Source organism: Gleimia coleocanis DSM 15436 (genome assembly GCF_000159015.1).
Classification (GTDB): Bacteria; Actinomycetota; Actinomycetes; order Actinomycetales; family Actinomycetaceae; genus Gleimia; species Gleimia coleocanis.
Window position 1 is genome coordinate 5405 of record NZ_DS999539.1, and the last position, 57671, is coordinate 63075.

Here is a 57671-nt window from a genome sequence, read left to right on the forward strand (position 1 = left end):
ACAGGGCAAGCTGACGCGGAATGTTTCACGTTAAATTCGGTTACAACTATCGCATAGTTCGTTTTCCATATAGACTGGTTTTAGTCGTATGCAAGGAGACTACTATGAACCTCGATGATATCAAGAATATCGTAACCGAAAAGGTTGCAGAACTGTCCAAGGACGAAGCTACCACCGACACCGTACTAGACAAGGTACAGGAAGTTGCAGAAAAGGCAACCGGCGGTAAGCTCGGTGAACACCTGGACACCGCACGTGATTTCCTCGACAGCAAGCTCGGTGGTGAGTGAGCTTAACGGAAACGTTGAACTTTAACTAAGTGGGTGTGGGAAAGGAATTTCCCACACCCACTTAGTCATATACACGGTATGCGAAAATATAACTAAAAGAATCACCAACCGCCCTCGGGAAAAATGAGTAGCAACGATACAAACGCAACCAACTTAACCACCCCCATCCAAACTGCCGGCTCCATCCTGCTAGCAGCCACCCCCATTGGCGACACAGACGATGCCTCCCCGCGCCTGGTCCGCGCGCTACAAGAAGCCGACCTTATCGGGGCAGAAGACACACGCAAACTACTCGCACTCTGCGGACGACTCGGAATCCGCATTAGTGCCAAAGTCATCGCACTACATGAGCACAATGAAAATGAAAAAGCGCAGCGGCTCATCGAAGCCGCCGAAGCCGGCCTGCGGGTAATGGTAGTATCTGACGCGGGTATGCCCACCGTATCCGACCCTGGTTTCCGCGTCGCCTCTACCGCAGCTGCACAACAAATCAAAGTAAGCGCCCTGCCCGGACCATCAGCAGTACTCACTGCCCTAGCGGTCTCAGGCCTGCCCTCAGACCGCTTCTGCTTTGACGGATTCATCCCACGTAAAGGCAGTGACCGCCGCAAATTCCTGGAAAATCTGCAAGCTGAACCACGCACCATAATCCTTTTTGACTCACCGAAACGCGTCCACGAAACGCTTACAGACATGGCAGAAATCTTCGGTGCTCAACGCCCCGCAGCCCTGTGCCGTGAACTCACAAAAACCTATGAGGAAATCATTCGGGGGAGCGTAAGCGAACTAGCAGAAGCTACAAGCGGAGAAGTCCGCGGAGAAATCACCCTAGTAATTGGGGGAGCTCCGAAAGCATCTGCAGACCCCGCCGACCACGTAGCAGCAGTACTAGCTCTAGCCGATGAAGGAATGAGACTAAAAGACGCTGCCGCCCAAGTTGCGGAAGCAACCGGGGTTAGAAAAAACGATCTATACCGCGCAGCCTTAGCTGCAAAGTAGAGAAACAGCAGATAAAAGGCATAAACTAGAAACTATGAGTCGTATTCTTTCTGCAGTAGCATGGCCGTACGCAAACGGCCCACGTCATATTGGACACGTAGCTGGCTTCGGCGTACCATCGGATGTTTTCTCACGATACATGCGAATGCAAGGACACGACGTGCTAATGGTGTCCGGTACCGACGAACACGGTACCCCAATCCTAGTAGCCGCCGACGGCAAAGGTATTACCCCACGTCAGTTAGCAGACGAAAACAACCGTTTAATCGTTGAAGACCTAGTGCAGCTCGGTCTGTCCTATGACCTCTTCACCCGCACTACCACTGGAAATCACTACCAGGTAGTACAGGCAATGTTTGAAGTAGTCCGCGACAACGGCTACATGCTCGTCCAGACCACTCACGGTGCTATCTCCCCCTCTACTGGACGTACCCTGCCAGACCGATACATTGAAGGTACCTGCCCAATCTGTGGTGATCCAGGTGCTCGTGGTGACCAGTGTGACTCTTGCGGTAACCAGCTGGACCCAACTGACCTGATTAACCCAGTGTCCCGAATCAACGGTGAAACCCCTAAGTTCATTGAAACCGATCACTACTTCCTGGATCTCCCTGGTTTAGCTGGTGCGCTGTCTGCTTGGTTGGATGATCGGGAAAAGTCTGGAACTTGGCGTCCAAACGTCATTAAGTTCTCTCAGAACTTCTTAGAAGACATTCGCCCTCGTGCAATGACTCGTGACATCGACTGGGGTATTCCAGTACCAGGTTGGGAAGACCAGCCATCTAAGCGCCTCTATGTTTGGTTTGACGCAGTGGTTGGTTACCTCTCAGCTTCTATTGAATGGGCACGCCGCAGTGGTGACCCAGAAGCATGGCGTAAGTGGTGGAATGATCCTGAAGCTTTGTCATACTACTTCATGGGTAAGGATAATATCGTATTCCACTCTCAGATTTGGCCTGCTGAAATCCTTGGCTACAACGGTGGTGGCGATAAGGGCGGTGAACCTGGTCCATTCGGTCAGCTGAATCTCCCAACGGAAGTGGTTTCTTCTGAATTCCTTACCATGGAAGGCCGTAAGTTTGCGTCTTCACGTGGCATCGTAATTTACGTTCGCGATATGCTTTCTCGCTACCAGGCGGATGCGTTGCGTTACTTCATTTCTGCTGCTGGGCCAGAAAGTTCTGATGCGGACTTTACTTGGGCCGAGTTCGTGCGTCGCACTAACTCTGAGTTGGTAGCTGGCTGGGGTAACTTGGTTAACCGTGCGGCTTCGATGATTAACAAGCGTTTTGGGGAAATCCCGCAGCCAGGCCAGTTGGAAGAAATCGATCAGGCACTGCTTAACCAGTTGGCTGACGGTTTTGCCGAGGTCGGTCAGCTGATCGGCACCCACCGTCAGAAGGCTGCGATTGCGGCTGTAATGCGTCTGGTTGGTGAAGCTAACAAGTACGTGGCTGATACTGAACCATTTAAGTTGAAGGATCCTTCTCAGGAAGAACGTTTGGCGACTATCCTGTGGACGTTGGCTCAGGCAGTTTCTGACTTGAATACTATGATGAGCCCATTCTTGCCTCACTCAGCAAATGCGATTGATTTGGTAATGGGCGGTACTGGCGAACTGGCTCCAATGCCTTCTATCGTTGAAGTAGAAGACCTGGATGTTACTAATGAAGATGGTAGCCCACATTGCTATCCAATCATCACTGGTGACTACAAGTTCCCTAAGTGGGAGCGTTGTGACGTAGTGGTTGGCACTAAGATTGAGAAGCCTAAGCCAGTTTTCGTGAAGCTGGATGAAGCAATCATTGAAGAAGAGTTAGAACGCTACGCTAATATCTGAGTGTGATAAATAGTTAAGCCCCGGAAATGATCCGGGGCTTAACTATTTGGTTTTTCTAAAACTCATATGGGAGAGTGGGGTCGCATATGAGTTTTTGTGTGTTTTTCTTTTAAATTCACATCGCAAAGAGCCTTCGCATGTGAGTTTAGGGTTAGCTGAACTTCCGTGGAGAGTGTACTCCGGGAGTTTCCCCAACAGGCCAATAATCACCTGTAGTGAAGTCTTTGCCATCCCAATAGATAAGCCCATAGCCGGCTGGATGATCAGCTCGGTATTCACGATAAACCTCGCGGATCGGCTCATCTATTTCTGGATGGTAAATAGGCTCTGCCGGCACAAGATGCCTCCAGAAAAGCCGGTCAGTTTCAGCATGGGTAGTTGGCAAGTGAAGTACTTCATCAGCAGTAACCACAGCTTCTGCTAAATCTACAGATGCTTTAACTGGCTGAGAGAAAGAAGTCTGCGCTGTTTGTTTAACCAGGTCGGCAAAACCAACTAACAGAGCAGTTAATACTGGTTCCATCTCCTCTTGCCGTGGAGTTTGAGGGCGCTCAACTACCTTAACCTCAGTTCCTTCTACTTTCGCTAAAGCTAACAGTGGCTCTTCCTCATGCATATCAGTGTAAAAGAAGAAGACTTCGTAACTTCCCTGCTCATCCAGAGGTGAAAGGATGAAATTGGGGAACCGCGAGCGACCTTCAAGCTTTTGTGCCCCCGGCATCATAGCCGTATCAACAAAATAGGTTATTTTGCTTTCGGGGTGTCCTGCCGGGAAAATCGCAATAGTTCCCGCTACCTGCGGGTAGCCGTCCCAAGGAGTTACGCTGGGCCAAACCGTAGCTTTAGCGAAATATTTCATCAAATCCTTACTTCTGAGACTCTAAAACTTCCAGGCCGAACTGCAGGGAAATCGCGCCACCAGAGAAGTTTTGACACTCAACGCCATGCGCCTGCAGAATACGCTGCGCCAAGTAAGAACGCAGACCTGACTGACAGTGAATGCTAACTCGACGACCCGCAGCAGCTTCACGCACTTCCTCAATCCGATCACGCAACTGAGGAAGCGGAATCAACAGAGACTGTGGGAGCTTGAACTTACCTTCCACTTCTGGAAGATTGCGAACATCCAGAACCAGGTCAGTCTCCACGATTTCAGGCAAATCACGCCAATCCCAAGTAGGGCAGTTGTCGAAAATAATATTACCTGCAGTAAAGCCCAACATATTTACCAGGTCCTTCGCAGAACCAATTGGTGGAGAGTAGCAGAGCTCCAATTCAGCCAGATCATCGGCACCCATACCAGCACGAATCGCAGTAGCTAAAACGTCAATACGCTTATCAGCACCATCCGGGCCAACCGCTTGCGCCCCCAACAGGCGACCATCAGGAGCGAAGAAACCAGTTAGATGAATCTGCTTAGCTCCCGGATAGTAGCCAGCATGCTGAGAGCCGTGGACTCGCACGGTAGTGTATTCCGTAACGCCCTCGAGAACCCGTGAAGAAGCCCCCGTAACAGCTGCCACCACGTTGAAAACGCGGACAACTGCGGTACCTAAAACTGGTTTCTGAGAAACCGTAGCGTGACCGCAAGCCTGGTCTGCCGCGCGACGCCCCTGACGGTTAGCAAGACCCGCTAAGAAAATAGGAGCCTCGCGACCATCATTAAAACGAACCTGAACTGCATCACCCGCAGCCAAAATATCCGGATCAGAAGTTACCTGATTCTCATCAACGATGATTGCTCCGCGCTTACTCAGCTGCAAGCCAGCGGCAGCAGCCAACTCAGAACGAGGACGTACACCCAAAGAAGCCAAGATTAACTGAGGCTCTAATACAGTGCCATCAGACAATCTCAACTTCGCACCGTTAGAAGTTTCAGAGATCTCCTCAGCACGCACGCCTAAACGTAAATCAACCCCGTGGGAACGAAGCTCGCGATGCAGCACTACTGCCAAGTCTGGTTCCAGAATCGGCATTACCTGTGGAGCAGCTTCCACTAAAGTAACCTGGTAACCCTTATGCACCAGAGCTTCCACTGCTTCCAAACCAATAAAGCCAGCGCCTAAGACAGCAACGTGTGCTCCCGCGCCCTTTTCAGCCAAGGCCGCGAGGAAACCGTCCATTTGGTCAATGGTGCGTAGACCATGTACAACTGGTAGGTCTAAACCGGGAACCGGGGGCATAATCGCCTCGGCCCCAGGAGCCAGAATCAACTTATCGTAAGATTCCGAGTACTCGCCTTCCGGGCCGGTTACCGTAACCGTCTTTTCCGTGCGGTTAATGGAAGTTACTGTTGAATTCACGCGGACATCCAGATTAGCGCGGGACTTCAAAGACGCCGGAGTGTGAAGCAGAAGCTCTGAACGGTCGGTGATTTCATCACCGACGTGATAAGGCAAACCACAGTTTGCAAAGGAAACATACGGGCCAGCTTCAAAAACAACGATTTCTGCGTGTTCGTCCAAACGACGAGCACGGGCAGCTGCAGACATACCTGCAGCAACACCACCGATAACTAAAAGTTTCATATTCATCTCCATTGAGAAAGTTGCTTACTTCATATACAAGCATAGCTTGGAGAAGCGGTGCTTTCCTGCTGAATCAGAGACGAATAAACAAAGTTCTTATCGCTGGTTACTTCCGCTGCTTATGTTCAGAAATAGCCATCATCACTGCCGTAACTAAAAGTAGAATACCGATAGTTGCAAAGGCGGTAATGGTAAGTCGAACTGGGTCAAAAGCAGCCCGGAAAGGAATCAGCCAAAGACCAATGCCAATACTAAAGACAATGAAAGCCCACGCTAAAAGACCAAAGTTAGTTCCGCGCTTAGGTTCCTTAAGCTCATCCGTGGCAGTTTCTGCAGGGAGAGGAAGTTGCATGGTAAGTGGTTGTGTAGCGTCCTCACCGGTTACTTCCGGAGAAAACGCGGGAGCTGTGCTGGTAGTGGAAAAATCTTTTTCAGTCATGGTTAGCTCCTAGAAAGGCAAATTGAGATGGAAGTTATTGTTGTTGGCAGCCTCAACTAAGGCACCGATAAAACCAGGTGAGCAGATTGCTAAGAAAATCGTTAAACCGGTAAGCCAAGTTCCCTTGCGGCCAGAGAACGCCAGGTACGCCAACACAACGCCAGCCATTACGAACCCCATGCCAAGCAATGCGATAGGAAATGCGATATCAGGCACCATGTATGCGTCAGCAAGATCAGTAGTTAAATAGAAAGCGACAGTACCAAAAAGCACTAAGAAACCAGTCATACCTAAGAAAGTGGCTAAACCAGGGCCCTTACCCCATTTTTCAGGAGTAGGCGCAGGTTGTGCAGTAGGCGCGTAGTAAAGCGGACGCGGTGGTGCTGGAGTAATTGGCGTTTCTGCAAACCGTGGATTATAAAACGGCAGTGGAGCAGTCGGTTGGAAAGCAGGTTGCTGAGGAGTGAAAGCTACACTGGTAGGAGTAACCGGTGGAACCGCCATAGAAACGGGCATCTCAGCAGTAGGAGACTCTGAGGAACTCGGCTCAGTCGAGGCAGTGAAATTCTGACTCCCCATAGATGGTGGGAAAGAGTTATTCAGAGGCGGATTATGGGGATTGTGCTGCAGATTATCGCGAGAACGCTTTTCAGACATCAACACCAAGGCAATCATAATCGCAATTAGTGTAAGTACGAATCCAAAAGAACCGAAAACAAACAAAGGCCCAGTGAAAAATCCGTCACTATCGAATATTCCCAAGTTAAAGTGCAAGACGTTGGTGCTTAGAGCCAAGAAGAGCGCAATTCCAATGACCGCTTGGGAACCATTGAATCGACCAGCCAGGAATTCCTCTAACTCTATCTTTTCCGTCTGCTGGGCAGGGATCAAAGCCCAAGCCAGAGCGTACACAAAAAGAGCAAATGGTGCGGCGAAAACACCAGCAACGATGATTACACCACGTACTAACGCTACATCCCAACCGTACTGACGGCTCATAGCCTGGGCAATACCACCCAGCCAGCCATCGTTAGCGCGACGCCAAGGTAAGGAACGAAGTTGCGCATAAAAACGGTTTGGTCGTGGCTGAGAATAAGGAGCCTGCTGATAGTAAGCTCCTGCCGGCGGGACATTTCCAGCAGGGGGAACCTGAGTATTATGCGCGTGTGGTTCAGGCTGAGGCGCCTGAGAGTTAGCATCAGCTGCTGGGTTAGGTACTTCGAAATTGCTCATATAACAATAATCTGCGGTAACGAATAAAAACTCTATCAGTGGATACCCTGAATCTACCCTGATTATTGGGATACTGTTCCATAGAAAGCTGAAATAAGCGGGTTTTCCTGGCAGTATTAGGGTGTGACTTTCAACGGCCAACCTACGAATTATCCGCCCTCGGAAATTGCGCGCCCACCCTTATTGCGCACCCGTCCGGGGGACCCTGACCGCCCTGCACCCTATGTAGCCGGCATTGCGTCAGGTCTTTCGGTGCACCTAAACGTAAATATTAAGTACGTACGCTGGTTCTTTGTATTAACCACTTTCGTGGGCGTAGTAGGTTTAGGCCTCATTCTTTATGCCTGGTTGTGGGCAACCGTAAAAGAAACCTCCGACCTGCGCGAATACGGTGAAGGACGCCTAGCAGCTAAACAGCGGGTAGTAAATACTGGGTGGCAGGTCCCTAGCTCGTTAAATGGCTTCATTATTGCCGGAGGCTTCCTGTTGGTAGCCTTCTTTGGCATGGCGTTCTTGCGAGGATGGTGGACAACTTCAGGATGGGTTGCTGGAACCGTGCTAATCGTCATTGGGGTTTTGATTATTTGGACGCAAACCCAGCGTATTCGTAGCTGGTATCGCCCAGAAGTAATCGTCCCCTTACTGATCGGTAGCGGTTTACAGATTTTGGGTATTTTCCTGCTGGGTAACTCCACTTACTTTGAAGACACTTGGTTTTCCGGGGTGATGATGGTTCTGATTGCGCTGGTAAGTGTAGCGCTTTCCCTGGGGCCCTTCGGAGTGAACTTAGCAAATGATTTACAGTCCGCGAAAGTACAGCAAGCGCGTGAAACTGAACGAGCTGATATTGCCGCGCACTTGCACGATTCCGTTTTGCAAACACTTACTTTGATTAAGGCAAATGCTGATGACGCTACTAAAGTACGTGCTTTAGCGATTGGGCAGGAGCGCGAACTGCGGGCTTGGCTTTACACGGGAGTTAAAGATACCGCGGCGTCTTTTAGCGAGCAGCTGCGCCAGACTATTTCGGAGATTGAAGCTGACTACGGGGCGGAAGTTGAAATCGTGTGCGTGGGCGATGTTTTCCCCGGTCCAAATGAGCTGACGATTATTGCAGCAACCGCTGAAGCAGTGAAAAATGCGGTGCGACACGGAGCCCCGCCGGTGCGGGTTTTTTCAGAAATTCGTGGCAACAGTATCGATATTTACGTGCGTGATCATGGGGCAGGTTTTGTTCTCGAGGACGTTGCCCCGGATCGCCGAGGTGTGAGCGAGTCGATTATTGGGCGGATGCAACGCGCCAACGGCGCGGCTAAGATTCGGAAACTAGAAGTTGGGACGGAAGTGCACCTGCAGATTGCGCCCTCGGAAAAAGGAGAAAAATGATGAGCCAGCCAGATCAGCCACTCACTTTGGTGATTATTGACGATCATCCGATGGTGCGAGCAGGTATTCGTTTTGAGCTTGAGAAGCATCCTGAAGCAGTGCAGGTTATCGGAGAAGCTGTGGACGTGACGTCGGCAATTTCCCTGGTGCAGGAACTACAGCCGCAGGTAGCTTTGCTGGATGTGCATATGCCAGGAGGAAATGGTGGTGGGGGAGCAGAAGTAGCTGCCCGCTGTCGGAATATGCAGACAAAGTTTTTAGCCCTCTCGGTTTCGGACTCTGCTGAAGACGTGGTGGCAGTTATTCGCGCTGGTGCTCGCGGTTATGTTACGAAGACGATTTCAACAGAAGAGCTGGTGCAGTCTATTCTGCGCGTGGGTGCGGGAGATGCAGCTTTCTCACCTAGGTTGGCTGGTTTTGTTTTAGATGCTTTCGGTACGGCGCAGGTGAGTGAGACTGATGAGGAATTGGATTTATTGTCTGCGCGTGAGCAGGAAGTGATGAGATTAATAGCACGCGGCTATACGTATAAGGAAACCGCAGCAGAGTTATTTATCTCTATTAAGACAGTAGAAACCCATGTTTCTGCGGTTTTAAGGAAATTGCAGTTGTCTAACCGGAATGAGCTTACCCACTGGGCGACGGTACGTAATTTAGTTTGATTACAGCTATTTATAGCGACTATAATAAGAGAAAATATTAGAAAATAATTAGTAATTACAGGGGTGACACCATGAACATTAGGGACCTGCGCTATTTCACCGTTTTGGTTGATGAACGTAGCTTCACCAAAGCCGCAGCCCGCTGTGGAGTCTCTCAGCCTACCCTCTCTACCCAGATTCGTAAGCTGGAAGAAAAAATCGGCGCCACCCTGGTAGAACGTGCCTCCCAAGGCATCATCATCACTCCAGTAGGTCAAGAAATCCTGGAATACGCTCGTTCCATTATCGACAAGGCAGAAGCTATCCAGAACTACGCCGATCGTGCAAAAGACCCACACTCAGGCACCTTCACTCTAGGTATGTTCCCAACCCTCGGCCCATACCTGCTGCCACATATCATGCATCGTATCCAGAAAGAACTACCAAACATTACCGTGCGTCTGGTAGAAGAAAAGAGCGAAATCCTTTCTGAGATGCTCAGCCGTGGGGAACTGGACGGTATCGTACTTGGTGAAGAACCACACGATGAACGACTAATTGTGAAACACCTCTTTGACGAAGAATTTGTATTCGCCTCAACTGCAGACCATCCGCTGGCAAACTTGGATCGCCCACTTACCGTGGAAGACCTTAATGGCACTGAACTGCTGCTTCTAACCGAAGGTCACTGTCTACGCCAGCAGTCGCTGGAAATCTGCCATACCGCACAGGCAAAGCAGGTGGATTTCCGCGCATCCTCCTTCCCCGCATTACGCTACATGGTAGCTTCTGGGATCGGCGCATCTCTCTTCCCACGTTTCTCAGTAATTCCGCCAATCATGAATCCAGAGACGCTGAAGATTACCGAGTTTGCACAGCCACGTCCTTCCCGCCACATCTACTTCGCTATGCGCGCATCCTCACCACTGATTACTATTGGCGAAGATTTGCAGCGAATCATCATGGACGTTGCACCAATGGCTAAAAAAGAAGACTGAGTTAATAGTTACTTCCTGAGTTTGGGGTATGTTTTGAGAAAAACATACCCCAAAACTTTTAGTTATGCAGATGTTTGCAGTTAGGGGGTAAGTTTTCCAATGAAACCTACCCCAAGCAAAGATTAGAAACCCCGTTAGCTAAAATAATTAATCTGTCAGACAGATTAGGTAGGCTTAAAAGGTGAATAGTAATCAGCAGTTTAACCCCGCTTTCGCTCTGCCTGGTTTACCACCAGTAGAGGCGCTTTTGACTACCCCTAACCCAGAGGAAACTGACCAGTGGACCCTGGAATACTCAGCCGGGGACGCGTTATTTAACGATGGCTCTGAACTGCTTGAAGGCCTCAACCCGCAACAGCAAGAAGCCGTTACTCACGCAGGCGCACCACTATTAGTAATCGCAGGTGCAGGTTCTGGAAAAACCCGCGTGCTTACACACAGAATCGCATACCTTTTACAAACTGGGCGGGCACGAGCCGGAGAAATCCTGGCAATTACCTTCACCAACAAAGCCGCTGCAGAAATGCGGGAACGCGTAGCTAACCTAGTCGGTCCACAAGCCCGCCGAATGTGGGTCTTTACCTTCCACTCTGCCTGCGTACGCATACTACGCGAACAGTACCAGGCTGCGGGACTGCGCTCCTCATTCACTATCTATGACGCCGCGGACTCGCAGCGGCTCATCACCTTAGTCTCTAAAAACCTCAATTTAGACACTAAACGCTTTACCGCGAAACTCTTGGCAGCGCGTATTTCTGACCTGAAAAATGAACTAATTACCTGGCAGAAGTATCAAGAAACCGCTGCTAACGATCCAGTTTCTAAAGCGGTAGCGCAAGTTTATAAACACTACCAGCGCCAGCTAAATGAAGCTAACGTTCTGGATTTTGACGACTTGATTATGACCGTAGTGCAGCTACTTCAAAAAAATCCTGCGGTAGCAGAACACTATCGTCGACGCTTCCGGCATATTTTGGTAGACGAATATCAGGACACTAACCACGCACAGTACGTCCTCGTGCGCGAACTAATCGGAACCGGTGCCGACGTGCCAGCCGGGGAACTCACAGTAGTGGGTGACTCAGACCAGTCTATCTACGCATTCCGTGGCGCAACTATCCGTAATATTGAGGAATTTGAAAAGGATTTCACTAACGCACACACGGTAGTTCTGGAACAAAACTACCGTTCCACTCAAAATATTCTGAGTGCCGCGAATGCGGTAATTGCGAAGAATACGGGACGTCGTGCGAAAGCTCTGTGGACCTCTAGTGGGGCTGGAGAACTCATTAGCTATGACGCGGCTGATTCAGAATATGATGAGGCTCGGGCAGTAATTCAAGAAATTGATCGCCTTACCCCGTTCGACTTCAAATATGGCGATATTGCGATTTTTTACCGCACTAACTCTCAGTCACGCGCGTTAGAAGAACACCTGATTCGCGCAGGGATTCCATACCGCGTGGTAGGTGGTACGAAGTTCTATGAGCGCAAAGAAATCAAGGACGCGTTAGCCTACCTGCAGGTGATTGCGAATCCAGATGACACAGTAGCTCTGCGGCGGGTTATCAATACGCCGCGGCGCGGAGTGGGGGATAAAGCTGAGGCGGCAATTGCAACGCACGCAGAAATGCAAGGAATTGGTTTTGGCGCGGCAGTACAGCAAGTGTGGATTCAGCAGGGTTGTCCGCGTGGCGAATCAGAGGGCCTGGATATTTCCGAGGGCGACTGGCAAAACGCAGTTTCCGAGGCTCTCACGCAAACTCCGGCAAGCGTCTCTGGAATCACGACGCGCGCGTTGAACGCGGTAGCAAACTTCTGGGGGCTGATTGAAGCTATGCAGATTTTTGCCCGCACTAATACTATTGCGGAAGTTTTAGACCAGGTACTGGATTTAACTGGCTACTTGGACGAGTTGCGTCGTTCAACTGACCCACAGGATATGAACCGGGTTGAAAACCTGGCGGAACTTCATTCTGTGGCAGCTGACTTTGCAACCACGAATCCGCAGGGACAGCTACATGATTTCTTAGAACGCGTGGCCCTGGTGGCAGACGCTGATCAGGTTGCCTCAGAGAGTGAAAACTCTGGGGAAGTAACCCTGATGACTGTGCACACTGCAAAGGGGCTGGAATTCCCTGTAGTATTCGTCACCGGTTTAGAAGATGGGACATTCCCACACCAACGTTCTTTAATGGATCCATCTGAACTGGCTGAAGAACGACGGTTAGCTTACGTGGCTATCACGCGTGCGCGTAAGAAACTCTATCTTTCTCGCGCAGCAGTTCGGTCAGCTTGGGGAACACCTACAGATTTACCGCCTTCTCGGTTCTTAGAAGATATCCCTGCAGAACTTATGGAAGTTCGTCGGGCGCATACGCAGATGGATCGTTATCGCAGCGGCGGGTATAGCTCTGGAAGTGGTTATTCGTCCACTACTGGGCGTAGCTACAGCAGCTATGATGATGATTTTGCGCCAGCATTTGGCAGCGGTACCGGTTACCGTGGCCCGAATGCTGAACACTCTAGTGTTTCATCGAAACCTTCTGGGCCAAGTCTTTCAATCGCGCAGAAACTCAGTAAACGCAGTGCAGAAGCAGGTGCGGACGCTACCGATAGTGCCGGGATTTCCTTAAATATTGGGGATAAAGTCAAACATGGATCCTATGGTGTGGGTACTGTGATTGGTTTAGAAGGCAGTGGTAAGTCAGCCGTTGCTAATGTTGATTTTGGTGACGGTAAGGGCAGGCGCTTGATGCTACGTTATGCGCCACTTGAAAAGCTGTAAGATGATAGTTATTAATAATGGGATTAGTTAAATAAGCCAGCTATACTCGTGAAAATTCTTAAAAGGGGAAGGACATCAGCGTGGATCTCTTTGAATATCAGGCCCGAGACCTCTTCGAAGCCTACGCCGTACCCGTACTGAAAGGCGTGGTAGCCACCACCCCTGCAGAAGCTGAAGCTGCAGTAGTCGAACTGGGTACTCCTGTAGTAGTCGTCAAGGCGCAGGTTAAAGTTGGTGGACGCGGTAAAGCTGGTGGCGTGAAACTCGCTAAAAGCCCAGCAGAAGCTGCTGAAAAAGCCTCAGAAATCCTGGGAATGGACATTAAGGGCCACACCGTTAATAAAGTCATGGTGGCGCAGGGCGCTTCCATCGCCGAAGAATACTATTTCTCTATCCTGCTTGACCGCGCAAACCGCTCTCACTTGGCAATGTGCTCTAAAGAAGGCGGTATGGATATTGAAACCCTAGCTAAAGAACGTCCAGAAGCCCTGGCAAAAGTTCATTTAGATGCCACCGTTGGCATTAATGAAGAAGTTGCTACGCAAATCCTTACCGCTGCCGGTTTCACCGCTGACGAACAACCAGCATTGGTTCCAGTGCTAGTGAAACTCTGGGAAGTTTACGCTAAGGAAGATGCCACCCTGGTAGAGGTCAATCCATTGGTCAAGGTAGCGAGTGGTGAAATTATTGCCTTGGACGGTAAAGTCTCCCTTGATGATAATGCTGCTTTCCGTCACCCACAGCATGCTGAACTAAAGGATATTTCTGCTGAGGATCCGTTGGAATCTAAAGCAAAAGCTGCTGGCTTAAACTACGTTCGCTTAGAAGGTGAAGTTGGCATCATTGGTAACGGCGCTGGCCTGGTTATGTCTACCCTAGACGTTGTTGCTTATGCGGGTGAAAAGTATGGTGTCCACCCAGCAAACTTCCTGGATATTGGCGGTGGCGCTTCCGCAGAAGTTATGGCTAAGGGACTGGAAATTATCCTTGGTGATGAGCAGGTACGTTCTTGCTTGGTGAATGTTTTCGGTGGTATCACTGCGTGTGATCAGGTAGCTGCAGGCGTGATTGGAGCGCTGGAACTGCTGGGAGATAACGCAACTAAGCCAATCGTAGTGCGCTTGGACGGTAACAAAGTGGAGGAAGGCCGCCAGATTCTGATGGAAGCAAACCATCCACTGGTAACGATGGTAGAAACTATGGATGGGGCAGCTGCGAAAGCTGCAGAACTTGCACAGGCCTGAGAGGAAACGACCATGACTATTTTCTTAAACCGTGATTCTAAAGTCATCGTGCAGGGTATGACCGGTGGTGAAGGCACTAAGCACACGACCCGCATGATTGCTGCTGGCACGCAGATTGTGGGTGGCGTGAATCCTCGCAAAGCCGGTCAAGTACAGTCTTTTGATATTACGCCTTACGGACCACAGGCTGATGAAGTTCGTCCAGGTATTCACGAAGTACCTGTATTCGGCACTGTTGCAGAAGCCAAGGAAGCCACGGGAGCTAACGTTTCAGTTATTTTCGTTCCCCCGCGATTCACTAAAGACGCAGTATTAGAGGCAGTGGCAGCGAAACTGGACTTGGTAGTTGTCATTACCGAGGGCGTCCCAGTACAAGATTCCGTAGAATTCCGCCAGGCAGCTGCTGAAGCAGGGGTACGCCTGATTGGACCAAACTGTCCGGGAATTATTTCCCCAGGGCAGTCTAATGTGGGTATTACGCCAGCAGATATTACTGGGCCAGGTCGCATTGGTTTGGTATCCAAGTCAGGTACTTTAACCTATCAGCTGATGTACGAATTGTCTGATTTGGGCTTCACCACTTGCATTGGTATTGGTGGTGACCCTGTTATTGGCACTACTCATATTGATGCTTTAGAAGCCTTTGAAGCTGATCCTGATACTGACGTAATCGTGATGATTGGTGAAATCGGTGGCGACGCAGAAGAACGCGCTGCAGAGTTCATTGCTAAGCATGTGACGAAGCCAGTAGTTGGTTATGTAGCTGGATTTACTGCTCCTGAAGGTAAAACTATGGGGCACGCAGGTGCGATTGTTTCTGGTTCTTCTGGCACTGCTGCAGCTAAGCAGGCGGCACTGGAAGCTGTTGGTGTGAAGGTAGGTAAAACCCCTACTGAAACCGCTAACCTGGTTCGCGAAGTGATTGCCACCCTCAACTGAAACTCTTATAAGAATGCTAAACAGCGATAATACTCCCACGGAAATCATTGCTACCCCTCCGGTTTATGCTTCGCAGGCAGCTCGCGATGTAATCGCGGGGAAAACCACTGCAGAAAGCCAAACCGAACGTCGGGTAGTGACTATTAAACCTTCTAAACATCACGGAAGATTAATTTTCGCGGGAGTATTAGCGCTTGCAATTACTCTTATGCCAGCATTTGCGTTAGTAAGTAGCAGTTTCATTTTTACTGCTTCTAACCGCTGGGTTTTAGATACTAATTGGGATACAGTTAACCAGATTAGCTTGGAAATCTGGGCGTCTACGTTTTTTGGAGCACACACGGTAAGCGGAGTCACTTTCCGAGCCACCCCACTTCTCTTAAGCCTTTTTAACCTAGCGGTACTAACTGCTTTTGTTAAGCTCAGTCGCGTTAAGTCAGTTTGGGAACTGGCTTTAACCCCGTTAGTGTTTGCCCTGTCAGGAACTCTTTTAGCATTAACTGGATTGGACTATGCGAATAAAACCCAGGTTCTTATGGGTATTTGGGGGATTGCCTTACTAGCCTGGCTATTGAACTGGCGTAGCTGGTTAGTGGATTTAACCTCCTATCCGTATCTGCAGTATTTGAGCCGGAGCCTACAAACCCTACGTGTTTGGGGGATTGGCGTTGCTACTGCGGGACTACTCGGGTTAGCGTATGCAAACTATGCAGCTTGGGATCGAGTAAGTGGTATTCATGAACTTTTGAACCCTAGCCAAGCGGATACTGTGTTGATCGTGTTAGCGCAGGTTTTCTTCCTTCCTAACCTAGTGGCTGCGGTGGGTTCTTGGTATAGCGGAGCAGGTACTTTCAGCGCTGCAGATGCTTTAGTTGTGCCAGGTGCGACCGTGGTGAAGCCAGTTCCAGCGATTCCTGAATTTGGGATTATTCCGCAAACATCACTTGGCTTCTGGGTAGTGGTTTTCCCTATTTTAGTGGGGATTTTGGTGGGACTCGTTTGGGTTTGGAAACAGAAAGAAACCACTCTGAAAGAGTTTCTGTATAGCTGGTTAGGAGCAACCGTTCTTTTTGCTGGGGTAGTAGCACTGTGGATGCGGCTATCCGCAGCTATTTACGGGACGGCACGGTTAAGTTACATTGGTCCGAACTGGAAGTTGGCGACTTTATACCTCACGCTTGAGCTTGCTTTCGGAGCTTTATTAGCCGGCCTTGCAGCTCATCCGGCGGTTTGGGCGTTGGCTAATAGCAGAGTCACGCAGACTGAAACCCCGGAAGTAGAATCTGAAGAAATACTGGAAAACGAGGATTCCGATACGGCAGAGAATATTTCTTCCGAGGGCGAATTCCTCACTGTTATAGAAGAGGAAGCAGACTTAGAAGAACTTCCAGATTTAGACTCAGTAGTTGAAGCCGAGCAAGAATCTGCTAATCTAATCGAACTTCCAGTTCCAGCTGAAACTGGTGCAGAAACCGAAAACGAAACTACAGAAGAGACTGAAGACGATGACCCTCAGCCCGCGTAAACGACTGGTCGTACTGGTATCCGGCAGTGGCACAAACCTACAGGCCCTCATGGATGCTTGCGAAAACCCAACCTATGGTTGTGAAGTAGTTGCAGTGGGAGCTGACCGGGCAGGAACCTATGGATGCGAACGCGCAGAAAACGCAGGAATTCCAACTTTTGTGTGTTCTGTAAAAGACTATGCTGAACGTGCTGACTGGGACCGGGCACTCACCGCCCTCGTGAAAGAATATCAGCCAGACCTGATTGTCTCAGCCGGATTCCTGAAGCTCTTGGGGCAGGAATTCTTAAGCGAATTCGACGGGCGCGTGGTAAATACCCACAACTCGTTACTGCCCGCTTTTGCCGGTATCAACGGACCGAAAGACGCTTTAGAATACGGCGTAAAATACGCGGGCGCCACCCTATTTTTTGTTGACCCAGGCATCGACACGGGGCGTATTATTGCTCAAACCATTGTGCCCGTCTACGGTGATGACACAGAAGGCGCCTTGCTGGAGCGTATCCAAGTGGCAGAACGCGCGCAACTAGTGGAATACGTGGGCAAACTCATGGTCAATGGGTGGACAACCATTGGTCGCTGGGTAGAAATTAACTAAACTAGAAGCGTCACGACTGGCGAAGGTGGAACTAACCACCGGGAAGTGACGCAAATACTCCGGCCAGCGTCGCCCGCCTGGGCGCTGCGGAAAGATTAAAACCACCGAAGATTGCATCCTGCAACTTCACTGGGAAATCAGGAAAGCTACAAGCTGGAGTATTCATGAGCACCACTGAAAATCTACGCCCAATCCGTCGCGCACTGGTATCCGTCTACGATAAAACCGGTCTGACTGAACTGGCAGCAGCCCTACATGCAGCGGGCGTAGAAATCCTCTCAACCGGTTCCACTGCTGGAAAGATTGCTGAAGCAGGTATTCCCGTAACCCCAGTAGAAGACGTAACTGGTTTCCCAGAATGTCTAGACGGTCGCGTAAAAACCCTGCACCCACGTATCCACGCCGGGATTCTGGCAGACCGTACTAAAGAAACTCACGTAGCTGAACTCGCTGAGCTTGGCGTAGACGCTATTGACCTAGTAGTAGTAAACCTCTACCCATTCACCGCTACCGTGGCTTCCGGAGCCGACTTCGCCGGCTGTATCGAACAAATCGACATTGGCGGCCCAACCATGGTACGCGCAGCTGCTAAGAACCACGCATCCGTAGCAATCGTAACCAACCCAGCAGCCTACCCAGATGTAGCAGCAGCAGTAGCAGCCGGTGGTTTCACCGACACCCAGCGTAAAGAACTAGCCGCAAAGGCTTTCGCACACACCGCCGCTTACGACGCTGCGGTAGCCGGCTGGTTTGCCACCCAGGTAGCTGAAACCCCAGAAGTTGTAGGCGCACAGTGGGAACTGCTGGAAGTTCTGCGCTATGGCGAAAACCCACACCAGGCAGGTGCAGTTTACAAGACTAACGCTTTAGGCTTCGGTAAGGAACTTTCCGAAACTGGTGGCATTGCAAATGCCGTACAGCTTTCCGGTAAAGCCATGAGCTACAACAACTACACTGACGGTGACGCAGCTTTGCGTGCCGCCTACGACCACGCTCAACCATGCGTAGCAATCATTAAGCACGCTAACCCATGTGGTGTGGCAATCGGCGCAGATGTAGCTGAAGCACACCGCAAAGCACACGCCTGTGACCCGGTTTCCGCTTTCGGTGGTGTGATTGCAGTTAACCGTCCAGTTTCAGTCGAACTAGCAAACCAGATTGCTCCAATCTTCACTGAAGTTGTGCTGGCTCCAGGCTATGAAGAAGGCGCAGCAGAAATCCTGGCTACCAAGAAGAACCTACGTGTTCTAAAGGTAGTTCCACCAGTACGTGAAACTGTTGAATTCAAGCAGATTTCCGGTGGTTTAGTGGTGCAGGACCGTGACGCACTCAACGATCGTGGCGACGACCCACAGAACTGGACTTTAGTATCAGGTGAAGCAGCGGACACTGAAACTTTGCGTGACTTGGAATTCGCATGGAAGGCTGTGCGCGCAGTTCGTTCTAACGCGATTTTGTTGGTCAACGACGGTGCTTCTGTAGGCGTTGGCATGGGCCAGGTAAACCGTGTTGATTCTTGTACCCTGGCAGTAACTCGCGCAAACACTTTGGGGTCTCGCTCTACCGGTGATGCGGCGAAAGTTGAAGCTGGTGTGGGTGGTGCTTCCGTAGCTGACTTGGTGGATGCTTTACCTCCACAGCGTGCGCAGGGCGCAGTTGCTGCCTCTGATGCGTTCTTCCCATTCGCTGATGGCCTGCAGATTCTGATTGATGCCGGCGTACGCGCGGTTGTACAGCCAGGTGGATCTATCCGCGATGAAGAAGTAATTGCGGCTGCTCAGGCAGCGGGTATCACCATGTACTTCACTGGTAACCGCCACTTCAGCCACTGATGAGGTAACTTCAGAGCTCTTATGAAGCGGGCACGCGAGTTTTCGCGTGCCCGCTTTGCGTGCGAGTCTCGGTTCCCGCGTTTTTGTTGCGTGCGAATCGATTTTCCGACGCAGGAGTTGCGTGGGAACTCGCGTTCGCGCGTTAACGGAAGCGGAAACAGGTAAGTAACCCAGTCAGGCGAACTAGTTCAGATAGGAAAAAGTCTCCTGAACCACTAAAATAAAAACCGTGAAAAGTAACCGTCGAGCCATCGCCATTTCCATCATCACCCTCAGTGCCGTGGTGATTGGAATTACTGTCGTTGCCTTACTCGGACACATTAAACTCGCCCTCTGGGGGCTGGTAATTTTAGCTGGACTGGTACTCTTCACCCGTTTACTAGCACCAGAAGAAGTCTGGTTCAAAGCTAAAACGAAAAAACTTGACGCAGCATTCCTAATGGGAATCATCATCTTACTGCTCCTGACCATCCCGTACGCGAAACTACCCTCACCAATCTAGGAAACGTAGTGTTCAAATACATTGGTTCAAAAAGAGTTTTTATCCCCACCCTGGGTACCCTGGCACAGCAGTCCGAAGCTAAAAGCGCCGTCGATCTTTTCACCGGCACTACCCGCGTCGCCCAAGAATTCAAGCGACAAGGCCTGGTAACAACCGCCTGCGATATCGCTACCTACTCACACGTGCTGGCGCAAACCTACGTGGCAACAGATAGTGCAGAAATAAACGAGGACGAACTGCGCACCGCCCTCCAGAAATTAAACGAGCTGCCCGGCGACCCCGGCTACTTTACAGAAACATTCTGCCAACGATCCCGCTTCTTCCAACCCAAAAACGGGGCGCGTATCGACGCTATCCGCAACCAGATTGAAACCGAATATAAAGAAAGCCAACTGTACCCGCTGCTGCTAACCAGTTTAATGGAAGCCGCAGACCGCGTGGATTCCACTATCGGCGTGCAAATGGCCTACCTTAAACAATGGGCACCACGCTCATACAATGACTTGGAAATGCGCATGCCAGTGCTTACCCCCGGAAAAGGGCAAGCAGTGCTGGGAGACGCCATGCAAGTAATCGACGAACTACCACCCACAGAACTGCTCTACCTGGACCCACCTTACAACCAGCATCGCTACTACACGAACTACCACATTTGGGAAACCCTGGTGCGTTGGGATGAACCCGAAGTCTACGGGGTAGCGTGTAAACGAGTGGACGCTAAGGAAGCAGAAACAAAGTCAGTATTCAACTACAAACGCACCATGAAAGACGCGTTTTTTGACCTATTGACTCGCGCAAAAGCTGGGCTGGTAGTGATTTCGTACAACAATGAGTCATGGATTTCAGCGGCGCAGATGCGTGACCACCTGCTGGAAATTGGCTGTGAAAGTGTAGTTAGCCTGGGGTTTGAACATACGCGTTATGTGGGGGCAAAAACCGGGATTCACTCTCCAACAGGGCAAAAAGTTGGCAGCGTGAGCCACACCAAGAATATGGAATGGGTGTTCGTTGCCGGATCGCGGGCGCAAGTGAGTGCTACGGTAAGAGGTTTTGAAGAAAACGTCCTGAGAGAATTCTCAGGCTAAGCGTACATCTGTTAAAACGCGGGTTTTCACGGAAAACGAAACGGATAATAGAAGTATAGAAAAAGAGGTCTTTCGACAATGGAGATGACTATGACCACTACGCAGAAACGACTGGGTATCCTCACTTCCGGCGGTGACGCACAGGGCATGAACGCTGCTGTCCGTTCCGTAATCCGCACGGCACTGAAACTAGGAGCCACCCCCTTCGCGGTGATGGAAGGCTGGCAGGGTGCCGTTGACGGTGGCGACCGCATTAAGCAGATGGGCTGGTCAGACGTTTCTTCCATCCTCAACGAGGGGGGCACAGTCATCGGCACCGCGCGTTGCCCCGACTTCCGTGAAAAAGATGGGCGCCGCCGCGCGTGTAAAAACCTCTTAGACCACGGTATTGACCGCCTCATTGTAATCGGCGGTGACGGATCGCTTACCGGTACGAACGAGTTTAAAAATGAATGGCCAGAACTCGTTGCAGAGCTTTTAGAAGCCGGAGAAATCACTAAAGAAGTAGCACAAGCCCACCCATCGCTGGTAATCGTTGGCTTAGTTGGTTCAATCGATAATGACCTAGTGGGTACCGACATGACTATCGGCGCAGACTCTGCTCTGCACCGTATTGTTGACGCAATCGACAATGTTTCCTCTACCGCGGCATCACACCAGCGCACTTTCGTGATTGAAGTGATGGGCCGACACTGTGGTTACCTACCGTTGATGGCAGCGGTTGCTGGCGGCGCTGACTACGTGTTTACCCCAGAAAACCCACCTCGTTTAGGGTGGGAAAATGACATGGCTGAAAAACTCACCCTGGGTCGTGAGGCTGGGCGTCGAGAATCTATCGTGATCGTCGCAGAAGGCGCCCTCGACGCTGAAGGCAACCACATTACCAGCCAAGATGTTGCTAACGTGATTGAAGAAAAACTGGGGGTCACCCCACGTATCACTATCCTTGGACACGTGCAGCGTGGTGGTACTCCATCTGCTTACGACCGTTGGATGCCAACCCTGCTGGGCTATGCGGCTGCGCATGAAATCCTCAACGCTGACCCAGCGAAACCAGCTAACATCCTGGGAGTGCGCCACAACCGCGTCACTCGTATTCCGCTGATTGAAGCAGTGGCTGCAACCCGTAACGTGGGTAAGCTGATTGAGGCGAAAGATTTTGACGCGGCTACGGCAGCGCGTGGCAACAGTTTCGAAAAGATGATGCGGATTAATTCCATTCTTTCGGAACCTCCCCAGACCGATATTATTCCCGAGGGCGCTAAACGAATCGCTATTGTGCACGCCGGTGGCCTGGCTCCCGGTATGAACACGGCTGCTCGCGCAGCAGTACGTATTGGTTTGGACGCGGGTGTGGAAATGTTGGGCGTACAGGGATCTTTCCGTGGCTTAGCCGAAGGAGCTGTAGAACCACTCACTTGGTCTGATGTGGAAGGCTGGGCTTTCAAAGGCGGCGCCGAACTGGGAACTCGCCGTGCCGTGCCACGTGTTGAAGAGTTCTACGCTATGGGGCGGGCCCTGGAAAATAACCGCATTGACGCGCTGCTAGTAATTGGCGGTCTTAACGCCTACGAAGCAGTCTACTCAATGGTGAAAGAACGTGACCGTTACCCAGCTTTTAATATTCCAATCATGCTGGTTCCAGCTACCATTGACAACAACCTGCCGGGTTCAGAACTTTCTATCGGCGCTGACACGGCTTTGAATAACGCGGTATGGGCACTGGACCGCATTAAAGAAAGTGCTGCTGCTTCACACCGTTGTTTCGTTGCTGACGCAATGGGACGTCGCTGTGGTTACCTGGCTCTTATGGCAGGTATTGCAGGCGGTGCGGAAAAGATTTACCTAAATGAACTTCCAGTGGGCCTGGCTGAAATCAGTAAGGACGCTGCGAATTTGAAGGAAGCTTTCAAAGCGGGACGTAAACTCTTCCTAGTTGTCCGTAACGAAGAAGCTCACGACACTTACAACCGTGAGTTCCTGGCACGGGTATTCGAATCAGAAGGCCACGGCCTCTATGATGTTCGTCATTCCGCCCTCGGTCACTTGCAGCAGGGTGGTGCACCATCGCCATTTGACCGCCTGCTCGCCACCCGCCTGGTATATGAAGCGCTGCTGGAACTCACCGCGATTTTGGAACGCGGCGGTAAAGATGCCCGCTACATCGGTATGAGTAACGCGTCAGTTCACTCAAACCCGGTAGAACACATGATGGAAGAACTTGATATTGCAAACCGCCGCCCATTCGAACAGTGGTGGCTAGCATTAGCGCCAATCATCTCTGCCGTGTCCATGGAACACGAAGATACTGTGCCAGCGGTAATTCCGATTTCCGACCCAGAATCCGTAACTAAGTTCTAAAACCCGGTTACGCAAGCGTAAGATAGTCCTGGTAAAAATCCCGAAACATCTGCGTCCATATGCACGCAGAGAAGAGGAATGAAAATGGTAAACCCAGTAAACCCAACGACCACCGCAGCGTGGAAGAGCCTAACTGAAACCGCAGCAACTTTTACTCCAAACATGCGCCAGTGGTTCGCTGACAACCCAAACCGTGCGAAAGAATACACTCGCACTATGGCAGATTTGCACGTGGACCTGTCTAAGAACCTGCTCACTGACGAAATCCTAGCTGACTTGTGTACTTTGGCAGATGAAGTGAACCTGCGTGAACGTATTAATGCAATGTTCTCAGGCGTACACATCAACAACACTGAAGACCGCGCGGTACTGCACACCGCACTTCGCAAGCCAGCTGGCACCGAACTGGTAGTAGACGGTGTGGAAGTTGTTGCCGACGTACACGCAGAACTTGAAAAAGTTTACGCTTTCGCTGAAAAAGTACGCTCTGGCGAATGGAAGGGTGTTACTGGCAAGCGCATTGAAACCGTTGTAAACATTGGTATTGGTGGATCTGACCTGGGTCCTGTTATGGTTTACGAAGCTCTTAAGCCATACGCGCAAGCAGGTTTAAGTGCCCGCTACATTTCTAACATTGACCCTACCGACGCGGGTGAAAAAACCAAGGACCTGGATCCAGAAACCACTCTGGTGATTGTCGCTTCCAAGACTTTCACCACTTTGGAAACCCTCACCAACGCTCGCGTGGTTCGTGAATGGCTGCTTTCTTCCCTGCGCGCTCGCGGAGTTTTCGAGGGCGACATTGATGAAGCTGCTGCAGTGCGCTCTCACTTCGTAGCTGTATCCACTGCCCTCGATAAGGTAGCTGCCTTTGGTATCGACCCAGTGAACGCTTTCGGCTTCTGGAATTGGGTAGGCGGACGCTACTCTGTGGACTCGGCTGTGGGTACTTCCCTGGCAGTAGTTTTGGGTCCTGACGTATTTAAGGAATTCTTGGCGGGCTTCCACGCAGTAGATGAGCATTTCCGCACCACCGAGTGGAGCCAGAACGTTCCAGCTCTCATGGGCTTGCTCAACGTTTGGTACGTAAACTTCCTGGATGCGCACACTCACGCAGTGTTGCCATACGCGCAGTTCCTGTCTCGTTTCCCAGCCTACTTGCAGCAGCTAACCATGGAATCTAATGGTAAGTCCGTAACTTGGGCTGGTGAGGCAGTAAACTACCAGACTGGTGAAATTTTCTGGGGTGAACCAGGCACTAACGGTCAGCACGCTTTCTACCAGCTGATCCACCAGGGAACCCGGATTGTTCCAGCTGACTTCATTGCTTTCGCAAACCCAACCTGGGCATTTGTAGACGGCGAAAATGATATGCACGAACTGTTCCTGGGTAACTTCTTTGCGCAGACTAAGGCTTTGGCATTTGGTAAGACTGCTGAGGAGGTTCGCGCTGAAGGAACCCCTGAAGAAATCGTGCCAGCACGTGTCTTCGCAGGTAATAAGCCATCTACTTCCATTATGGCTGCTTCTTTGACTCCAGCTGTTTTGGGTCAGTTGATTGCACTGTACGAACACATTACTTTCGTACAGGGCATTGTCTGGGGTGTTAACTCCTTTGACCAGTGGGGTGTAGAACTGGGTAAGCAGCTGGCAAACCAGCTGACCCCAGCTGTGGCTGGTGACCGTGAGGTTCTGGCACAGCAGGATCCTTCAACTCAGGGTCTGATTGAGTTCTACTTGGCTAACCGCGTTAAGTAGTAGTTGTATTAAGAAGTGCCCGCGTTGAGTCTTCAGCGCGGGCACTGTTTGTTTAAGCTAGTTTGCGGGTAGTGTGTGCAGGAGTGGTGCCTGTGGGTGGGCTTAGTTCACTATTCCTGTATTACCTGTTCTTAATGGGTGGAGTTACGTAAGTAAGAGTTACTTGAAAAATGGATTTTTGTTTGGATGGATAGTTTTGCTTTACGTTTTGGGGTGGGGGAAACCTTTTGCTGGTTAAGGAAATTAGTCCCCACGAAACCAAAATAAAACCGGTAATCTTAGAAGAGTGAGTTACTTGCCCAAAGCGGGGAAGTAACGCAGAAAACTTAAGGAAAATCCTTAAAAATCCGCCTAAAAGGAGAAAACCATGGCAGAACCTCGTATCGTTACCGTCACCGGCGCAGCTGGCAACATCGGCTACGCTCTGCTCTTCCGCATTGCATCCGGCCAGGTATTCGGCCCAGACGTACCAGTTAAGCTGAACCTGCTGGAAATCACCCCAGCTCTGAAGGCTGCTGAAGGCACCGCAATGGAACTGGACGACTGTGCATTCCCACTGCTAAAGGGCATTGACATTTACGACGATGCAAACGCAGCATTCGCAGGCACCAACGCAGCATTCCTGGTTGGCGCTCGCCCACGTACCGCAGGCATGGAACGTGCAGACCTGCTGTCCGCAAACGGCGGTATCTTCGGCCCACAGGGTAAGGCAATCAACGACAACGCTGCAGACGACATTCGCGTACTGGTTGTTGGTAACCCAGCAAACACCAATGCTCTGATTGCAGCTGCTGCAGCACCAGACGTACCAGCATCCCGCTTCACCGCAATGATGCGTCTGGACCACAACCGTGCAATCTCTCAGCTGGGCCACAAGGTTGGCGCATCTGCAGCTGACATTGAAAACATTGTTGTTTGGGGTAACCACTCTGCAGACCAGTATCCAGACGTATCCTACGCAACTGTTGCTGGCAAGCCAGCTAAGGATCTGGTAGACGCTGAATGGCTGTCCTCTTACTTTGTTCCAACCGTTGCTAAGCGTGGCGCTGCAATCATTGAAGCTCGTGGTGCTTCTTCTGCAGCTTCCGCAGCTGGTGCAGCTATTGACCACATGCGTGACTGGGTACAGGGTACTCCAGAAGGTCAGTGGGTTACCGCTGGTGTGGCTTCCGATGGTTCTTACGGTGTTCCAGAAGGCCTGGTTTACGGCTTCCCATGTACTTCTAATGGTGGTGAATGGGAGATTGTTAAGGGTCTGGAAATCTCTGAAGCAACCCGCGCAGGCATTGATCACAACATTGCTGCTTTGGAAGAAGAACGCGCTGCTGTGCGTGAACTGGGTTTCGTAAAGTGATTTAGTTTCACTCTTTTAAGACCGGCTGGTTCCTTTTGGGAGCTGGCCGGTTTTATTTTTCCGGTTTCGTTGCCGTTTTATTTTCCGAGGGTGGCGTCTGGCAGTATAGGCAGGTTATTTGAAGGTTATATCGGCAACCGGTTTCCGCAGAATGTCTAAGAAATCAGACGTCTGAGGACTTTATGAAACTGTAATGTTGTGAAGTGGTCTAAACCACTTAAACCCTCGACATGCTTCTTATAAAAGTTGCAGAATAGAGTTTGTGAGACCGATGATGGTCTTAACAGTCAGGAACAATGTTGTTTCAGAAGGAGGACGCTCATGCGTCGTATCAAGTTATTTGCAGGCATTGCAGCTGCAGCACTTGCACTTGCTGCTTGTGGCGGAAACGCTGGAACCGACTCCGGTGATGCTTCCAATGAAGGTAAGGCTTGGGAAGGTGATGATTCTGAAGTTGTAATTACCACTTGGTGGGAAGCAGGCTCTGAAAAGGTTGGCTTCGAAGCTCTCGGTGATGTTTTCAAGCAGAAATACCCAGATATTACATTCACCAAAGCAGCGATCGCTGGTGGCGGTGGCTCCCAGGCAAAGCAGAAACTGGCAGCAGATCTTGCAGCGGGTTCACCACCAGACACCTTCCAGGCACACGCTGGCGCAGAACTCACCGACTACATTGATGCAGATCAGATTCTCGACGTATCCGGATTATACGACGAACTGAAGCTCAAGGAAGCATTCCCGGCAACCCTGATCGACCGCCTCACCTCTGACGGCAAGATTTACTCCGTTCCATCCAACATTCACCGTGCAAACGTTGTTTGGGCAAACCCAGCAGTTCTGAAGGAAGCTGGCATTGACCCAATGAAGCAGCCACAGAACCTCGATGAGTGGATTGCTGACATGGAAAAGATCCAGGCAAAGGGCAAGACCCCTCTGACCGTAGGTATTGCTTGGACCCGCCTGCACCTGTTCGAAACCGTGCTGCTGGCTGACCTCGGTGCAGACGGCTACAACGGCCTCTTCGACGGCACCACCAAGTGGGATTCCGAAGGCGTAACCAAGGCAATCAAGCACTTCGAAAAGCTCCTGTCCTTCACTGACAAGGCTCTCTACACCGAAGACTGGGAACCAGCAATGCAGCCAGTTGTAGACGGCAAGGCAGCTTACAACGTAATGGGTGACTGGGCAGTTGGCGCATTCAACGCTCAGAACAAGAAGGACGGCGAAGACTACATTTACTTCCCAGTCCCAGGTACCCAGGGCACCTTCGACTTCCTGGCTGACTCCTTCACCTTGCCAAAGGGTGCAGCACACCCAGGTGGTACCCGCGCGTGGCTGGACGTAATCTCCTCCAAGGAAGGTCAGATTGCATTCAACCTGGCAAAGGGCTCTATCCCAGCACGTTCTGACCTGACCGACGAAGAACGCGGTCAGTTCCCTCAGTACCAGCAGAGCGCAATGGAATCCTTCGGTAAGGACACCATTGTTTCCTCTATCGCACACGGTGCAGCACTTCCAGTGAAGTCCTCTAACGCTATCTCTGACGCGGTAGCTAAGTTCGTTGAAGGCGGTTCTAACGCAGAACAGTTCCAGATGGAACTGGTAGACGCCACCAAGTGAACTAAAAAATAAATCAAATTGAGTGGCTGAGGCACCCCCTGTGCCTCAGCCACTCACCCCCGCAAGGAGACTTCAATGGCCAAACAACAAACGGTAGCAGTCCGTAAAATGACTGCTTCCCAGTGGATTCACAGATACGGACCCCCAATCGCGTTAATCGCACCCTCAGTATTCTTAGTAGCCGTCTTCGTCTACGGTTTGATTGGGCACAACTTCTATATGTCACTGCTTGATGCCCACACCGTAGCCCAGTCAACTGGCGTGAAACCAACCAGCTTTGTTGGTTTCGAAAACTATCGAGCACTATTTTCAGACCCAGATTTCATTCACTCCCTCAAGAACCTGCTACTCCTCACCGTTACCTTCCTGGTAGGTACTCTGGTAATCGGCTTCCTGTGGGCATGGATTCTTGAAAAACCAATCAAGGGTGAAGGTGTATTCCGCTCTGTATTCCTCTTCCCAATGGCAGTTTCCTTTGTAGCATCCGGGGTTGTTTGGAAATGGCTCCTCAACTCTGCAGTAGATGAAAACGCTTCCGGGTTAAACCGACTATTCCAAATGGTTGGTCTAGGCTTTCTCCAAAACAGTTGGGCAAGCAACATCAACACCGGTATTCTGGCAATCGCTATCCCAGCTATCTGGCAGCTCGCCGGTTACGTCATGGCCCTATTCCTAGCAGGTTTCCGCGGAGTTCCATCCGAACTTCGTGAAGCAGCCCGCGTAGATGGTGCAAACGAATGGCAGATTTACCGACACGTTATCTTCCCGCAGCTAGCGCCAGTAGCACTCTCTGCAGTCATCATCATTGGACATATGTCGCTAAAGTCCTTCGACTTGATTCTATCGATCACTGACCAACGCACTTATTCAACTAAGGTGCCAGCAATCGACATGTTTAACTTCATGACTGATGGTGATTACTCAATGTCCGCAGCAGTTGGTGCAGTTCTGTTGATTATCGTTGCAATCCTGGTTATCCCATACCTGATTCACGACGCAAAGGCGGCTAACCGATGAGCACTGCAACTATGAAAAACGATCCAGCCCTGCGTGGTTCCATCACCGGTACCGCCCTGCGCTATGCCATTCTTATCTTCTCTCTGGCAGTAGTGCTTACTCCGGTTTACGTCCTCATCATCACCTCTTTCAAAGGCTCTGGCGACGCAGACCCATCCCGCACCTGGTTCCTACCAGAAGTCTGGCAAACCGCTAACTGGGTAAAGGCCTGGACTGAACTGTCCCCAGCTTTGGTGCGTACCCTGCTATTGGTAATCCCCTCCTCGATTATTTCCGCAATGCTGGGTTCTGCTAATGGCTTCGTGCTTTCACGCTGGCGTTTCCCCGGAGCAAACGTCGTATTTACCCTCATCCTCTTTGGTATGTTCATTCCATACCAGGCAGTTATGATTCCACTGCTAAAGCTGTTCCTCACCATTCAGATACCACAGGGCATTCCAGCGTTGATTCTGGCTCACGTTGTTTACGGTATTCCAATTACTACGCTGATTTTCCGTAACTACTATGAATCAGTACCAGCGGAACTCATTGAAGCAGCTCGTGTGGACGGCGCTGGTATGCTCCGCACTTACTTTCAAGTGGTGCTGCCAATCTCCATCCCATCCTTCGTGGTGGTCCTCATTTGGCAGTTCACTTCCGCTTGGAACGACTTCCTCTTTGCACTATTCTTTGGTGGTGGTACGCAGCGCGGTCCAGTTACCTTGGCTTTGAACAACCTGGCTCATGGTTCCATCCTCACTGACTATGGTGCGTCCATGTCCGGCGCGTTGATTGCTTCTCTGCCAACTCTGATTGTTTACATTGCTTTGGGCAAGTACTTTGTGGGTGGCCTGATGAGCGGTTCCGTGAAGGGCTGAGTTCCTAGTCGTATAAACATTTACCCCCATGAGAAAGGTTTTTCTCATGGGGGTAAATGTCTTTTAAAGACGTTTATCGATATGAAAAATCGGGGTTTTCGTATTCTTTAACGTCAGCTGAATACCACCGTGCGGTGACCATTCAACAGCACACGATGCTGGGTATGCCACTTTACTGCTTGGGCTAGTACGCGACGCTCCACATCCTGACCCTGTGCTACTAAATCCTTAGTAGATTCGCGGTGAGTTACGCGGGTAACGTCTTGCTCAATAATCGGGCCCTCATCCAAATCAGCAGTCACATAGTGTGCGGTAGCACCAATCAGCTTTACCCCACGAGTATGCGCCTGTGCGTAAGGACGTGCGCCCTTGAAAGATGGCAGGAAAGAGTGGTGGATATTGATAACATTACCCACCAGAGTCTCACACAGTTTATCGGACAAAATCTGCATGTAACGCGCTAAAATCACCAGCTCAACTTTTTCAGATTCAACCAGTGCCAGTAGCTGCGCTTCCGCCTCTGCCTTAGTTTCAGGAGTAACTGGAATACAAAGGAACGGCTTGCCGTAGAATTGCGCAACCGGCGCTAAATCGGGGTGGTTACCAACCACAGCTACAACTTCGATTCCCAGTTCCTGGTAGCGCTGGCGGTATAGTAAGTCGGTCAGGCAGTGACCTTCTTTAGAGACCATAATGATGGTCCGCAGTGGGCGTCCCATTTCATCAAGCTGGAAGGTTGCGTCAAAATCAGCGGCAAAAGCGGCGATACCGTCTTCAATTTGCTTACGTGCAGGAGTTTCCAGTTCCACACGCATGAAGAATAGTCCGGTTTCAGGGTCGCCGAACTGTTGGGATTGAATAATGTTGCCAGAGTTTTCACTGATTACCCGGGTGACTGCGTATACGATGCCCGGTTGGTCTGGGCAAGACAGAGTCAGAATCAGTTTTTCAAGATTTCCTAAGTTCGTCATGCCTTCACTATAGACGTATGCGGGTATTTTTCTAAGGGGGAAACGTGTGACTTCCGCCCTCGGAAAGAAAATTTTCCCGAGGGCGTTCCCCACAACTAAACGCAAACGCGGATGCCTATAATCTGAAACGTAAGGACAGGTTGGGGAAGCGTGGGGTAAGGTGGAAGTGTCGTAACTGGCGCAGGTGGAATACCACCGGGGAGCGATAACCTGGCCTCGCTGGCCGCCCGCCTGGGTCTGCGAGCAAAGCTGTTAGGAAACTGCAGAACCTAACAGCGAAAAACCGGCTTCTGAGAGGTATAACGTGACCAAATCTGTTAACTCTATGTCCCTTGCTGAACTCGATCCAGAAATCGCAGCCGTACTCGACGCTGAACTGCAGCGCCAGCGCGACTTCTTGGAAATGATTGCTTCCGAAAACTTCGTACCACCAGCAGTGCTGGAAGTACAAGGATCCGTACTGACCAACAAGTACGCGGAAGGCTACCCAGGTAAGCGCTACTACGGTGGTTGTGAAGCCGTGGACGTAGCAGAAAGCCTGGCGATTGAACGCGCTAAGGAAGTTTTCGGCGCCGCCTACGTAAACGTACAGCCACACGCTGGTTCTCAAGCAAACGCTGCTGTGTTGGACGCCTTGGCAACTCCGGGTGACACTATTTTGGGTTTATCCCTGGCACACGGTGGGCACTTGACTCACGGTATGCACCTGAACTTCTCTGGTCGTCTCTACAACGCGGCATTCTATGAAGTAAACCCAGAAACCATGCTGATTGACATGGATGAGGTTCGCCGCATTGCTTTGGAAGTTAAACCAAAGGTAATCATTGCTGGTTGGTCTGCTTACCCTCGCGTGCTTGATTTTGCTAAGTTCCGAGAAATCGCGGACGAAGTCGGTGCTTACCTGTGGGTAGACATGGCACACTTTGCTGGTTTAGTGGCTGCCGGTATCCACCCTAACCCAGTACCATTCGCTGACGTTGTTTCCACCACCGTGCATAAGACCATTGGTGGTCCACGTTCCGGTATGATTTTGTCCCGCGATGAAGAACTTGGCAAGAAGCTGAATTCTCGCGTATTCCCTGGCAACCAGGGTGGCCCGCTGATGCACGTAATCGCTGCAAAGGCAGTTGCCATGAAGGTCGCTATGACTGATGAGTTCAAGGACCGTCAGGCGCGTACCGTGGAAGGCGCAAAGATTATTGCTGAGCGTCTGAACCAAGCTGACGTTAAGGAAGCTGGCATTTCTTTGGTAACCGGCGGCACTGACGTACACCTGGTATTGGTTGATTTGCGTGATTCTGCGTTGGATGGTCAGCAGGGTGAAGACTTGCTGCACTCTATTAACATCACCATTAACCGTAATGCGGTTCCATTTGACCCTCGTCCACCTCGCGTTACTTCCGGTCTGCGTATCGGCACCCCAGCTTTGGCTACCCGCGGTTTCGGTGCTGCAGAGTTCACTGAAGTGGCTGACATTATCGCTACTGTTTTGGTGCAGGGCGCTAAGGGGGAAGTTGATACTGAGGGTCTGCGTTCCCGTGTTAAGGCACTGACTGAACGCTTCCCACTCTACCCAGAAATCGACCTCATCGGAGCTGACGCCTGATGCGCGCCCCTTGGAATGGCCCAGCTAAGGTTCTGGACGGTAAGGCTTGTGCCGCGCAGATTAAATCTGAGTTGGCTGAACGCGTAGCTGCCTTGCGTGCACGCGGTATCGTTCCTGGCTTGGGTACGATTTTAGTTGGCGACGACCCTGGTTCGGCAACTTACGTGGCAGGCAAGCATAAGGACTGTGCCGAGGTCGGCATTGAATCTATTCGCGTAGACCTGCCAGGTACTGCTACGGAAGCGGAAATCTTAGCGGCTATAAAGCAACTTAATGAGGATTCTGCTTGTACTGGTTATATTGTGCAGCTTCCGCTGCCAAAGGGCGTGGATACGAATAGGATTTTAGAAGCAATTGATCCAGCTAAGGATGCTGACGGCTTACACCCTACTAACTTAGGTCGTTTAGTTTTGCGTGTTAGCGAAGCAATTGATTCTCCATTGCCTTGTACTCCGCGTGCGGTGATTGAGCTAATTGAACGGAATGGCATTTCCTTAGATGGTAAGGATGTGTGCGTGGTTGGTCGTGGCACCACCGTAGGTCGTTCGATTGGTTTGCTACTAACTCGTCGTCAGGTGAATGCGACAGTGACGCTCACTCACACGGGTACCGTAGATTTAGCTTCTAAGGTACGTGCTGCTGACGTGGTTGTGGCTGCTGCCGGGGTAGCGGGCATTATTTCTGCGGATATGCTGAAGCCTGGAGCAATTGTTTTGGATGTGGGTGTTTCCCGCATTGAACAGGACGGTCGTTTCATTCTGGCTGGCGACGTGGCAGATGGTTGTGACGAAGTTGCTTCCTGGGTTTCCCCAAACCCTGGTGGGGTTGGTCCAATGACTCGTGCGCTGCTCCTTGCTAACGTAGTGGAATCTGCAGAACGCATGTAGTTCTAATATCCTTTAGTTTCTGAGAAGCTAGTTTAGATAAACGTTTGCCCCTATGGGAAAGTCTTTTCTCATAGGGGCAAACGTCTTGTGTAAGATTTACGCGTAGTGAACTCGCAAAGGCGCATGATCAGAGAAACGCTTCTCATACGCATCCGCACGATCAACCACACAAGAAGTCGCAGTTGCAGCTAGCTCAGCAGTAGCCAACTGGTAGTCAATCCGCCAGCCAGCATCATTATCAAAAGACTTACCACGCCAAGACCACCAAGTGTAAGGACCCTGCTGCTCAGCCCCATGCAGTTGGCGGGAAATATCCGTCCAACCAGAACTCATCCAGCCGTCCACATAAGCGATTTCTTCATCCATCACGCCCGCAGACTTATTATGGTTACCCTTCCAGTTCTTAATGTCCTTTTCAGAACGAACAATATTCAAGTCACCCACCACAACCGCATGCTTACCAGAAGCAACAATCTCAGCCATGCGCTCAGTCACCAACTTTAAGTGCGCGTACTTCTGATCCATCTTCTCAGTACCCAGCTCGCCAGAATGCAGGTAAGCAGAAATAACTGTCACCGTGCGATCACCATCAACCACGTCAACTTCCAGCCAACGGCCCGTATCCACAGGCACTTTATCGCCGCCCTCGGGAGCGCCAAAACGTGCCGAATCTGCCAACAACTCAACGTGGGAAGAACGACGCACTAAAACCGCCACACCCGCACGCCCCTTAATCTCACAAGAGTAATTCACCATCTCCCAGTCCTCGCCCATCAAATCAGCGAGGATCTTATCGTTCGCGCGGACTTCCTGCAAAGCCAACACGTCAGGAGCGGTTTCAGCTAAAACCGAAGCCATATCGCGCTTATACGCAGCGCGGATACCATTCACATTCACAGTCATCAGTGAAAAAGCCATGAGATTTCCTTACTTTTGAGGTTTCTGTACGCCCAACGACCATAACTCGCGACGTAACTTATCAAGTTTTTCTTCTAAACGTTCAATCTGTACGCGCAAACGTACAACCCGGCGAGAATTCCACAAAGAAGAATCCAAAACAGTTTCCACCGCATCCGGATCATGGCGAGGATCGCGATCCATATCGCCAGTCAAAGTATGGCGTGGCCAATCCAAAGTCTCAGGCGCACTCATAGAAACATAGTTAGGGAAAGAAACCCCATGAACATGCGCCTTATTCTTCGCTGCCCCCGCAAAAGGTGGGTTAGCCATCCAAGCAGCAATCATCAAAACCAGACGAGCAATCAGGTTAATCCACAACATCAGAGTAATCACCGCGGCACCAGCTGCCAAAACAGGGTCATTAACCGACCCCACAGCACTAGTACCCAGGTAACGGACCGCGCCGGAAGCCACCCCAAGCATAAGCGAACCCCAGATTAAATCCCATTTCGGGACGCGCACACCCGCAATGAAACGCACCAGAATCGCAAAAACCACCGCATCAACAAGGAAAGCAATCAGCAGAGAAGAAGCCTGCAACAAGAAAGTTGAAAACGCGCCGGAAATCCCCAAGGCCTCAATCACTAGCGTGGAAAGAGTAGAGGTTAAAACACCCAGTGCAGCAGTAACCAGCACACCCAGGGTTAGTAGGAAGAACCCCGCGTAGTCGCGTACCTGCGCAACCACAGGTTTATCTGGTAGGTGAACGATACCAAACATTGACCAGAGGGAAGTTTTTAACGCTGCCATCACGCGAGAAGCAGACAAGAACAAGGAAACTGTGGCAATGAACCCAGCGATAGTGAAAGGTGATTTCAAAATTAGGGAATCGGGATTTAGTAAGCCATTGTTTGGATCATCAGGAGTGATAAGCAGCCCAGGCATTGCCTTATCGATGGCAGTGAGAGTGGAGACGCGGAGCGGCTCATTATGCCCCAGTACCGCCATGAAGATAGTCCAGCCAATGGCAACGGCTGCAGTGATTGAGAACATTGCCACATAGGAAATGCCGCCGGCGAGCAGGTGGCCGCGTTTCAGACCGTAGCGTGCCAGGGCGCGACCAACTCGGCTGTGACTGTACCACTCGTATAGTTTGGTACCCTTGGTGGCAAGTCCGTCAGCATAGAGAGCTTCTTTTAAAGTTGGGCCAAGTAGTGGGGGAGCGTCAGCGGGGCGTGGCTCCCACGGCATCCACGGTGGGTTTGCGTCAATTACCGAGGCGGAGCAGGCATAAACTGGCGCTTCGACAACTGGTTGAATATCACTCATACCCTGACAATAGCCTAGTTTATGGGTGGGTGGGCAGTTGAAAAGACAGACCGAAAGAAATTTCACCTTCTTCGCGCGAAAAGATTCACTTAAGAGAGTGCGTTGGCAGGTGAATTATTCTTTCCCGAGGGCGTTCCACCACATGTTAAGCCACGTTACGATGTAAAGATTATGAAGCAGTGAAGTTAAAAATCGCGCGCGACTGGTAAACCCCGTCAGACCCCACGTGGTCTAAACGGAAGCCAGGAATCACCCATTCAGCTTCAAAGTGAGCGCCTAACGCCTCAGCTTTATCCAGTAGTTCTTCGGATACGCCCTGCACTAAAGTCACGTGCGGATGGTAGTCGAACCGGCGGGGCTCGTTAGTGATGCCGGCACGGACTTTTTCTTCCAACGAGATCAGTTGAGCAGCGCCCTCGTGAATATTAAAGAAAACTACGGGAGAAACCGGGCGGAAACTACCCGTGCCAGCGACGCGCACTTTGAACGGAGAAACGCTTTTCGCAACCGACTGCAAATGTTCAAACACTTTTTCCCGGTCAGCTTTTTTCACGGTAGTTGGGGGAAGCAAGGTAATGTGTGCGGGAGTATTAATCCCATGGTCATCACTCAAATGCACGCGGGCTTCAGTAAGGAGAGTCATCCAGGGTTCTGGCACGGCAATTACTAGTCCGATTACTTCTTCGTCGGGACCACAAGGAGGCATAAACATGCTTTTAAGACACCTCCCCGGCGCTGGGTAGCGCATGTTGAAAATACGAAACAGAACTACTTTTATTGTTCACACGTTAGACGTGAATAGCAAACCAGCGTTAAAAACCCGCAGAAACCCATTAAAAAATCGCTTCAAATTTGAGAAACTAGGGGAGTGAAAGGCCACTTACATTGTGAGTGACAAAATAGTTAAAGAAAAGGAACGCTGACCAATGAAGGTACGCAAAACCGCTATTAAACTAGCCGACGGCCGTGACTTATTCTACTTCGATGACTCCGCTGAGTACGTTTCCGGTGAAAAGACCCGTCGTGCTGACGATCCTCGCCCACTGGTAGACCGCTTCACCCCAGTCGAAGTAGACGGCGAACTAAAACCAGTGACCGCACCAACGATGCGTCGCGACCCACTCACCGGCGAATGGATTCCAATGGCAACCCACCGCATGAACCGCACGTTCCTGCCACCAGCAGACGCAAACCCATTTGCTCCAGCAAAGCCAGGAGCAGCATTTTCTGACGGTGAAATCCCAGACACCGACTACGATGTAGTAGTTTTTGAAAACCGTTTCCCCTCTCTCATGGCAGTACCAGGTCAAGCAGATGAAGAAATTACTGTTGACGGGGAAGAACTGTTCATCTCCCGCCCAGCTGCAGGTCGCTGTGAAGTAATCTGCTTCGGACCGAAGTTGGAAGAAAACCTGGTGGACATGGGGCATAAGCGTATGCGCACTGTGATTGAAGCCTGGGCAGACCGCACTTTTGAACTAGAAAAAGTAGCGGGCATCAAGCAGGTATTCTGCTTCGAAAACCACGGGAAAGAAATCGGCGTTACCCTGCACCACCCACACGGGCAGATTTACGCATACCCTTACGTAACCCCCCGCACCCAGATGATGCTGAACAACGCTACCGCTTACCGCGCGGAAACCGGACGTAACCTGGTAAAGGACATTCTGGAGGCTGAACTACGTTCCGGTCGTCGTATTATTGACGAAACCGCACACTGGGTACTGTTTGTGCCAGTAGCTGCTAAGTGGCCAGTGCAGATGCAACTGATGCCAAAGCGTGATGTGGGAGCCCTGTATGAACTAACTGAAGAAGAACGTGAAGACCTGGCAGATATTTACCTGAAGATGCTTTCTGCCGGCGATAAGTTCTTCGTTGAAGCTGATGGCGCTAACATTCCACTGCCTTACATTGCTGCTTGGCATCAGGCTCCAGTAGGTGAACAGCGTGATGATCTGCGTCTGCACTTGGACTTCTTCTCTATCCTGCGTTCCCCAGGTAAGCTGAAGTACTTGGCTGGTTCGGAATCTGGCATGGCTGCTTGGATTTCTGATACCACTCCGGAAAAGATTACCGATCGTCTGCGTGAAGTTTACGGGAAGTGAAATATGATCACGAAAGATGCTTTCACTCTTGATGAGGGCGCTGCGAAAGTACATTCTCTTTTCGTAGAGACCTTCCAAGCATTACCTGATGCCGTACATTCTGCGCCGGGGCGTGTGAATGTAATCGGTGAGCACACTGACTATAACGGCGGATATGCTCTGCCACTCGCATTGCCTCACCGCACTTACGTGGCAGTTTCTAAGCGCGATGACCGTCTGGTGCGTTTGATTTCTGCACAGGAATCTGGGGTTCGCGAAGTCAATCTGGATGAAGTCGATACTTTCGATTCACAGAACCCAGTGGCTGGTTGGCCGGCTTATGTTGTTGGCGTGGCTTGGGCATTAGAAAAAGCCGGTTACGGTCCTTTCCCAGGTATTGATATTGCAGTTGATTCATCCGTTCCTTTCGGAGCCGGCTTGTCTTCTTCAGCTGCTTTGGAATGTGCTGTAGCTGCTGCTTGGGATACCCTCACTGAAACTGGTTTATTGGCAACCGATGAGGGGCGTGCAGAGTTGGTTAAAGCCTGTGTTAAGGCTGAAAACCAGATTGCCGGTGCGCCTACTGGCGGTATGGATCAGGCTGCTTCCCTGCGTTGCCAAGAAGGTCATGTAATCTTATTGGATTGCCGTGACCAGTCTGTGAAGCACTTGCCTTTCGACTTAGCTAAAGCTGGTTTGGAACTACTGGTTGTTGATACTCGCGCTCCACATGCTCTGGTTGATGGGCAGTATGCGGCACGTCGCCAGGCTTGTGAAGAAGCTGCTCAGGCGTTGGGGGTTTCCTTACTGGTTGAGCTTTCGGCTGATACTTATCAGGAATTGCCTGGTTGGGCATCACTAAGTGAGGTTCATCAGGCACGAGTTCGTCACGTGGTTTCTGAAATTGCGCGTACCGCCGAGTTTGCTGAGCTCTTGCATAAGGGTGAAGAATCAGGCGAGTTCGCTTGGGAACGACTGGGACAGTTAATGAATGAGTCTCACGATTCTTTGCGTTTCGACTATGAGGTGACTTGCCCTGAGTTGGATTTGATGGTGGAGACTGCGCGTGCAAATGGTGCGTTGGGTGCGCGTATGACGGGTGGCGGTTTCGGCGGTTCCGCGATTGCGTTGGTTTCTTCCGAGGACGGTGTGAAAATCTCTGCAGCGATTGCTGAGGCTTTCGCAGCTGCTGGTTTTAATGAGCCGCATTTCCTGCAGGTTTCTCCATCAGCACCAGCTTTCTAAGTTTTAGAGTTCGTTAGCTCTGTAGTTATTTAAGCTATTACCCGGGTAGCGTTTAGGCGTTACCCGGGTATTTGTTGCGTGGGAATCGCAGTTCCCGTGTTTTTATTGCGTGCGAGTTTAGTTTCCGGCGTTTAGGGCAAAAACTCACATGCGAAAGCCTGTTCCCATATGAGTTTTTGGATTTGTAGTGTACGGGGTGTGGGCGAACCACACACACCCCGTCGCGAGACATTACCGACGCAGGAGTTGCGCGGGAACTTTCACTCGCATGTTAGTCAGGGGAGGTTGGTATCCTGGTATGTAGAACGTAAAGTAAAGGAAAACTATTATGGATGACGCTACTTGGTTAATTGTTGGTTTAGGTAACCCTGGTAAAAAATACGCTCGTAATCGTCACAATATTGGACATATGGTGGTTCAAGCTGTTGTAGCGGAAGCTAATGGTAGTTTCAGTAAGCATCGGGCTGGTGCTCAGGTAGCTACTGTGCGTTTGGGGTTGCTTCCAGGTGGTCGTCCTGGTCCTGCAGTTCATTTAGCTTATTTGGATTGTTACATGAATGTTTCTGGCGGGCCGGTTGCGAATCTGATGAAGTTTTTTAAGGTGGATGCTGATCATCTGCTGGTAGTTCATGATGAGATGGATATTGATGCTCATTTGCTGCGTTTAAAGCAAGGTGGTGGCGAAGGTGGGCATAATGGTTTGAAGTCTATTTCTCAGTCGATTGGAACTAAGAACTATTGTCGTTTGCGTTTTGGTGTGGGTCGCCCTCCGGGTCGTATGGATCCAGCTGATTATGTGCTGGGTGATTTCTCTGCGAAGGATGGCGTGGAGCTGGACATCACTATCCGTGAAGCTGTTGATGTGATTGAAGATATTGTGACGACGAGTTTCGCAGACGCGCAGCAGAAATTACATTCGCGTTAAAGAATACGTTACGGGGTTTACCTATGAAACTGGATGGGTTGTTAGCTGACCTGGGCACAGACTTGGGCATTCGGCATGCGAAGCAGCTTTTAAATCAGGCGGGCATTGCCGCTACTGTTGTAGTTCCTGCTGGTTTGCAGGCACCGCTTTTGGCTACTGCCCGCCAGCAACGTAATGCTAAGCCGTTGTTGGTGGTGACGCCAACTGGGCGTGATGCTGAACGATTAGTGAATGCGTTGCGTTGTTATACTCCGGGCGTGGAAATGCTTCCGGCGTGGGAGACTTTGCCGCATGAGCGTCTTTCCCCGCAGAAAGACACAATGGCTCGTCGTGTGGCTGTGATGCGTCGTTTGAAGTATGGGGATGGCACGTTGAACGCTCGCGGTGGCGAGATTCGTGTTCTGGTGGCTCCTTTGCGCGCTTTTTTACAGCCGATTATTGGCGGTTTGGCTGATATTGAGCCGATTTCATTGCGTTTGGGGTCGGTTGTTGATTTACCGAGTTTAACTGCGCAGTTGGTTGATTATGGTTATGCGCGGGTGGATGTGGTGTCTGCGCGTGGTGAGATTGCGGTGCGCGGCGGCATTATTGACGTTTTCCCACCGACTGAGTCGCATCCGGTGCGCGTGGAGCTGTTTGGCAATGAGGTTGATGATATTCGTTATTTCTCGGTGGCGGATCAGCGTACGATTGGGGTTGCCGAGGGCGGATTGTGGGCGCCTCCTGCTCGAGAATTGTTGCTTTCTGAAGCGGTGAGATCTAAGGCGGCTAGCTTGCAGGCAAGTTTGCCGGGTGCTCAAGAGATGCTTGAGTTAATCAGCCAGGGGCATTACGTGGAGGGGATGGAAACTCTCAGCCCTGCTTTGGTTGAGAAGATGGAGACTATTTTTGACTTGGTTCCTGCTGGCACTTCAGTAGTTTTAGTTGATCCTGAGCGGATTGAAGCCCGTGCAGCGGATTTAGTGGCAACTACGGAAGAATTTTTAGCTGCCGCTTGGGAGGCTGCTGCTGCGGGCGGTGAGATTCCGTTGAGTGCCCAGGACGCGTCTTTTAAGACTTTAGATGAGTTGCGAGATTTAGCAGCTAATAGTCAGCTGGCGTGGATCCGAATGACTGAGATAGCGCCCTCGGAAATTGCTGATGCGCTGATTTCTGCTGGTGTTTCTCAGCATAGTGGGGTGGTTGCCAATCCTAATCTGGTGCAAGTAGGGGGACGTGCGGTAGTTCCGTACCGGGGGAAAATCGACCAGGCTGTTGCGGACTTGCGTGATTTGGCAGCTAATGAATGGCGTTTGGTGGTTACGACTGAGGGACCGGGCCCAGCTAAACGTCTGAGGGAGGTTTTTTCTGAAGCGGATTTACCTGCCCGTGTTGTAGGTGAGTTAGCTACGGAGTTTGCTACGGGGGTAGTGGACATTCTGGTGGCATCCGCTGGCGCGGGTTTTGTGCATGAAGAACTTAAAGTAGCGGTAATTACGGAGTCGGATTTAACGGGGCGTACGGGGCCTTCGACTGCTGATATGCGAAAGGTTCCGGCACGTTCTAAACGTCGGGGAGTTGATCCGCTGACTTTGAAGCCCGGAGATTTCATTGTTCATGAAACCCACGGTATCGGTAAGTTTAAGGAAATGGTGACTCGGACGGTGGGGACGGGTGCTCAAGCTGTTACTCGTGATTATCTGCTGGTTGAGTATGCAGCCACACGTAAGGGACAGCCAGCTGACTTACTGTACGTGCCTATTGATCAGTTGGATCAGGTTTCTCGCTATTCGGGTTCAGATGCGCCTTCGCTTTCAAAGATTGGTGGAGCTGAGTGGGCTAAAACTAAAGCTAAAGCTCGTAAAGCAGTGCGTGAGATTGCTTCTGAACTGGTACGTCTTTACGCGGCACGTCACGCGACGAAAGGGCATGCGTTTGCTCCGGATACGCCGTGGCAACGGGAACTGGAAGAGGCTTTCCCCTACGTGGAGACTCCAGATCAGCTAGCAACTATTGATGAAGTTAAAGCTGACATGGAAAAGCCCACTCCTATGGACCGTTTGCTTTGCGGAGACGTGGGATACGGTAAGACAGAAATTGCGGTGCGCGCAGCGTTTAAAGCTGTGCAGGACGGTAAGCAGGTTGCTGTTTTAGTACCCACTACATTGTTGGTACAGCAGCATTTAGAGACTTTCACACAACGTTACGCAGGTTTCCCTGTAGATATAGCTTCCCTGTCTCGTTTTTCTTCTAAGAAAGAAGCTGATGAGATTAAAGAGAAGCTTTTGAAAGGCTCTATTGACGTTGTGATTGGTACTCATTCCCTGGTGTCGGGTGCAGTCCGTTTTAAGAACTTGGGTTTGGTGATTATTGATGAGGAACAGCGTTTCGGTGTAGAGCATAAGGAAACTTTGAAGCAGTTGCGCACTGACGTGGACGTATTGTCCATGTCAGCAACACCAATTCCTCGTACCCTGGAAATGGCGGTTACGGGTATCAGAGAAATGTCGGTTTTACAGACTCCCCCTGAGGATCGTCACCCGATTCTTACTTTCGTAGGCGCTCATACTGATCAGCAGGTGGTAGCGGCCATTAAGCGTGAGCTACTACGTGATGGGCAGGTGTTCTACGTACATAACCGTGTGGAAGATATTGATAAGGTTGCGGGGAAGATTTCTGAACTGGTTCCTGAAGCTCGCGTGCGGGTAGCACACGGAAAACTAAATGAGCATCAGTTGGAACGCGTGATTGTAGATTTCTGGAATCGAGAGTTCGACGTGTTGATTTGTACCACAATTGTTGAGACCGGCCTGGATATTTCTAACGCGAATACGCTGATTGTGGACAGGGCAGATGCGATGGGCTTATCGCAACTTCATCAGCTGCGAGGGCGTGTGGGACGTGGCCGAGAACGCGGCTACGCTTACTTCCTTTACCCCGGTGAAAAGGTTTTGACAGAAACAGCTCATGAACGTTTGCGTACTATTGCAACTAACACTGATTTGGGTGCGGGGATTGCTGTAGCACAGAAGGATTTGGAAATCCGTGGTGCCGGAAACCTGCTGGGAGGCGAACAGTCCGGGCATATCGCGGGAGTTGGTTTTGACCTGTATGTGCGGATGGTTGCGGATGCGGTCGCCGCTTTCAAAGGGGATTACCGTGGTACTCGTGAAGAAATTCGTATTGAAATTCCGGTAGATGGGCATATCCCTGCTGCTTATATTAAGGGTGAGCAACTGCGTTTGGAGACGTACGCAAAGATCGCGGCTTTAGCTACACCTGAGGATGCGAAGGATATTCGCGATGAACTTACAGACCGCTACGGTCCTATTCCTGAGAATGTGCTTTTGTTATTCGCCCTCGCTGGTTTAAAAGAGCACGCGCGAAGTTTGGGTGTGCATGAACTTGTGGCGCAGGGAAAGTATTTGCGTGTAGGACCGGTTGAGCTAGGTGACGCCCAGTCTGCACGACTGCAACGCCTCTACCCGGGAACTATTATGAAAACCGCGATTCGTAAGATTTTAGTGCCGTTGCCTCTGACTAGTCGCCTGGGTGGTGAGCCATTGGTAGATCAAGATTTAATCGACTGGATTGATAACTTCCTGGAGGTTATCGTAGGCTATCGCACGGAAGCGAAATCATAGTAAAATAGATGTTGAATGACGCATGAAAGGAAGCCGTTAGGCGCATTTATGAACGTTAAGCGATTTATTACCGCAACTGTCGCGGGAGCTCTGATACTTGGATTGGGAGCGTGTAGCGCACACCCGGGGACCGCTTTTATTGTGGATGGTGTTGAATACCGTACTTCCGCTGTAGAGAAAGCAAGGTTAGAAGCCGGAGCGATCACCGGACAGCAGATTCCAGCCTCCACTATCGTTGATTTTGCTTCGCGTCAGCTAGCAGCTGAAGAACTCGCTAACGAAAATGGTGTAGACCTTACTGAAGAAATGGTGCGTAAGGAACTGGAAGCAGGCGTTAAAGGCATTGAGCTTCCGCTTAGCGACCTAACTGTTAAGACTTTTTACACTAATGCGCTGCTAAACCATTTGCATCAGAAGCTTGGCAACCAGCGTTTTGCACAGGAATTCTTAGAAAAGCAGGCGAAACATAAGGTGGAGATTAACCCACGTTTCGGTTCTGTTTCCGAATCTGGCACATTGCTACCACCAGCACTGGTTGGGGTAGTTGATGGAGCAGCTGAAGGCCCCGAAGGGGGCGTGCAGTAATAAAACTCACGGATTCTGGTATGGGGGCTGGGAAGAAAGTCCTCAGCAGAAAAATCCGAGATTCACGAGGCGAACTGAACCCCAGTTTTCCTTGGAAAATCCAGCGACATGGAGTCGCAAACAAGAAAATAAGGAGAAAAAAGTGGCACGTATTGACGCCATTGGCGCACGCGAGATTCTGGATTCCCGCGGCAACCCTACCGTAGAAGTTGAAGTTCTGCTGGAAGACGGCACCGTATCCCGTGCTGCTGTTCCATCAGGTGCATCCACTGGTGCATTCGAAGCTGTTGAACTTCGTGATGGTGACAAGGGCCGTTACCTGGGCAAGGGCGTTGAAAAGGCAGTTGACGCTGTAGTAAACGTAATCCAGCCAGAACTGATCGACGAAGAAGCTACTGATCAGCGCCGCATCGACGAACTGATGATTGCGCTGGACGGCACCGACAACAAGGGTAAGCTCGGCGCAAACGCTATCCTAGGTGTTTCCCTAGCAGTAGCAAAGGCAGCAGCTGATTCTGCAGGTTTGCCACTGTACCGTTACCTAGGTGGTCCAAACGCACACATCCTGCCAGTTCCAATGATGAACATCCTCAACGGTGGTTCCCATGCAGACACCAACGTTGACATTCAGGAATTCATGATTGCTCCACTGGGCGCACCAACCTTCCGTGACGCTCTGCGTTGGGGTGCAGAGGTCTACCACACCCTCAAGGCAGTTATTAAGGAACGCGGTCTGTCCACCGGCCTGGGTGACGAAGGTGGCTTCGCACCAAACCTGGATTCCAATGCAGCAGCACTAGACCTGATCATGGAAGCAATCGAAAAGGCTGGCTTCAAGCCAGGCTCCGACGTAGCACTCGCACTGGACGTAGCATCCACCGAATTCTTCAAGGATGGTGCATACCAGTTCGAAGGTCAGGCACGCCCAACCGAATACATGGTTGAATACTACGAAAAGCTGATCACCGACTACCCACTGGTATCTATCGAAGATCCATTGTCTGAAGATGAATGGGACGCTTGGAAGGCTCTGACCGGACAGATCGGTAACCGCGTACAGCTAGTTGGTGACGACCTGTTCGTAACCAACCCAGCACGTCTGCGTCGCGGTATCGAAGAAGGCGCTGCAAACGCACTGCTGGTAAAGGTAAACCAGATTGGTTCCCTGACCGAAACCCTGGACGCAGTAGAAGACGCACACCGTGCAGGTTTCCGTTCCATGACTTCTCACCGTTCCGGCGAAACCGAAGACACCACCATTGCTGACTTGGCAGTTGCAACTAACTCCGGCCAGATCAAGACCGGTGCTCCAGCTCGTTCCGAACGTGTTGCGAAGTACAACCAGCTTCTGCGTATTGAAGAAGAACTGGAAACCGCAGCAGTTTACGCTGGAGCTTCCGCATTCCCACGTTTCAAGGCCTGATCCTTAAAAACAGGGATTTTCAACTTGTAGTTGAAGAAACTTAAATAAAGTGAGACGGCACCTGCGGGTGTCGTCTCACTTTATTTACCTTAAGCAACTAAAGTAAACTTGAGTAAAACTCTCAGCAACCAGCAGTAAGGTAACTATATGAGTGAGCAGACGAATCCGCGTGGGCGTCGCCCGCGGGTTCCGCGCACCCCGAATAAACCGACTGCACCGGGTGCGAAACCAACTGTTTCACAAAACAAACCGGCAACGGGACGAATCGCAGTGGGAGGTTCAGAGCGAGTACCGCAAACCCGTCGGAGTGAGGTATTCGCCCGCCCTCGGAAAAATCCACGCTCACGAGTTGCGCAACCAAATTTCTTGCCCACACCGCAAGCTGAGAAAGAAAACGCGGCGGAAACCAAAGAAACGCAGAAACCACCTAAGAATCTTAAACTCCCCACCTACTTGGTAATAATGCTCATCGTCGGTATGGTCGTGCTCATTGGGCTAGGACAACCCGTTGCTGACTGGTGGAAACAAAATCGCGAATATCAAGCGGTAGTATCCCAACTTGAAGAAGCTAAGGCAAACCACCAGCGTTTAGAAAACGAACTTACAAAGTGGAATACCGACAGTTATTTAGCTAGTCAAGCACGTTCTCGGCTGGGATACACTTTCGCTGGGGAAAGACCCTATATCGTGATAGATGCACCAGGAAATTCAGAAAAAAATCGCGATTTCAAAGCCGCAGGACCAGCTCGCCCATGGTACTTGGTGATCACGGACTCTATCGAATTAGCTCAACAAGTTCAACCCGCCCCAGAAAAAGACGTTCAACCTGTCGCAGAAGAAAAGTAGCCACAAAACTAAAGGAGAATCGTGACTATTACTGAAGCAACCGCAACCGACACTGCTATTTTGGAACTGCAGTTAGGACGCGTTCCACGAGGCGTGATCGGCATTGCAAATCGTTGTGTTTGTGGCGCTCCACGTGTAGTGGCGACCAAGCCGCGCCTGGAAGATGGAACTCCTTTTCCAACAATGTTTTACCTCACCCACCCAGCAGCAGTTAAAGGCTGTTCCACCCTGGAAGCTGGTAAGTGGATGGAAACTCTGAACCAAATGCTGGCAGATGACGCTGAGCTGCGCGCCGGGTATGAAGCTGCGCATAAACATTATATTCAGACTCGCGATGAGGTTGAAGAAGTCCCAGAAATTAAAGACTTTTCTGCCGGTGGCATGCCAACACGAGTAAAGTGCTTGCACGCAATTTTAGGTCATGCGTTAGCTGCCGGGGCAGGCGTTAATCCCATTGGTGATCTGCTGATTGAACGCTTGGTTACAGATAAGCTATGGGATCCAGTAACTTGTTCATGCAACCACGGTGAAACCCCTACAGACTTAACTAAGTAATTCTCATGCGCGATTTTTAAGCGCGTGTGGCTATAATGCTGGAATGCAAACTTTTCCTTGGAATCAAACATATTCGCAAGTAGATACTGTAGCTGCAGTTGATTGTGGTACGAACTCGATTCGTCTGCTGGTGCTACGGCGGGACAATGGCGTGGTGCAGGAGCTTTGTCGTGAAATGCGGATTGTTCGTTTAGGGCAGGGCGTAGAACAGTCAAAGTTACTTGCACCAGAAGCAATCGCGCGGACGGTGGAAGCTGCGATAGAGTATGCGCAGGTTTGTGTAGGTTTTGGTGTGCAGCGACTGCGTTTTGTAGCGACTTCAGCTACGCGAGATGCGTTGAATCGAGCGGAATTTATTTCTGCAATTGAGTCCGTAATAGGTGTAGTGCCTGAGGTTTTATCTGGCGAAGTTGAAGCTAAGTATTCTTTTACGGGGGCGGTAACGGCGTTGTCTGACTTAGCTTGGCCAGCGCTGGTAGTTGATATTGGCGGTGGCTCGACTGAGTTCGTGTTGGGTGATTCTACTGCCAGTGGACAAGTGCAGGTTGTTTCCGCTTTTTCAGCGGATATGGGGAGTGTGCGTTTAACTGAAAAGTTTTCTGGTTTGGCAGATGAGTTGCAGGTGCGTTTAGAAGCGCAGCGGGCAGCGCGTTGGGTTGATAAGTATTTGGATAGTGTTTCAAGCCGCGTTGATTTCAGGCAGGTAAGGTCTTTAGTGGGTGTCGCTGGTACGGTAACGACTGTAACTGCAAAGGCATTGGGTTTGAAAAAGTATCAGCCTGAACGAATTCATGGTGCGCGTTTGTCGTATGCGACGCAGGTAGCGGCTTGTGAGTTTATGATTAACGCTGGATTGGCTGAGAAGGCAGCGTTACCTTATATGCCGGTTGGCAGAGCGGATGTGATTGCGGCTGGCGCGATTATTTGGGAGCGCGTGATGGCGCGCGTACATTTGGAGGCTCCGGCTGTAAGCGTGGTGTCGGTTTCTGAAAAAGATATTCTGGATGGGGTTGCGCTGGGTTTGTTGTGATTGCTCGGCTTTAGTTTGGGATGTCGCGGAGCAGAGTATTAATATACCGCCCTCGGTTTTTGAAATTCCGAGGGCGGTTTTTATTTATGTATTATTTGCGTCGATTCGGAGCAGTACCGCGCTTATGTTGTTTTACGCGGAGGTGAACTGCGACGCCACCTAGGATTGCCGCTATTAAGGTGCCCATCATAACACCTAGTTTTGCGTGAGGGATATGCACTGAATCTGCTGGGAACGCTAATCCGGCTATAAGAAGTGATACGGTGAAGCCAATACCAGCTAACAGTGCAATAGCGGCAATATCAGGCAGGTCTACGCCCTTTCCTAGGCGGAGGCTGGTGAAGCGGGTGAAGAAAGCTACCGCCCCAAGGATACCCAGTAGTTTTCCTAGTGGTAGGCCCAGGATTACCCCTGCTGACACGGGGTCTGTGAGGGTTTCAAAAAGGCCTCCGGATTCGGAAATGTTTACGCCTGCTGCGAAGAATGCGAAAACTGGCACGACGATACCTGCTGAATAGGGGTGGATTAGATGCGCTAAGTGGGAGGACCATTGCGGTTCGTGCTGACGCCGAGTTGCTGGAACTAAAAGCCCCATTGCCACGCCAGCGATAGTGGCGTGTACACCGGATGCGTGCATGAATCCCCAAGCAATTACCCCGAGCGGAATCAAAATCCACCACTTCATCATGCGTTTTTGTACCAGCAGACCAAACAAAGCGATTACTAGTAAAGAGATGACTAGGGCTCCCCAGTTTAGTCCGTTTGAGTAGAAAGCTGCGATCACGATGATTGCTAGTAGGTCATCTACAACTGCCAGAGTGAGTAGGAACGTGCGGGCAGCGGGAGGCATGCTTTTTCCAAATAATCCGAGTAAGGCAACTGCGAATGCGATATCTGTTGCGGCTGGGATTGCCCACCCGTGTAGGGTATCAGATCCAGTTAGTAGCTGTACGCTCACGTAAACCAGTGCTGGGCCGAGCATGCCGAACGCGGCAGCGATCATGGGGAGGGTAGCTTCTTTTAGGTCTCGCAGGGCGCCGGTGACGAATTCTGTTTTGAGTTCTAATCCAACGATGAAGAAGAAAATGGTGAGTAAGCCGTCAGCAGCCCAGTGGCTGATTGAAAGTTTTAGGTGTAGTGATTCAATTCCAATTTCGGTGTGGGAGATGTGTTCATAGATTGCGGACCAGGGAGAGTTTGCCCACAGTAGAGCAATGACTGCTGCGGCTACTAGAAGCATTCCTGAGCGGGTTTCATCTTCAACAAAGTTTTTAGCTGCGATGGGCAGACGTTGTAGTTTTTGAGATAGGGTTTCAGGTTCGGCATGAAAAGCTGGACGCTGTTTACGTTTTGATACTGCGCTCTTTAGAGTCCTTAGTTTTCTGCGTTGATTTTGTTTTAGATTGCGGGATTCGTCTGAACGCATTTTTGAGGGCACTTTCGGGTAGTTTTCGTAGTAGCACGATAGGTCAAAGAGTTTCTTCTAAACTCAATGATAACAATTTCGGATTCTTAGGGTAGAATATCTTTTAGTTGGTTTACGCCTCCATAGCCCAATGGTAGAGGCAGTCGACTTAAAATCGATTCAGTGCCGGTTCGAGTCCGGCTGGAGGTACCAATCTCATTTAAAGCGCAACTTCGGTTGCGCTTTAATTTTGTTGAACTGAGGTTTTCAGGGAATTTGTGATGTATACAGGTATTGTTGTCCCTTAACTCTATGGTGTATGTTTATTGAGTATAGTTCCCTATATTGAACAGGATAATCATGACTCGTGGGTCTTTTGCAGCTAAAGCGCTAACTCTTTTGGCTGCTACTGCTGTGTCTACCATGGTTGTTGTACCAGCCATGGCAGGTGAAAATATTGATGCACCAACCACTATTATTACTGTTGGTGATGCAAACATTCAGTGTTCCGCAGAAGCAACCTACAACCTGAACTTTAGTGGTCACATGGATATGACCAAGGTTGTAGCGAAGTGGAAGGAAATGAAGGCTATTCCTGACGGTTACGGTCAGGGCGCACGCTTTAACAACCTTAATGTTTGGGCTGAAGCACATCCTGAATCTCCTGCAGGTACTAAGTTCTCAATGTCTTTCAAGATTGATCACCCAGAACTAGTAACCGTTAATAACGCTATTCTTACTAACCATGATGCTTGGACTGCAGCATACAAGGCAGCAAATAACAATCATAGCTTCACTGACTCTATGATTGTTGACCGTACTGCTGTACCAACCTATGATCAGGCAACTGGTGTAGTTGTAGTTCCAATGACTTTGGTAGATGGTCTGAAAGCTGAAAAGCTGAACACTGACTTTATCACCAACAACCTGCAGGCTCTGGATGTTCGCACTCCAGAAGGCTTGATCACTATGTCTCGTGCTCAGATGATCCAGGCACTGAAGACTAACGTGACTACCATTCACGGTACTGATGCTAAGGTGATTGGTGCGATCAACGTACAGAAGCCAGTATTCAATAACTTCCTCGCAAATGCACTCATCGGTAGCATGTGGCCAGAGTACTTCCCAATGACTTTCGGTCAAGCAACTCCAGCTCCAGCAGCCTTTACTCTTTCTGCTGACTACTTCGGCATTCCAAATGTTGACGTTAAGGGCCTGGGTGGCAAGCCTGTAGCTCCTGAAGTTGAAGAAAAAGCTGTTGAAGTCCTTACTGCAGCAACTGCTAATGCTGATGCTCCAAAGCTGGAACTGAACATTGCAGATATGACCATCACTAACCTCGCAGATCTTCCAGCAATTTCTGCTGAGCCAGTTGCTGTTCCAGGTGGCAACCTGGTATTCACCGGATGGCGTCCAGTTGCGGGCGAGCTTGTATGGGAAACTGAAGATTCAGCACCATACTGTGTAACCGCACCAATCTTCGCGCAGTTTGATTTCATCCCAGAAGCAGTAGTAGAAAATCCAGAATTCACCCTGCCAACCCAGTGTGATGGCGATGTAACTGTTAAGTTACCAGCAGAAGGTAAGGGTCTGACCTACGAAAAGACTGTTAATGCAGATAAGTCTGTAACCGTGGTAGGTAAGTTGGTTGCTGGCTGGACACTGCCAAAGGGTACCACCGAAGCTGATTTGGTTTGGAAGTCTGATACTCCAAAGAAGTGTGATACTCCAGTTCCACCTAAGAAGCCAGAAACTCCAAAGAACCCAGAAACTCCTAAGAAGCCTCTAGCTCCTAAGAAGCCTGAAGCTCCTAAGAAGCTCGCTAACACCGGTGCAACCGTACTGGTAGCTGGTGGCGCTGCAGCACTATCCCTGCTTGCAGGTTCTGCTCTGGTAGTAATGCGTCGCCGCAACGGCTGATAGCATACTGCTTTAACTAAATATCTTTTGGGGTTCTTTCCAGCGTAAGTAACGCTGGAAAGAACCCCAAAAAGCTTTTTCAGATATGTCTGAAGAAGTTTCACAGCCTTGAAAAGGTGCTAAAGCAGTAAAACTATGGCAGGCTAAAAGTAATTGCAAAATCTTAAAGGAGAATAAATGTCTAACCCAGTGATGAACTCAGTGGCGCAGAATTTTCAGCAAGTTACGCCTGCTGGATACCCGCATATGCCCGGCTATCAGGTCAATAGCCAACAGCCACTAGGTGGGCAAATGGCGCGCATGGAACCTGGACAGCAGACGCTGCGAGAAACAGATTTTTCGCAAATAGAAGCTGCCTACTGGGGGACTTCTGCTGATGCTGTTGACCAAGGGCGTTTAACCTATGATGACATCATCATGAAAACCAGTATCCTTTTCGGTATTTTGGTTCTAATTACTGCTGGTGCGTGGAATGTTGTTACTCAAAACCCATCTTTAGGGATAGTCTTTTCCCTTGTTGGGGGTCTCGGTAGCTTTGTTCTGGCACTAGTCAACTCTTTCAAAACTAAAGTCAGCCCAGTAGCAGTAATGGCATATGCGGTTTGTGAAGGTTTATTCTTAGGCGCGTTCTCACAGGTTATGGACGCACACTATCCGGGTGTAGTAGCCCAAGCAGTTGTAGCTACGATTGCAGTATTCGCTGTAATGCTAGTTCTTTTTAAATCAGGCAAAGTACGCTATACCTCTAAGATGGCGCAGATTCTGTTAATCGGAACTGGTGGTATCATGCTTTACTACCTTCTGAATCTAGGTTTGCAACTCACCGGCGTATTATCGAACCCTTGGGGGCTGTCTGGGCTTACTGTGATGGGAATCCCCCTCGGTGTAGTAGTTGGTCTGTTAGCAATTGGTTTGGGGGCATTCAGTTTAGTGGGCGACTTTCACATTGCTCAGTACGGGGTTGAAAATGGTGCTCCAGCGGTATTCGCATGGAAGGTTGCCTTTGGTTTCATGGTTACGGTAGTTTGGCTGTATGTGGAAATCTTGCGTCTACTAGCAATTTTGCGTAGCGACGACTAAAACTATTTAGAAAGGAATCACAGTGAGCGAATTTTTGAAGGTTTCAGACAACTTTTTACGTAAACCCACTATTGAGTTTCTTACGGAGGAACCTCCAGCTGAATTACATATTGAAATCATTCGTGAGGGCGCCGGTGCAGAAGTAAAACCAGGTGATCAACTTTCCTGCCATTACTTAGGGCAAGTATGGAATGGTAATCATTTCGATAACTCGTATGATCGAGGCGCTCCATTAGATTTCACTGTTGGGGTGGGAATGGTTATTCAAGGTTGGGACCAAGGCCTGCTGGGATTGCGTGAGGGCACTCGTGTAGTGCTTTCTATCCCGAGTTCAATGGGCTATGGTGACCGTGGTGTGCCACAGGCTGGAATTATGGGTGGTGACACCCTAGTATTCGTGACGGACATCGTGAAAGTTAACTGAAACTTAGCTTCATAAAGAATTTTTGAGGGCGCTTAACCTATGTTGAAGCGCCCTCAAAAATTTAGTTAGCTAGGTTAATCGGATTGCAGAAACCTCGCTGAATCCTTTAGTGACAGGCTCAGTAGTTTCTGTAACAGGAAGTAACCCTGTAGGACAAGCATACCCATTTGGCCCGTGCATACAATAACCGTCAGGAATATGGAATAAGTAAGCCTGGTGGTAGCCTTCAGCCAGGAAGAATTCACCAGAGTCATCAGCGCGATCGATTTCAGTGGTAATCGGACCGAATCCTGCTTTAGATAGTACTTCACCGAAAGCGTCTTTAGAAGCCTTAGCTAAAGCTAATTGGCGTTCTGTTGTAGTGAATAGAACTGAACGATACTGGGTGCCACGGTCGTTGCCTTGACGGTCACCTTGGGTTGGGTCATGGTTTTCCCAGAAAGTTTTTATGATTTCTTCAGCGTCGATCTTTGTCGGGTCAAAAACCACGCGCACAACTTCAGCATGACCTGTCGTTCCAGAACAAACTGCCTTATATGAGGGATTTCGTGTGGAACCGCCCATATATCCTGTTGCTGTAGCGATTACACCTGGTAGATTCCACATAATGCGTTCCACTCCCCAGAAACATCCCATCCCTACGTAGATTACTTCGTAGGGATCTTCCCAGGGGCCGTCAATTGGATTTCCCAGAACTGGGTGTTCTCCGGGCATTGTGTAAACAGGGGTGTCTGAATCCGGAAAAGAGCCTTTGAGAATAGCCATAGTGCCTCCAAAATCATTCAATGAAAATCATTATAGACTGGCATTTCCGAAAAGGCGCGTGCAGGACAAACTCAGGTTGTTAAGTATTCGTAAAGTGAGATTTCCCTAGATATAGTTTGTAAAGTTCCAGTAAACTCTAACTAAGAGTTATAAGGAGGCTCAGGTGAAAAGACCAAATAATCCGCTGCGTAATAGTCGTGTTTCGGAACTTCTTGGCAGGGTATCTGAACCACTTCGTTCACGTGCTGTCACACCAGAGCCAACTCCGATTCGTATTTATACTCCAGAACGTAGTGGTTCTAAGGTGGAAGAGCATGTTGCGTGGTCTTTGCGCGTTACAGCTGCTTGGTCTTGGCGCTCTCTGGTAGTAGCAGCCATGATTTTCCTGATTGGCTACTTAGTTTCTTATGTGTACATTTTTGTAGTCCCAATTTTATTAGCGTTATTATTTGCGGTTTTGTTAGATCCGTTTAATCGGATGTTGAAACGCAAATTAAAGTTTCCACCGGCCCTAGCAGCTGGGGTTTCACTAATTTTTGGTTTAGGTATTGTAGTAGGTTTAATTTCTGCTGCATCTACACAAATTGCATTCCAGTTTAAAGACTTAGCCGGACGTGCCCAACAGGGGGCGGATAAGCTGATTGCCTGGATCCGTACCGAGCCTTTTGGAATCGACTCTAGCTACATTGATACTCATTTAGAAGATTTAGTGGACGCGATCACCGGGCTGGTAAAGGGCAATAGTTCCACTTTAGCTACTGGTGTATTACAGGTTTCTACTTCCATCGGCACGATTTTAACCGGTGCGATTCTTTCCCTCTTCGTCCTATTCTTCTTCCTTAAAGAAGGACGCACGATCTGGCTTTGGTTCGTGCGAATTCTTCCTGAGGGAGCGCGTGAACCGCTTCACGAATCTGCGATTCGTGGGTGGCTTACTCTGGGAGGGTATGTGCGCGCTCAAATTACCGTTGCAGCAATTGATGCATTGGGCATTGGCTTGGGCGCGTACTTCCTGGGAGTTCCACTGGCTATTCCACTGGGCGTACTGGTTTTTGTTGGCTCTTTCATCCCGATCATCGGTGCGATGATTACTGGATCCATCGCAGTCCTTGTAGCATTAGTGGACCAGGGGCCTCAGACCGCAGTCATTATGATCGTGGTAATTTTAGCGGTGCAACAGATTGAAGGTAACTTGCTGCAGCCATGGTTAATGTCCTCAGCGGTTTCCCTCCACCCACTAGCAGTATTACTTTCCGTCGCCTGTGGCTCTTTCCTCTTCGGTATTTCCGGTGCACTTTTTGCCGTGCCAATCGCAGCTTTCATCAATACTTCGATGCTTTACTTGCATGGCTATGACCGGTTCCCTCATTTGATGAATGATCCTGATCGTCCAGGTGGTCCTCCGGGAATGCTGAAGCAGCAGATTCTGGAAACCTACGATGAGTCTTTCGCCATGCATCGGTCTGTGGCACGTAAACCACAGGAGCAAGAAAGTACAGAAACTTTACTAGACGCTATTAAAGCTGAAACTGATGTAATTCCAGCACCAGGGAAGGCAGATACCTTACGAACTGATACGAAGACTCTGGATAAGAAACCAGAGTCTGAGTAAATCGTAAAACGTATATGCGAGGCTTAACTCGCATATACGTTTTGCTCTTAGTAATTAGAAAAGTCATATGCGAAGCATCGCTCGCATATGATTTTTTCTTAAACACAAAAAAGGCGCCCTCGGGAATAAGAACCCAGGACGCCTTTAAAACTTTATAAAGCGAAACTGCGCGGAAAATCAGCCTTTATAGGGAACTGCATCCAAGATTTTTACTTCAATCTCGCGACCATTCGGAGCGAAGTATGAAACGGTTTCTCCGACCTTGTGGCCGTTTAATGCCTGCCCAATAGGAGCGTCGATGGAGTAAACTTCTAAGTCGTCTTCTGAGCCTGCCATGCGGGATCCCAGAAGGAACGTACTTTGTGATCCCATGATTTCTGCAGTTACAACCATACCTGCTTCTACGATACCGTCATCAGCTGGGGTTGCTCCGACAACGGCGTCGCGTAGAATGTTCGTTAATTGGTTGATGCGGGTTTCATTCATGGCTTGTTCATCACGCGCTGCATGGTATCCGCCGTTTTCTTTCAAATCGCCTTCTTGACGTGCATTATCAATTTTGGTGGCGATTTCTTGACGTTTAATGGTTGAACGGTGTTCGAGTTCTTCTTTTAAACGATCATAGGCTTCTTGAGTTAGCCAAAGGCTTTCAGACATGAGGTCTCCTTGTGAAATAAAAATCCGATCATCTAACCATAGCAACTATTTTGCGCTTTAGCGGTGTTAAAGTGGTTTTTCTTCTATAATCTGAAAATATGAGGAATCATAAGCTGCTCTACGGGATTTACGAACGTCAGTTGTCACATGGCTTAAATCCTGAGCGTATACCTGCTCATGTTGGCGTTATTTTGGATGGGAATCGCCGTTGGGCTAAGGCAGTGGGCAACGCGACTTCCTACGGTCATCGTAAGGGTGCTGATAAGATTACGGAGTTCTTAGGGTGGGCGCGTGAATTTGGTGTTCAGGTAGTGACCTTGTGGATGCTTTCGACTGATAATTTATCGCGGTCTGAAGCTGAGCTGGCCCCGTTGCTTTCCATTATTGTTGATGCCACGCGTGAGATTGCAGCGAATCCAGAGTATCGGGTGCAGGTTGTGGGTGATCTCAATTTGCTTCCCGAGGGCGTTGCTTCTGAGTTATCGCAAATTGTGGCTGCTTCTGCGGCTTTGGGCGATGCTGAGGGTTTTTATCAGGGGAGTTTGCGCTTAACCGTGAATGTAGCTATCGGATACGGTGGCCGCCACGAGATTACAGACGCGGTACGTTCCCTGCTGCGCTCCTATGCGGAACGTGGAATGACGTTGGAACAGGCTGCGGATGTTTTAACTATTGATGATATTTCAGAGCATCTATACACGGCGGGGGTGCCTGACCCAGATTTGTTGATTCGTACTTCAGGGGAGCAACGTTTGTCAGGGTTTATGCTTTGGCAGTCAGTTCATTCTGAATTTTATTTTTGTGAGGCTTTTTGGCCGGATTTTCGTCGTGTGGATTTTTTACGTGCGTTGCGTGATTATGGCCAACGTGAGCGTCGTTTAGGTAAATAAAAACGTTTCTCTATATGAAAAACTGGTTTTTCATATAGAGAAACGTAGTATTGCGACGTTTATTGATATGAAGACTTAACTTTTCATATTAATAAACGTAACTGTTTTAGAGTTCATGTGCCCAAGGAGGGTTCGCACCTGCTCGTGAAACCGTCACTGCGGAAACACTACGCGCACACTCCATCACAAACTGAACCTGCTCGGCAGTAATCGCTTCTAACCTCTCACGATTTTCAGCACCCAGCAGGTTTAACGTCCATAGAGCGTCGATCACAGCACCCATGAAAGAATCACCCGCGCCAACAGTATCAACAACGGTAACTTCTTTAGCTGGAAAATCCCAATAACCAGCCTTAGCGTACGCCACCGAACCATGACCACCGCGAGTCACAATCACCAGGGAAACCCCGCGTTCCAACCACTCGCGAGCTACCTGCGGGTAAGGAACCCCAGCAGTAAACCAGTCAATATCCTCGTCAGAAACCTTCACCACGTCAGCAGTATCAACCAGCTCTAACACCCGCTCATACGCAACTTCAGGATCACCCATGATAGTTGGGCGTGCATTCGGATCATAAGTAACCGTCGCAAACTCACGAGCCCTGCGTAAAGTCTTTAAAACCTGCGTGCCACCCGGCTCTAAAGTAGTCGCAATGGACCCCGAGTGAGCAACTAACACACTCTCATCCACCGGAGTTTCCGGAAGCTCCCAAGCCAAATCAAACTCATAGCTAGCAGCTCCGGAAACATCCAGGGTTGCTTGCGCGGTAGAAGTCCGTTCTGCCCGCAAACAAACATCACTTAAGTAAACATTCGACGCCCGCACGTGGTCAGCTACAAGACGCCCTCGGGAATCGTCACCCAGCCACGCAACCAACTCAACTGCGCGTCCTAAACGTCCCAAAGTTAATGCGACATTCGCTGGGGAACCACCCGGAATCTCGCGGGTCTCACCAGAAAGCGGAATAACCACGTCAATCAGGGCTTCCCCAAGAATCAAAGCATGCTTTTCAGTCATTTCAGTTCAATCTACTTCATTGTAAAGCCGTACGAATTCGATTGTATAAGGTTTATT

The 57671-nt window shown here is 50.1% G+C and carries 48 protein-coding genes, 1 tRNA gene and 2 riboswitches; of the genes, 37 read left to right on the top strand and 12 right to left on the bottom strand.

From position 1 onward, the window contains the following. The first annotated feature begins 104 nt into the window (after positions 1–104). The 3 genes from HMPREF0044_RS00015 (at position 105) to metG (ending at position 3129) form a co-directional block, all read left to right on the top strand. Positions 105–290 carry an Rv0909 family putative TA system antitoxin gene (locus tag HMPREF0044_RS00015; protein ID WP_040312505.1) on the top strand — a complete coding sequence of 62 codons (186 nt, stop codon included), beginning with the start codon at positions 105–107 and terminating at the stop codon, positions 288–290. 123 nt (positions 291–413) lie between these two features. Further along, entirely contained in the window at positions 414–1289 is an 876-nt protein-coding gene (gene rsmI, locus HMPREF0044_RS00020) for a 16S rRNA (cytidine(1402)-2'-O)-methyltransferase (protein WP_006546034.1), read from the top strand. Between the two features lie 34 nt (positions 1290–1323). Then, positions 1324–3129 (top strand): methionine--tRNA ligase, encoded by a 1806-nt coding sequence (metG, locus tag HMPREF0044_RS00025; RefSeq protein WP_040312506.1) that lies wholly within the window; start codon positions 1324–1326, stop codon positions 3127–3129. Between the two features lie 151 nt (positions 3130–3280). Here the strand turns inward: metG and HMPREF0044_RS00030 are convergent, their stop codons facing one another. From HMPREF0044_RS00030 to HMPREF0044_RS00045, 4 genes are all read right to left on the bottom strand, one after another. After that, positions 3281–3988, bottom strand: a complete 708-nt coding sequence (locus HMPREF0044_RS00030) for a hypothetical protein (protein ID WP_006546036.1) — start codon at positions 3986–3988, stop codon at positions 3281–3283. A gap of 7 nt (positions 3989–3995) precedes the next feature. After that, positions 3996–5657, bottom strand: coding sequence for an FAD-dependent oxidoreductase (locus HMPREF0044_RS00035; protein ID WP_141553785.1), 1662 nt, complete (start codon positions 5655–5657; stop codon positions 3996–3998). Positions 5658–5763: 106 nt separating this feature from the next. Further along, a complete protein-coding gene (locus tag HMPREF0044_RS00040; RefSeq protein WP_006546038.1) occupies positions 5764–6096 on the bottom strand; it encodes a hypothetical protein in 333 nt (110 codons plus the stop codon). A gap of 9 nt (positions 6097–6105) precedes the next feature. Then, positions 6106–7329 (bottom strand): PspC domain-containing protein, encoded by a 1224-nt coding sequence (locus tag HMPREF0044_RS00045; protein ID WP_006546039.1) that lies wholly within the window; start codon positions 7327–7329, stop codon positions 6106–6108. A gap of 123 nt (positions 7330–7452) precedes the next feature. On the opposite strand from HMPREF0044_RS00045, the gene HMPREF0044_RS00050 reads away from it, so the two are divergent. The 17 genes from HMPREF0044_RS00050 (at position 7453) to HMPREF0044_RS00130 (ending at position 29834) form a co-directional block, all read left to right on the top strand. Beyond that, positions 7453–8715: an ATP-binding protein gene (locus HMPREF0044_RS00050; protein ID WP_141553786.1), complete on the top strand. Its 1263-nt coding sequence runs from the start codon at positions 7453–7455 to the stop codon at positions 8713–8715. After that, a complete protein-coding gene (locus HMPREF0044_RS00055) occupies positions 8712–9377 on the top strand; it encodes a response regulator (protein ID WP_006546041.1) in 666 nt (221 codons plus the stop codon). Before HMPREF0044_RS00050 ends, HMPREF0044_RS00055 begins: the two co-directional genes overlap by 4 nt. Before the next feature lie 71 nt (positions 9378–9448). Further along, positions 9449–10354, top strand: coding sequence for a LysR substrate-binding domain-containing protein (locus tag HMPREF0044_RS00060; protein ID WP_006546042.1), 906 nt, complete (start codon positions 9449–9451; stop codon positions 10352–10354). A gap of 181 nt (positions 10355–10535) precedes the next feature. Beyond that, positions 10536–13142, top strand: coding sequence for a UvrD-helicase domain-containing protein (locus tag HMPREF0044_RS00065; RefSeq protein WP_006546043.1), 2607 nt, complete (start codon positions 10536–10538; stop codon positions 13140–13142). 80 nt (positions 13143–13222) lie between these two features. Further along, positions 13223–14386, top strand: a complete 1164-nt coding sequence (gene sucC / locus HMPREF0044_RS00070) for an ADP-forming succinate--CoA ligase subunit beta (protein ID WP_006546044.1) — start codon at positions 13223–13225, stop codon at positions 14384–14386. A gap of 12 nt (positions 14387–14398) precedes the next feature. Beyond that, complete coding sequence (gene sucD / locus HMPREF0044_RS00075) at positions 14399–15325, top strand: succinate--CoA ligase subunit alpha (RefSeq protein WP_006546045.1); 927 nt, start codon at positions 14399–14401, stop codon at positions 15323–15325. Between the two features lie 13 nt (positions 15326–15338). After that, a complete protein-coding gene (locus tag HMPREF0044_RS07730; RefSeq protein ID WP_006546046.1) occupies positions 15339–16850 on the top strand; it encodes a cell division protein PerM in 1512 nt (503 codons plus the stop codon). Further along, on the top strand, positions 16831–17448 hold the full coding sequence (gene purN / locus HMPREF0044_RS00085; protein WP_006546047.1) for a phosphoribosylglycinamide formyltransferase: 618 nt from the start codon (positions 16831–16833) through the stop codon (positions 17446–17448). The genes HMPREF0044_RS07730 and purN overlap by 20 nt, the downstream gene beginning before the upstream one ends. Positions 17449–17450: 2 nt before the next feature. Beyond that, positions 17451–17538: riboswitch (ZMP/ZTP riboswitch) on the top strand. A gap of 74 nt (positions 17539–17612) precedes the next feature. Then, entirely contained in the window at positions 17613–19280 is a 1668-nt protein-coding gene (purH, locus tag HMPREF0044_RS00090; protein ID WP_006546049.1) for a bifunctional phosphoribosylaminoimidazolecarboxamide formyltransferase/IMP cyclohydrolase, read from the top strand. A 229-nt stretch (positions 19281–19509) separates the two neighbouring features. Beyond that, positions 19510–19782: a hypothetical protein gene (locus HMPREF0044_RS00095; RefSeq protein ID WP_006546050.1), complete on the top strand. Its 273-nt coding sequence runs from the start codon at positions 19510–19512 to the stop codon at positions 19780–19782. Between the two features lie 8 nt (positions 19783–19790). Further along, positions 19791–20867 carry a DNA adenine methylase gene (locus HMPREF0044_RS00100; RefSeq protein ID WP_006546051.1) on the top strand — a complete coding sequence of 359 codons (1077 nt, stop codon included), beginning with the start codon at positions 19791–19793 and terminating at the stop codon, positions 20865–20867. 90 nt (positions 20868–20957) lie between these two features. Beyond that, positions 20958–23228 carry a 6-phosphofructokinase gene (locus HMPREF0044_RS00105; protein ID WP_040312509.1) on the top strand — a complete coding sequence of 757 codons (2271 nt, stop codon included), beginning with the start codon at positions 20958–20960 and terminating at the stop codon, positions 23226–23228. A gap of 84 nt (positions 23229–23312) precedes the next feature. Then, a complete protein-coding gene (gene pgi / locus HMPREF0044_RS00110; RefSeq protein WP_425357248.1) occupies positions 23313–24986 on the top strand; it encodes a glucose-6-phosphate isomerase in 1674 nt (557 codons plus the stop codon). Between the two features lie 367 nt (positions 24987–25353). Continuing rightward, positions 25354–26340 (top strand): malate dehydrogenase, encoded by a 987-nt coding sequence (locus tag HMPREF0044_RS00115; RefSeq protein ID WP_006546055.1) that lies wholly within the window; start codon positions 25354–25356, stop codon positions 26338–26340. A gap of 321 nt (positions 26341–26661) precedes the next feature. Beyond that, on the top strand, positions 26662–27960 hold the full coding sequence (locus tag HMPREF0044_RS00120) for an ABC transporter substrate-binding protein (RefSeq protein ID WP_006546056.1): 1299 nt from the start codon (positions 26662–26664) through the stop codon (positions 27958–27960). A gap of 75 nt (positions 27961–28035) precedes the next feature. Further along, a complete protein-coding gene (locus HMPREF0044_RS00125; protein ID WP_006546057.1) occupies positions 28036–28977 on the top strand; it encodes a carbohydrate ABC transporter permease in 942 nt (313 codons plus the stop codon). Between the two features lie 11 nt (positions 28978–28988). Beyond that, the gene (locus tag HMPREF0044_RS00130) at positions 28989–29834 is read left to right on the top strand and encodes a carbohydrate ABC transporter permease (RefSeq protein ID WP_040312522.1); all 846 of its coding nucleotides are present in this window, start codon (positions 28989–28991) and stop codon (positions 29832–29834) included. Positions 29835–29947: 113 nt separating this feature from the next. Here the strand turns inward: HMPREF0044_RS00130 and purU are convergent, their stop codons facing one another. Next, positions 29948–30805, bottom strand: coding sequence for a formyltetrahydrofolate deformylase (gene purU, locus HMPREF0044_RS00135; RefSeq protein WP_040312510.1), 858 nt, complete (start codon positions 30803–30805; stop codon positions 29948–29950). Positions 30806–30966: 161 nt separating this feature from the next. Continuing rightward, a riboswitch (ZMP/ZTP riboswitch) is annotated at positions 30967–31049 on the top strand. A gap of 81 nt (positions 31050–31130) precedes the next feature. Here purU and glyA point away from each other — a divergent pair. Next, on the top strand, positions 31131–32411 hold the full coding sequence (glyA, locus tag HMPREF0044_RS00140; protein ID WP_006546060.1) for a serine hydroxymethyltransferase: 1281 nt from the start codon (positions 31131–31133) through the stop codon (positions 32409–32411). Then, a complete protein-coding gene (locus HMPREF0044_RS00145; RefSeq protein WP_006546061.1) occupies positions 32411–33298 on the top strand; it encodes a bifunctional methylenetetrahydrofolate dehydrogenase/methenyltetrahydrofolate cyclohydrolase in 888 nt (295 codons plus the stop codon). Before glyA ends, HMPREF0044_RS00145 begins: the two co-directional genes overlap by 1 nt. Positions 33299–33394: 96 nt before the next feature. On the opposite strand, the gene HMPREF0044_RS00150 is transcribed toward HMPREF0044_RS00145, so the two are convergent. The 3 genes from HMPREF0044_RS00150 to HMPREF0044_RS00160 all read right to left on the bottom strand — a co-directional run bounded on the left by HMPREF0044_RS00150 (position 33395) and on the right by HMPREF0044_RS00160 (position 36239). Continuing rightward, positions 33395–34216, bottom strand: coding sequence for an exodeoxyribonuclease III (locus tag HMPREF0044_RS00150; protein ID WP_006546062.1), 822 nt, complete (start codon positions 34214–34216; stop codon positions 33395–33397). Positions 34217–34225: 9 nt separating this feature from the next. After that, positions 34226–35527, bottom strand: a complete 1302-nt coding sequence (locus HMPREF0044_RS00155; RefSeq protein WP_006546063.1) for a YihY/virulence factor BrkB family protein — start codon at positions 35525–35527, stop codon at positions 34226–34228. A gap of 169 nt (positions 35528–35696) precedes the next feature. Next, complete coding sequence (locus HMPREF0044_RS00160) at positions 35697–36239, bottom strand: 2'-5' RNA ligase family protein (protein ID WP_006546064.1); 543 nt, start codon at positions 36237–36239, stop codon at positions 35697–35699. A 214-nt stretch (positions 36240–36453) separates the two neighbouring features. On the opposite strand from HMPREF0044_RS00160, the gene galT reads away from it, so the two are divergent. From galT to HMPREF0044_RS00205, 9 genes are all read left to right on the top strand, one after another. Continuing rightward, complete coding sequence (galT, locus tag HMPREF0044_RS00165) at positions 36454–37632, top strand: galactose-1-phosphate uridylyltransferase (RefSeq protein WP_006546065.1); 1179 nt, start codon at positions 36454–36456, stop codon at positions 37630–37632. A gap of 3 nt (positions 37633–37635) precedes the next feature. Then, positions 37636–38856: a galactokinase gene (gene galK / locus HMPREF0044_RS00170; RefSeq protein ID WP_006546066.1), complete on the top strand. Its 1221-nt coding sequence runs from the start codon at positions 37636–37638 to the stop codon at positions 38854–38856. 328 nt (positions 38857–39184) lie between these two features. Next, positions 39185–39781, top strand: coding sequence for an aminoacyl-tRNA hydrolase (pth, locus tag HMPREF0044_RS00175; RefSeq protein ID WP_006546067.1), 597 nt, complete (start codon positions 39185–39187; stop codon positions 39779–39781). 23 nt (positions 39782–39804) lie between these two features. Then, positions 39805–43404: a transcription-repair coupling factor gene (gene mfd, locus HMPREF0044_RS00180; protein ID WP_006546068.1), complete on the top strand. Its 3600-nt coding sequence runs from the start codon at positions 39805–39807 to the stop codon at positions 43402–43404. A 48-nt stretch (positions 43405–43452) separates the two neighbouring features. Then, entirely contained in the window at positions 43453–43989 is a 537-nt protein-coding gene (locus HMPREF0044_RS00185; protein WP_040312513.1) for a hypothetical protein, read from the top strand. 142 nt (positions 43990–44131) lie between these two features. After that, on the top strand, positions 44132–45412 hold the full coding sequence (gene eno, locus HMPREF0044_RS00190; RefSeq protein WP_040312514.1) for a phosphopyruvate hydratase: 1281 nt from the start codon (positions 44132–44134) through the stop codon (positions 45410–45412). A gap of 147 nt (positions 45413–45559) precedes the next feature. After that, positions 45560–46258 carry an FtsB family cell division protein gene (locus tag HMPREF0044_RS00195; RefSeq protein WP_040312515.1) on the top strand — a complete coding sequence of 233 codons (699 nt, stop codon included), beginning with the start codon at positions 45560–45562 and terminating at the stop codon, positions 46256–46258. Between the two features lie 18 nt (positions 46259–46276). Further along, a complete protein-coding gene (locus HMPREF0044_RS00200; RefSeq protein WP_050754317.1) occupies positions 46277–46813 on the top strand; it encodes a DUF501 domain-containing protein in 537 nt (178 codons plus the stop codon). A gap of 43 nt (positions 46814–46856) precedes the next feature. Then, positions 46857–47843 carry a Ppx/GppA phosphatase family protein gene (locus HMPREF0044_RS00205; RefSeq protein WP_006546073.1) on the top strand — a complete coding sequence of 329 codons (987 nt, stop codon included), beginning with the start codon at positions 46857–46859 and terminating at the stop codon, positions 47841–47843. A 91-nt stretch (positions 47844–47934) separates the two neighbouring features. On the opposite strand, the gene nhaA is transcribed toward HMPREF0044_RS00205, so the two are convergent. Further along, entirely contained in the window at positions 47935–49269 is a 1335-nt protein-coding gene (gene nhaA, locus HMPREF0044_RS00210) for a Na+/H+ antiporter NhaA (protein ID WP_006546074.1), read from the bottom strand. Between the two features lie 116 nt (positions 49270–49385). Here nhaA and HMPREF0044_RS00215 point away from each other — a divergent pair. From HMPREF0044_RS00215 to HMPREF0044_RS00230, 4 genes are all read left to right on the top strand, one after another. After that, positions 49386–49461, top strand: a tRNA-Leu gene (locus HMPREF0044_RS00215). A 147-nt stretch (positions 49462–49608) separates the two neighbouring features. After that, a complete protein-coding gene (locus HMPREF0044_RS00220) occupies positions 49609–51168 on the top strand; it encodes a hypothetical protein (RefSeq protein ID WP_006546075.1) in 1560 nt (519 codons plus the stop codon). A 177-nt stretch (positions 51169–51345) separates the two neighbouring features. Next, positions 51346–52248 carry a Bax inhibitor-1/YccA family protein gene (locus HMPREF0044_RS00225; protein WP_040312517.1) on the top strand — a complete coding sequence of 301 codons (903 nt, stop codon included), beginning with the start codon at positions 51346–51348 and terminating at the stop codon, positions 52246–52248. A gap of 22 nt (positions 52249–52270) precedes the next feature. Further along, complete coding sequence (locus HMPREF0044_RS00230) at positions 52271–52672, top strand: FKBP-type peptidyl-prolyl cis-trans isomerase (RefSeq protein WP_006546077.1); 402 nt, start codon at positions 52271–52273, stop codon at positions 52670–52672. 69 nt (positions 52673–52741) lie between these two features. Here the strand turns inward: HMPREF0044_RS00230 and msrA are convergent, their stop codons facing one another. After that, the gene (msrA, locus tag HMPREF0044_RS00235; protein WP_006546078.1) at positions 52742–53437 is read right to left on the bottom strand and encodes a peptide-methionine (S)-S-oxide reductase MsrA; all 696 of its coding nucleotides are present in this window, start codon (positions 53435–53437) and stop codon (positions 52742–52744) included. 163 nt (positions 53438–53600) lie between these two features. On the opposite strand from msrA, the gene HMPREF0044_RS00240 reads away from it, so the two are divergent. Beyond that, positions 53601–55049: an AI-2E family transporter gene (locus tag HMPREF0044_RS00240; protein WP_141553787.1), complete on the top strand. Its 1449-nt coding sequence runs from the start codon at positions 53601–53603 to the stop codon at positions 55047–55049. A gap of 177 nt (positions 55050–55226) precedes the next feature. Here the strand turns inward: HMPREF0044_RS00240 and greA are convergent, their stop codons facing one another. Further along, a complete protein-coding gene (gene greA, locus HMPREF0044_RS00245) occupies positions 55227–55706 on the bottom strand; it encodes a transcription elongation factor GreA (protein WP_006546080.1) in 480 nt (159 codons plus the stop codon). Between the two features lie 98 nt (positions 55707–55804). Here greA and uppS point away from each other — a divergent pair, with 98 nt between their 5' ends. Further along, positions 55805–56596 (top strand): polyprenyl diphosphate synthase, encoded by a 792-nt coding sequence (gene uppS, locus HMPREF0044_RS00250; protein WP_006546081.1) that lies wholly within the window; start codon positions 55805–55807, stop codon positions 56594–56596. A 106-nt stretch (positions 56597–56702) separates the two neighbouring features. On the opposite strand, the gene HMPREF0044_RS00255 is transcribed toward uppS, so the two are convergent. After that, positions 56703–57614 (bottom strand): carbohydrate kinase family protein, encoded by a 912-nt coding sequence (locus HMPREF0044_RS00255; RefSeq protein ID WP_006546082.1) that lies wholly within the window; start codon positions 57612–57614, stop codon positions 56703–56705. Between the last annotated feature and the right edge of the window lie 57 nt (positions 57615–57671).

Coding starts and splice junctions, on each gene's coding strand:
- HMPREF0044_RS00115 (WP_006546055.1), top strand. CDS start 25,354: ATGGCAGAACCTCGTATCGTTACCGTCACCGGCGCAGCTGGCAACATC.
- msrA (WP_006546078.1), bottom strand. CDS start 53,437: ATGGCTATTCTCAAAGGCTCTTTTCCGGATTCAGACACCCCTGTTTAC.
- HMPREF0044_RS00060 (WP_006546042.1), top strand. CDS start 9,449: ATGAACATTAGGGACCTGCGCTATTTCACCGTTTTGGTTGATGAACGT.
- HMPREF0044_RS00220 (WP_006546075.1), top strand. CDS start 49,609: ATGACTCGTGGGTCTTTTGCAGCTAAAGCGCTAACTCTTTTGGCTGCT.
- HMPREF0044_RS00195 (WP_040312515.1), top strand. CDS start 45,560: ATGAGTGAGCAGACGAATCCGCGTGGGCGTCGCCCGCGGGTTCCGCGC.
- HMPREF0044_RS00035 (WP_141553785.1), bottom strand. CDS start 5,657: ATGAAACTTTTAGTTATCGGTGGTGTTGCTGCAGGTATGTCTGCAGCT.
- HMPREF0044_RS07730 (WP_006546046.1), top strand. CDS start 15,339: ATGCTAAACAGCGATAATACTCCCACGGAAATCATTGCTACCCCTCCG.
- glyA (WP_006546060.1), top strand. CDS start 31,131: ATGTCCCTTGCTGAACTCGATCCAGAAATCGCAGCCGTACTCGACGCT.
- purH (WP_006546049.1), top strand. CDS start 17,613: ATGAGCACCACTGAAAATCTACGCCCAATCCGTCGCGCACTGGTATCC.
- HMPREF0044_RS00155 (WP_006546063.1), bottom strand. CDS start 35,527: ATGAGTGATATTCAACCAGTTGTCGAAGCGCCAGTTTATGCCTGCTCC.
- HMPREF0044_RS00160 (WP_006546064.1), bottom strand. CDS start 36,239: ATGTTTATGCCTCCTTGTGGTCCCGACGAAGAAGTAATCGGACTAGTA.
- galK (WP_006546066.1), top strand. CDS start 37,636: ATGATCACGAAAGATGCTTTCACTCTTGATGAGGGCGCTGCGAAAGTA.
- HMPREF0044_RS00015 (WP_040312505.1), top strand. CDS start 105: ATGAACCTCGATGATATCAAGAATATCGTAACCGAAAAGGTTGCAGAA.
- HMPREF0044_RS00185 (WP_040312513.1), top strand. CDS start 43,453: ATGAACGTTAAGCGATTTATTACCGCAACTGTCGCGGGAGCTCTGATA.
- HMPREF0044_RS00255 (WP_006546082.1), bottom strand. CDS start 57,614: ATGACTGAAAAGCATGCTTTGATTCTTGGGGAAGCCCTGATTGACGTG.
- HMPREF0044_RS00145 (WP_006546061.1), top strand. CDS start 32,411: ATGCGCGCCCCTTGGAATGGCCCAGCTAAGGTTCTGGACGGTAAGGCT.
- metG (WP_040312506.1), top strand. CDS start 1,324: ATGAGTCGTATTCTTTCTGCAGTAGCATGGCCGTACGCAAACGGCCCA.
- nhaA (WP_006546074.1), bottom strand. CDS start 49,269: ATGCGTTCAGACGAATCCCGCAATCTAAAACAAAATCAACGCAGAAAA.
- HMPREF0044_RS00130 (WP_040312522.1), top strand. CDS start 28,989: ATGAAAAACGATCCAGCCCTGCGTGGTTCCATCACCGGTACCGCCCTG.
- HMPREF0044_RS00205 (WP_006546073.1), top strand. CDS start 46,857: ATGCAAACTTTTCCTTGGAATCAAACATATTCGCAAGTAGATACTGTA.
- sucD (WP_006546045.1), top strand. CDS start 14,399: ATGACTATTTTCTTAAACCGTGATTCTAAAGTCATCGTGCAGGGTATG.
- purN (WP_006546047.1), top strand. CDS start 16,831: ATGACCCTCAGCCCGCGTAAACGACTGGTCGTACTGGTATCCGGCAGT.
- galT (WP_006546065.1), top strand. CDS start 36,454: ATGAAGGTACGCAAAACCGCTATTAAACTAGCCGACGGCCGTGACTTA.
- HMPREF0044_RS00040 (WP_006546038.1), bottom strand. CDS start 6,096: ATGACTGAAAAAGATTTTTCCACTACCAGCACAGCTCCCGCGTTTTCT.
- HMPREF0044_RS00105 (WP_040312509.1), top strand. CDS start 20,958: ATGACCACTACGCAGAAACGACTGGGTATCCTCACTTCCGGCGGTGAC.
- HMPREF0044_RS00125 (WP_006546057.1), top strand. CDS start 28,036: ATGGCCAAACAACAAACGGTAGCAGTCCGTAAAATGACTGCTTCCCAG.
- pth (WP_006546067.1), top strand. CDS start 39,185: ATGGATGACGCTACTTGGTTAATTGTTGGTTTAGGTAACCCTGGTAAA.
- HMPREF0044_RS00150 (WP_006546062.1), bottom strand. CDS start 34,216: ATGGCTTTTTCACTGATGACTGTGAATGTGAATGGTATCCGCGCTGCG.
- greA (WP_006546080.1), bottom strand. CDS start 55,706: ATGTCTGAAAGCCTTTGGCTAACTCAAGAAGCCTATGATCGTTTAAAA.
- purU (WP_040312510.1), bottom strand. CDS start 30,805: ATGACGAACTTAGGAAATCTTGAAAAACTGATTCTGACTCTGTCTTGC.
- uppS (WP_006546081.1), top strand. CDS start 55,805: ATGAGGAATCATAAGCTGCTCTACGGGATTTACGAACGTCAGTTGTCA.
- rsmI (WP_006546034.1), top strand. CDS start 414: ATGAGTAGCAACGATACAAACGCAACCAACTTAACCACCCCCATCCAA.
- HMPREF0044_RS00225 (WP_040312517.1), top strand. CDS start 51,346: ATGTCTAACCCAGTGATGAACTCAGTGGCGCAGAATTTTCAGCAAGTT.
- HMPREF0044_RS00120 (WP_006546056.1), top strand. CDS start 26,662: ATGCGTCGTATCAAGTTATTTGCAGGCATTGCAGCTGCAGCACTTGCA.
- pgi (WP_425357248.1), top strand. CDS start 23,313: ATGGTAAACCCAGTAAACCCAACGACCACCGCAGCGTGGAAGAGCCTA.
- mfd (WP_006546068.1), top strand. CDS start 39,805: ATGAAACTGGATGGGTTGTTAGCTGACCTGGGCACAGACTTGGGCATT.
- HMPREF0044_RS00030 (WP_006546036.1), bottom strand. CDS start 3,988: ATGAAATATTTCGCTAAAGCTACGGTTTGGCCCAGCGTAACTCCTTGG.
- HMPREF0044_RS00055 (WP_006546041.1), top strand. CDS start 8,712: ATGATGAGCCAGCCAGATCAGCCACTCACTTTGGTGATTATTGACGAT.
- HMPREF0044_RS00045 (WP_006546039.1), bottom strand. CDS start 7,329: ATGAGCAATTTCGAAGTACCTAACCCAGCAGCTGATGCTAACTCTCAG.